This window comes from Gordonia shandongensis DSM 45094, from assembly GCF_000423025.1.
GTDB classification, from domain to species: domain Bacteria; phylum Actinomycetota; class Actinomycetes; order Mycobacteriales; family Mycobacteriaceae; genus Gordonia; species Gordonia shandongensis.
Genome location: NZ_AUHE01000001.1, coordinates 1 through 57,671, shown reverse-complemented (window position 1 = coordinate 57,671; position 57,671 = coordinate 1). Strand labels below are relative to the sequence as shown.

The window sequence follows — 57,671 nt, the reverse complement described above, 5'->3', positions numbered from 1 at the left end:
GCGACGCGCGCGATCATCGCGGCGCTCGCCGCCAACGCGGGGATCGCCGTCGCGAAGTTCGCGGGCTTCGCGATCACCGGATCGTCGTCCATGCTCGCCGAGGGCGTGCACTCGGTGGCCGACACCTCCAACCAGGGGCTGCTCCTGCTGGGGCAGCGCCGGTCGCGACGCGAAGCCGACCGACTGCACCCCTTCGGGTACGGGCGGAACCGGTACTTCTACTCGTTCGTCGTGGCGCTGGTGATCTTCACCCTCGGCTCGCTGTTCGCGCTGTACGAGGGCATCGGGAAGATCCGAGACGCGGGCGACCACGGCCTCGACTCCCCGCTGGTCGCCGTGGTGATCCTCGTGGTCGCCATCTGCCTGGAGGGATACAGCTTCGCCACCGCCCGCAAGGAGTCCGCGGCGCTCAAGGGCGACGCCTCGTGGTGGCAGTTCATCCGGAACTCGCGAACCCCCGAACTGCCGGTGGTCCTCCTCGAAGACGCCGGCGCCCTCGTCGGACTGGTGTTGGCGCTGTGCGGCGTCGGCCTGACGATGCTCACCGGCAACGCGGTGTGGGACGGCGTCGGCACCGTCGCGATCGGTGTGCTGCTCGGTGTGATCGCGGTCGTCCTCATCATCGAGATGCAGAGCCTGCTCATCGGAGAGGGCGCCACCGACGAGGAGGAACGCGCGCTGCGAGCCGCGCTGCCGGGTGCGGGCGTCGACCGCCTCATCCACATGAAGACCCAGTACCTGGGACCAGACGAGCTGCTGGTGGCCGCGAAGATCGCGATCGAGCCCGGTGCGGACGCGCCGTCGATCGCGCGCGCGATCGACGGCGCCGAGGCCCGGATGCGGGCGGTCGTCCCCCAGGCTCGCGTCATCTACCTGGAACCCGACATCGATCGGCGCGACACGTGACGACCGAGTGACCCCGATGCGACATCGGCGGGTACCCGCATGCGCTAGCGTCGTCAATCATCGACCCCCGCGTGAAAGGAGTCACACCAGTGACCGCAGCTCAGTCGCCGGCCCCGCAGGCGCGGGGGCCCCAACAGGGGCGTGAGACGTGGACCAGCAACCGGGGCTTCATCCTGGCCGCCATCGGGTCCGCGGTGGGTCTGGGCAACATCTGGCGATTCCCGGGTGTTGCCTACGAGGGCGGTGGCGGCGCCTTCCTGATCCCGTACCTCATCGCGCTCGTGACCGCTGGCATCCCGATCCTCTTCCTCGACTACGCGGTGGGGCACCGGTTCCGTGCCGCGGCGCCGTTGGCGTTCCGCCGCATGTGGCGCAGGGCCGAAGCCCTCGGGTGGTTCCAGACGGCGATCCTGTTCGTGATCTCCACCTACTACGCCGTCATCATCGCGTGGTCGCTGAGCTACTTCTACTACTCGTTCGGCACCAAGTGGGGTGAGAGACCCGACGAGTTCTTCACCGGCGACTACCTCCGGGTGGGCGAGGCTGGGGTGTCCGGCGAGCTCGTCGGCACCGTGGCCTGGCCGCTCATCGGGGTGTGGGCGCTGATCATCGTCATCCTCGCCCTCGGCGTCGCCAAGGGGGTCGAGAAACTCAACGTGATCGGTCTGCCGCTGCTCGTCCTCGGGTTCGCCGCGCTGGTCATCAAGGCCGTCACGCTGCCGGGCGCCTCCGACGGACTGAATGCGCTGTTCACCCCGCAGTGGGACAAGCTCTCCGACCTCAACGTGTGGATCGCCGCGTACAGCCAGATCTTCTTCTCGATGTCGATCGCATTCGGCATCATGATCTCCTACGCGTCGTTCCAGAAGCGCAAGTCCAACATGACGTCGTCGGGCCTCGTCGTCGGGTTCGCCAACTCGTCGTTCGAACTCCTCGCCGGCATCGGCGTGTTCTCCGCGCTCGGCTTCCTCGCCCACGAGCAGGGCAAGACCTACGAGCAGCTCGACGGCCTCACCGGACCGATCCTGTCGTTCGTGACGTTCCCGCGGGTGATCTCCGAGATGCCCGGCAGCGCGTTCTTCGGCGCCCTGTTCTTCGGCTCCCTCGCGATCGCCGGCTTCACATCGCTGATCTCCCTGATGCTCGGCGTCTCGGTGGCCTTCCAGGAGAAGTTCGGGCTGTCGCGGACCTCGGCGTCGGTGACGGTCGGCGTGGTCGCGGCGATCGTCTCGTTCGGCCTGTTCGCCACCACGACCGGACTCCTCGCCCTCGACACCGTCGACCAGTTCGCCAACAACATCGGCATCGTGGTCTCGGCGATCGCGATGTGCGTGATCGCCGTCTGGGTGGCGCGCACCATCGAGACGCTCCGCGCCCACCTGAACGCGGTGTCGACGTTCAAACTCGGCTGGTGGTGGGTGCCGGTGATCGGCGTGTACGCGCCTCTGTTCCTCACCGTCATGCTGGTCCAGAAGATCTACGACCTCATCGTCGACGGCTACGAAGACCTCCCGACCTGGTATGTCGGCGTGTTCGGGTGGGGGACCGTGGGATTCCTGTTCGTGTTCGCCGCGGTCCTCACCGCGGTCGGGTGGAAGGGGCGTGACGATCCGAGCTTCACCCCGTGGCCGATCGTCGGCTCGGGGCCGTCGTCCGCCGAGTCGAAGGAGAGTGTCCGATGACCGCATCCGCCATCGTCCTGCTCGTGGTGGCCGCCCTGATCGTGTGGGGCGGACTCCTGGCGAGCATCACCTTCCTCACCACCCACCCCGAGGTGAGTGAGCTGTCCGACGACGAAGACCCCGACTCGACGTAGCGGTCGGGACGCCACGACGCACAGAGACAATCGAATAAACAGACAATCGAATAAAGAGACAATCGAAAAAGGGAGCCGCCGTGAGCAATCCGTTGTTCCGGGTCAAGTCGGTGGAACAGTCGATGGCCGACACCGACGAACCCGACACCAAACTGAGGAAGGATCTCACGGCGTGGGACCTCACCGTGTTCGGTGTGGCCGTCGTCGTCGGCGCCGGAATCTTCACGCTGACCGCGACGACGGCGGGCAACGTCGCCGGACCGTCGGTGTCGCTGGCGTTCGTGCTGGCCGCGGTCGCCTGCGGGCTGGCGGCGCTCTGCTACGCCGAGTTCGCCTCCACCGTCCCGGTCGCCGGATCGGCGTACACGTTCTCCTACGCCACCTTCGGCGAGTTCATCGCCTGGATCATCGGATGGGACCTGATCCTCGAGTTCGCGCTCGCCGCATCGGTGGTCGCCAAGAGCTGGTCGTCGTATCTGGCCGACGTGATCGGCGGAGGCGGCACCACCGTGATCCTCGGCGGCCACGAGTACGACTGGGGTGCGGCGGCACTCATCGGGGTCCTCACCACACTCCTGGTCCTCGGCACCAAACTGTCGTCCCGGGTGTCCATCGTGATCACCGCCGTCAAGGTCGGGGTGGTGCTGCTCGTCATTGTCGTCGGCCTGTTCTACATCAAGAAGGACAACTACACGCCCTACGTCCCCGAGGCGAAGACGCCCTCGGGCGACGACTCGGGCATCCGTCAGACCCTGTTCTCCTGGATGACGGGCGGCGCGGGGAGCGACTACGGCTGGTACGGACTGTTGGCCGCCGCATCCCTGGTGTTCTTCGCGTTCATCGGGTTCGACGTGGTCGCGACCACCGCCGAAGAGACTCGCGACCCGCAGCGGTCCCTGCCGCGCGGAATCCTCGGCTCGCTCGGAATCGTCACCGTCCTGTACGTGGGGGTCGCGCTCGTGCTGACGGGCATGGTCAAGTACACCGACCTCGCCGACCGCACCGAGAACGGCAAGGTCGTGACGTCGACCCTCGCGACGGCGTTCGAGATCAACGGCGTCACATGGGCGCAGTGGGCGATCAACATCGGCGCCCTGGCCGGGCTCACCACCGTCGTCATGGTGATGCTGCTCGGCCAGACTCGCGTGGCGTTCGCGATGTCGCGCGACGGACTGCTGCCGCGCGGACTGGCCAGGACCGGGCGCCGCGGGACACCCGCCCGCATCACCCTGATCGTCGGCACGGTCTCGGCGGCACTGGCCTTCTTCTTCCCGATGGGCACCCTCGGCGAGATGGTCAACATCGGCACCCTGTTCGCCTTCGTCCTCGTGTGCGTCGGCGTCGTCGTGCTCCGGCGGACGCGCCCCGACCTCACCCGCGGATTCCGAGTCCCCCTCGTGCCGTTCGTCCCGATCCTCGCGGTCCTCGCGTGCTTCTGGCTGATGATCAACCTGTCCATCGAGACGTGGATCCGATTCCTGGTCTGGATGATGATCGGCGTGGTCGTCTACCTCGGGTACGGGGTGAAGCACTCCGTGCTCGGGATGCGGGAACGCAAGGAACTGCCCGGCTACCCGCCCCGGGTCTCCGACGCCGACCCGACACCCGCGGCGGGCGACGGACCCGAGGCGACGGGATCGCGATAGCGTAGACGACGACAGACACGTACCGGCCCCGTCGGCGGGGCCGGTACGAGCGTGCACGACCGCATACATGATCGAGAGGCCCCACATGACAGCGCCCGACCGCGCCCTGACCACCGAGACCCGCAACGGCGTCGAATACAAGGTCGCCGACCTCACGCTCGCCGAGTACGGCCGCAAGGAGATCCGCCTGGCCGAGCACGAGATGCCCGGGCTCATGGAGCTGCGCCGCGAATACGCCGACGTGCTGCCGCTCAAGGGCGCCCGGATCTCCGGGTCGCTGCACATGACCGTGCAGACCGCGGTCCTCATCGAGACGCTCACCGCGCTCGGCGCCGAGGTCCGCTGGGCGTCGTGCAACATCTTCTCCACCCAGGACGAGGCGGCAGCGGCCGTCGTCGTCGGCCCCCACGGCACCCCCGACGAGCCCTCCGGCGTCCCCGTCTTCGCATGGAAGGGCGAGACCCTCGACGAGTACTGGTGGGCCGCCGAACAGATGCTGACCTGGCCCGCCGCCGCCGACGGAACGCCGCGCCACGCCAACATGATCCTCGACGACGGCGGCGACGCCACCATGCTGGTGCTCCGCGGCGCCGAATTCGAGAAGGCCGGCGTCGTGCCGCCCGCCGACGCCTCGCACCCGGCCGAGTACAAGGTCTTCCTCGAACTCCTGCGGGCGTCGCTGGCCGCCGATCCCGGCAAGTGGACCGCCATCTCCGAGTCGGTCCAGGGCGTCACCGAAGAGACCACCACCGGCGTCCTGCGTCTCTACCAGTTCGCGGCCGCCGGAGAGCTCGACTTCCCGGCGATCAACGTCAACGACTCCGTCACCAAGAGCAAGTTCGACAACAAGTACGGCACGCGCCATTCGCTCATCGACGGGATCAACCGCGGCACCGACGTCCTCATCGGCGGTAAGAAGGCCCTCGTCTGCGGCTACGGCGACGTCGGCAAGGGCTGCGCCGAATCGCTCGCCGGTCAGGGCGCCCGCGTCCAGGTCACCGAGATCGACCCCATCAACGCCCTCCAGGCGCTCATGGACGGTTTCGACGTCGTCACCGTCGACGATGCGATCGGCGACGCCGACATCGTCATCACCTCCACCGGCAACCTGGGCATCATCACCTTCGACCACATGACGAAGATGAAGAATCAGGCCATCCTCGGAAACATCGGCCACTTCGACAACGAGATCGACATGGCGGGACTCGAAGCCGCCGAGGGGATGACCCGCATCACCATCAAGCCGCAGGTCGATCAGTGGGTGTTCCCCGACGGTCACAGCATCATCGTGCTCTCCGAGGGCCGCCTGCTGAACCTCGGCAACGCCACCGGCCACCCGTCGTTCGTCATGAGCAACAGCTTCTCCAACCAGGTCATCGCGCAGATCGAGCTGTGGACCAAGGGAGACGAGTACGACAACGAGGTCTACCGGCTGCCCAAGCACCTCGACGAGAAGGTCGCCAGGATCCACGTCGAGGCGCTCGGCGGGACGCTGACCAAGCTCACCAAGGATCAGGCCGAGTACATCGGCGTCGACGTCGAGGGGCCGTACAAGCCGGAGCACTACCGGTACTGACTCGCCGGTGCCCAGACGGTGCACCCGACCTCCCTCTCGCGGTCGGGTGCACCGCGTGAGCGCGGCGTGCGTCAGGACAGGAGTGCGAGGACCTCGGTGACGGCGTCGTCGCCGTCGGCCCAGGTCCACGTCGACATCCAGTCGTTCTCCACGAGGGCGCCGTACACGCCGTAGACGGCGCGCTGCAGGTCGGCGTCCCGCTCATAGGAGTCGACGGGGCGGTCGGTCTCGGTGGCCGCGCGGCCGGTCGCGCGGCCCATGGCGACCTCCGGCGGGACGCCGAGCAGCAGCTGGTGGTCGGGGACGGGCATCTCGAAGCGGCCGAACTCCAGGTCGGCCACCCACGACACCACGTCGGAGTCGGCGCCGCCGCCCAGTCGGGCGGCGCTGTAGGCGGCGTTCGACGCCGTATACCGGTCGCAGATCACCAGATCGTTGTCGGCGATCGCGGCGCGGAGCTCCACGCGAGCCGCGGCGCGGTCCAGGGCGAACATCAACGCCATCCCGTACACGCTGTCGCGGAGATCGCCGTGGCTGCCGTGCAACGCCTCGGAGGCGATGTCGGCGGTGATCGACTCCCCGTAGCGGGGGAACGCGATGGTCGTGACCGACGCTCCGCGGCGGACGGCGGCATCCTCGATCCGACCGACGATGGTGCGTTTGCCCGCTCCGTCGAGTCCCTCGACCGCTACCAGAACACCCACGCGGCACAGTGTAGGGGCGCCACCGGTGCGAGCGGCTCAGGCACGCCGCCGGGCGGACGTCGGCGCGTCGTTGCACCCCTCGGGGTGGTTCAGGTGACACCATGTGGGGCATGAAGCCCCGCATCCTGGTCGTCGACGATGACGCTGCGCTCGCCGAGATGCTCACGATCGTTCTCAAGAACGAGGGATTCGAACCCTTCGTGGTGGGCGACGGGACACAGGCCCTCACGGCGGTCCGCGAGGTCCGACCCGACCTGGTCCTCCTGGACCTCATGCTGCCCGGCATGAATGGCATCGACGTGTGCCGCGTCCTGCGTGCCGACTCGAACGTCCCGATCGTCATGCTCACCGCCAAGTCCGACACCGTCGACGTGGTGCTGGGCCTCGAATCGGGTGCCGACGACTACATGGTGAAGCCCTTCAAACCGAAGGAGCTCGTCGCCCGCATCCGGGCCCGCCTGCGCCGCAACGAGGACGATCCCGCCGAGATGCTCGCCATCGGACCCGTCGAGATCGACGTGCCCGCGCACAAGGTGACGCGCGACGGCGTGCAGATCTCGCTGACGCCGCTGGAATTCGATCTCCTGGTGGCGCTGGCCCGCAAACCGCGCCAGGTGTTCACCCGCGACGTGCTCCTCGAGCAGGTGTGGGGATACCGGCATCCGGCCGACACCCGTCTGGTGAACGTCCACGTCCAGCGCCTGCGCGCCAAGGTCGAGACCGACCCGGAGAACCCGGAGATCGTGCTGACTGTGAGAGGGGTCGGGTACAAGGCCGGTCCGCCGTGATCGGTGGCCGCCGGATCAACCGGGGGCCCATCGACCGGCTTCTGGCGGTGGTTCGGCGGGCGGTGGCGTCCGTGGCGCGGTTCACCGGCCAGATCTGGCGCCGATCCGTGCAGACCCGCGTCATCGTCTCGACGCTCGTGCTGTCGTTCGTCGTCCTGCTCATCCTCGGCTTCCTGCTGATCAGCCAGATCACCGGGCGGCTGCTCGACGCCAAACAGGAGGTCGCCGGCGATGAGATCGCCCGCACCCGCGCGGTCGTCGAACGCGTGCTCGGCAGCGCGGAATCCGACTCGTCGGTCCAGAACCGGCTCGCGCGCGCCCGGTCCCTCCTGACGGCGCAAGACGTGGACGGCTCGTCGTCGACGGCCGCCGCCGGATCGTTCGACAGCATCCTGGTGGTACCCGGCAAAGGCGATGCGACCGACATCGAGGCCGCCGTCGGCCCCGTCAGCGAGGTGCCCGCGACGTTGCGCGCCATGATCGGCAGCGGGCAGGTCGCCTACCAGTACACGTCGGTGCGGCGCCGCAATCAGTCGACGTCGGCGCTCGTGATCGGCACCCCCGTGGAGAGCCCGATCCAGGGCCTCGAGCTCTACATCGTGTTCCCCCTCACCAGCGAGCAGAACACGCTGTCACTGGTGCGTGGAACCCTGTTGACCGGCGGCATCGTCCTCCTCGGGCTGCTTGCCGCCATCGCCTGGCTGGTGACCCGGCAGGTCATCGCGCCGCTGCGGTCGGCGTCGAGGATCGCGGTGCGGTTCGCCGACGGTCGCCTCTCCGAACGGATGCCGGTCAACGGCGAGGACGAGTTCGCGCGGCTCGCGGTGTCGTTCAACGACATGGCCGAGAGTCTGTCGCGGCAGATCACCCACCTCGAGGAGTTCGGCGGACTGCAGCGGCAGTTCACCTCCGACGTCTCGCACGAACTGCGGACGCCGTTGACCACGGTGCGGATGGCCGCAGACCTGCTCTACGACGGCCGCGACGACCTCGACCCGGCCCAGCGGAGATCGGTCGAACTGCTCGACAAGGAACTCGGACGATTCGAGACGCTGCTGACCGAACTGTTGGAGATCTCCCGACACGATGCGGGTATGGCCGAGCTGGCCGCCGAGCCGATGGACATGGCGACCCCCGTCGAAGCCGCGGTGTCGACGGTGTCGGTCCTGGCCGCGGACTCCGGGAGCGACCTGGTCGTCGACCTGCCGACCGAACCCGTGCTCGCGGAGATCGACCCGCGCCGGGTGGAGCGGATCCTGCGCAACCTGCTGGCCAACGCCATCGACCACGGCGAGCACAAACCGGTGGAGCTCATGATGCGCTCGGACGGTGACGCGGTGGCGATCACGGTTCGCGACCACGGGATCGGACTTCGACCAGGGGAGGAGAAGCTGGTGTTCAATCGGTTCTGGCGTTCGGATCCGTCGCGTGTCCGCCGGTCCGGCGGCACCGGTCTGGGGCTCGCGATCAGCATCGAGGACGCCCGGCTGCACCAGGGACGGCTCGAGGCGTGGGGCGAACCGGGGGAGGGCTCGTGCTTCCGGCTGACGCTCCCGCTGGTCCGCGGACACAAACTGCTGGGCAGCCCGTTGCCGCTCAAACCGATCCGGGAGGGACGCCGATGACGCGGCGGCTGATCGCGCTGCTGGCGGCGCTGCTCGCGGCGTCCGTCGTGCTGACCGGATGCGTGTCGATCCCCGACTCGTCGTCACCGCAGCCGATCCAGGCCTACGACCGTCAGCGGCCCACCAACATCGTTCCGGCGCCGCGCAAGGACGACGACCCCGAGAGCGTGGCCCGCAATTTCGTCAAGGCGATGTCCGATCCGGGCGACGGGCATCGTGCGGCACGGCGGTTCCTGGACCCGCAGGCGGGCCGCACGTGGGACGACAGCGGCGATTTGACGGTGATCCGCGATGTCGGCGTGGTGATCGACGAACGGACCGAGAACGCCGTCCGCCTTCGCGTCACGGGGTCGAAGATCGGAGTGCTGACGCCGGAGGGGTCGCTGCGGCAGGAGGACGGCGACACCGTGTTCGCGTTGACCCTGGCACGCCGGAACGGCGGCCAGTGGCGGATCAACGGCGATGTGCCGCACGGGACGGTCACCGACAGCTCCCAGTTCCTCACCGCCTACCGGCAGGTGGACCTCTACTATCCGGACCGGACGATGACCCGTCTGGTGGCCGACCCCCGCTGGTTCTTCGGCCCCGACCCCGACCCGTCGCTGATCGTCGGTCGACTGCTGGCCGGTCCGACGCCGGCGTTGAGCGGAGCGGCCGGTCAGGGCGCCGATCGCGGGTCGACGCTGACCAGTCCGGTCTCGGTGTCGGGCGACGACGTGTCGATCGCGCTCGGCAACGTCGCCGACACCGATATGCGCGACCGGACGGTGCTGGCCGCGCAGATCGCGTGGACGCTCGACGACGCCGGTGTGGCCGGCACCTACATGATCACCGCCGACGGTGCACCGCTGGTCGCCGACCACGAGGACGGGTGGCGGACGGCCGACGTCCGGTCGTTCGATCCGGACCCCGACGTCGACAACGCCCCGACCGTCCATCTGGTGCGCGACGGGGCGCTGGTGCGTCTGGCCGGCGGCCAGGCCGTCCCCGTGCCCGGCGAGTTCGGCACGTCCCGTGACGTCCGCGACGCCGCGATATCCGACGACCTCAGCACGATGGCCGTGGTCGTCGCTCGGGAGGGCCGACAGGTCCTCTCCGTGGGGCCGTACGGCGGGACCACGGTGGAGGCCGTCTCGGGGCGGGAGGTGTCGCGACCGTCGATCGGCCCCGACCGGATGACGGGATACGCGCTGGTGGACGGCAAACCGGTCAAGTGGTACTTCGACCCCGCGTCGGGTTCGGCCCGGTCGGTGACGCTCGACGTCGGGGCCGTCGCGGAGAGCGCGCCCGGGCCGATCACCGATCTGCGGGTGTCGCCCGACGGCGTGCGGGTGGCGCTGGTGGTCGGCGGAAGGCTCCTCGTCGCGGTCGCGGTGACGAACGACCGCGGGGTGCCGGCGTTGACGGGTGTGGAGAACATCGCGCCGACCATCGACACCCCGGTGATCGGGGCGGCGTGGGCGACCGCGAAGACCCTGTACCTGGCCCGCGAGGGCGACGAGAGCCCGGTGTGGCGTGCCAGCATCACCGGGACCGCGCCGACCGAGTTGGTCAGCGGCAACCTCAAGGCGCCGATCAGGGCGATCGCCGCATCGCGGCGGTCGGTGTACGTCGGCGACAACCGGGGCGTCCAGCAGCTCGGCACCGTCCAGGCACGGCCGGATCAGTACTGGACGCCGGTGAGCCGTGACGCCGGTGCCGGATCGATCCCGGTGATTCCCGAACGCTGACCGGCGCGGCCGCTGTGGACGGCGGTCGTGACAGCGGCCGGTCCGGTGCGCGACGGTGACGCGGTGGCGGTGGATCCAGGCGGGCCGGCGGGGCGGTCGGCGGCAGGGCGATCGGCGGCGGGGCGGTCGGCGGCGGGGCGATCGGCGAGGTGGCGGTCGGGGCGCGCGGTGATCGACGCGCTCGCGGACCTCGTCGTGCCGCTCGAATGCGGCGGCTGCGGCCGGCCGGACGTCGCCTGGTGTCGGCACTGCCGGGAGGCGGTGCGCGATGTGCCTCGGCGGCTGAGCCCCCGCATCGATCCGGGGGTGCCGACGTGGGCGTGCGCCCGCTACCGGGGGCCGGCGGGCGTCGCGGTGGTCAACGTGAAGGAGCACGGTCGACGCGATCTGGTGCCCGTCCTCGGCGGACTCCTCACCCGATCGCTGGTGACCCTGGCTCGGTGGGGCGACCTGCCCGACGCGGCCGGGCTCGCACTCGTCCCCGCACCGACGAGACGATCGGCGGCGCGACGACGAGGCGGCGACACGGTCACGGCCGTCGCCCGCGAGGCCGCGTCGGGAATGGGCCCCGCGGTGCGGGTGGTGCCCGCACTGGTCACCTCGGCCCTCACCCGCGACTCCGCGGGGCTCGGTGCCGGTGCGCGGAGCGCCAACCTGTCCGGCGCCGTCCGTCTCGCCGCGACGCTGCCCGAACCGGTGCGGTCCTCGGCGGCGCCGACGGTGGTGGTCGACGATGTGCTCACCACCGGGGCGACTGCCGCTCAGGCCGTGCGGGTGCTGCGTCGGCACGGTGCCCGGGTGGTCGCCGTCGTCGTCTGTACGGATGCCTGATCCGGGCCCTGATTTCGAGAAACGTGGCCGCGCGGTGAAATTGCGGATACCTTCGGAAGTGGCAGTGATGATCATCGAGTGCCGGGAGGTGAGAGTGCCTTTTCCACCGCGCCGATGCTGATCTGCGTGAGCCGGAAACCCCTCCGCTGTCCGACTGCAGCGGCACTGTCCGCGCACCGAACCGCAATCCCCGGAAGCGGCGGTGCGGCAAGCGAAACGGTACCTCGATGCGACGCTCGAGTCGCACGAGCGCAACCTGAGGAGGATGTCGATATGACGGTCGTTCATCGCAAGGGACAGCGGGAGCCGAGAGGTGCGGCGCCCACCGAACGCGTGGACTACGACACCGCTTTCCAGCTCCCCGATTCACTGGACACGAGCAGCGCCGGAGAACTCAAGGCAGACCTCACGATGAGTGGGCGCAATGTCGAGATCCCCGACCACTTCCGCGTCTACATGAGCAGCAAGCTGGCCCGATTCGAGCACTTCGACCCCTCGATCTTCCGATTCGAGGTGGTGCTCTTCCATGCGCCGAACCCCCGTCAGGCCAAGCAGTGCGAGTACGTCGAGATCACGGGCCGCGGACGCGGCCCCGTCGTCCGTGCACAGGCGGCGGCCGAGAACTTCTACGCGGCCAGCGAGCTCGCTTTCGACAAGCTCCACAAGCGTCTGCGGCGTGCCAAGAGCCGCAAGCGGATCCGCAAGGACGGGATGCACCGCCCCCTGTCGCTCGCCGAGGCCACCGCCGACGCGCCGCACCTCGTGCCGACCGATCCGGAGCCGCCCGCCGATCCGTTCGAGGACGTCGTCGACGACTACCAGCCGGGTCAGGTGGTCCGGGTGAAGGACCACCCGGCGGCCCCGATGACGGTCGACGAGGCCCTCTACGAGATGGAGCTCGTCGGTCACGACTTCTATCTCTTCCACGACTCGGAGACGGACAAGCCGTCGGTGGTGTACCGGAGGCACGCCTTCGACTACGGGCTCATCCGCCTCGCCTGACCGGCGGCGCGCCGCCGGCGGTGTGCCGACTGCGGTGTGCCGATCCGACCACGCTGTGGCCGTCGCCGTGACCGGCGGCGGCCACAGTGCCGTCGGCACCGGCGGAGGCCGAATCGCCGGTCGACCGTCCCTGCATGGCGCATCGCCGCGCGTTGACCCGTACCATGGACCGAGTTCTGCCTGTCGCCATGCACTCGCTGCGACACGGTGGGGGATACAGATACTCAGAACCCAGAGGATTGCCGGTGCTCAACAAGCTGCTCAGACTGGGCGAAGGCCGCATGGTCAAGCGCCTCGACGCCATCGCCACCAGCGTGGAGTCGCTCGCGGACGAGGTGGAGGCGCTCTCCGACGCCGAACTGCAGGGCAAGACTGCGGAGTTCCGTGAGCGGATCGAGAACGGCGAGACGCTCGACGACCTGCTGCTGGAGGCGTTCGCCGTCGCCCGGGAAGCGGCCTGGCGCGTCCTCGACCAGAAGCACTTCCACGTGCAGATCATGGGTGGCGCGGCGCTCCACTTCGGCAACATCGCCGAGATGAAGACCGGTGAGGGCAAGACCCTCACCTGTGTGCTCCCGGCATACCTGAACGCCCTGTCCGGCAACGGCGTGCACGTCGTCACCGTGAACGACTACCTCGCCAAGCGCGACGCCGAGTGGATGGGCCGCGTGCACCGCTACCTCGGGCTGGAGACCGCGGTCATCCTCACCGGCATGACCCCCGACCAGCGCCGCGAGGCCTACGCCGCCGACATCACCTACGGCACCAACAACGAGTTCGGCTTCGACTACCTCCGCGACAACATGGCGCACTCGATGGAGGACCTGGTTCAGCGCAAGCCCTCCTACGCGATCGTCGACGAGGTCGACTCCATCCTCATCGACGAGGCGCGGACGCCGCTGATCATCTCGGGCCCGACCGACTCGTCGAGCAAGTGGTACGTCGAGTTCGCCCGCATCGCGCCGCAGCTCGAGAAGGACGTCCACTACGAGATCGACATCAAGAAGAAGACGGTCGGCGTCCACGAGGCCGGCGTCGCCTTCGTGGAGGATCAGCTCGGAATCGACAACCTCTACGAGCCGGCCAATTCGCAGCTCGTCAGCTATCTGAACAACGCGATCAAGGTCAAGGAACTGTTCGTCAAGGACAAGGACTACATCGTCCGTCGCGGCGAAGTCCTCATCGTCGACGAGTTCACCGGTCGCGTCCTGGACGGCCGCCGCTTCAACGAGGGCCTGCACCAGGCGATCGAGGCCAAGGAGGGCGTCGAGATCAAGGCCGAGAACCAGACGCTCGCCACGATCACGCTGCAGAACTACTTCCGGCTCTACGAGAAGCTCGCGGGCATGACCGGCACGGCCGAGACCGAGGCCGCCGAGTTCCAGCAGATCTACAAGCTGGGCGTGGTGCCCATCCCGACGAACAAGCCGCTGATCCGCAAGGACCAGACCGACCTCATCTACAAGACCGAGGAGTCGAAGTTCCGGGCGGTCGTCGACGACATCGCCGAACGCAACGAGAAGGGACAGCCGATCCTCATCGGCACCACCAGCGTCGAGCGGTCGGAGTACCTGTCGAACCAGCTCAGCGAACGCGGTGTCAAGCATTCGGTGCTGAACGCCAAGTTCCACGAGCAGGAGGCCCAGATCGTCGCCGAGGCCGGACGTCTGGGCGCGGTCACGGTCGCGACCAACATGGCCGGCCGCGGCACCGACGTGGTGCTCGGCGGCAACCCCGACGTCATCGCCGACACCCGACTCCGCAAGGCCGGTCTCGACCCGGTGAACACTCCCGAGGAGTACGAGCCGGCGTGGGACGAGGCCATCGCGATCGCCCGCAAGGAGGCGGCGACAGAGGCCGACGAGGTCCGCGAGGTCGGCGGGCTGTACGTGCTCGGCACCGAGCGCCACGAGTCCCGCCGCATCGACAACCAGCTCCGCGGCCGGTCGGGTCGCCAGGGCGATCCGGGCGAGTCCCGGTTCTACCTGTCGCTGGGCGACGAGCTGATGCGCCGGTTCAACGGTGCGGCGCTGGAGACCATCATGGCCCGGCTCAACCTGCCCGACGACGTGCCCATCGACGCCAAGATGGTGACCCGAGCCATCCGCAGCGCGCAGACGCAGGTCGAGGAGCAGAACTTCGAGATCCGCAAGAACGTCCTCAAGTACGACGAGGTGATGAACGAGCAGCGCAAGGTCATCTACTCCGAGCGCCGCGGCATCCTCGAGGGGGAGGACCACCGGGAGTCGGTGCGGTCGATGGTCGCCGACGTGGTCGGCGCCTACGTCGACGGCGCCACCGAGCTCGGTTACGCCGAGGACTGGGACCTGGACACGCTGTGGGACGCACTGCGGAAGCTGTACCCGATCACGCTCGACCCGAAGCGTTCCGTCGGTGAGAACGAGTACGGGGAACGCGACGACGTCGGCCGTGACGAGCTGCGCGAACTGCTCGTGACGGATGCGCTGGAGGCCTATGACCGCCGGGAGGCCGAACTCACCGAACTCGCGGGCGAGGACGCGATGCGCCAACTGGAGCGTTCGGTGCTGTTGACCGTCATGGACCGCAAGTGGCGCGATCACCTCTACGAGATGGACTATCTCCGCGAGGGCATCCACCTGCGCTCGGTGGCGCAGCGCGACCCGGTGGTGGAGTACCAGCGCGAGGGCTACGACATGTTCATGGGCATGCTCGAGGGGATGAAGGAGGAGGCCGTCACCTACATCTTCAACGCGCAGGTGCAGACCGAGGCCCCCGCTCCGACTCTCGGTACCTCGGTGAGCGACATGCTCGCCGGCGCCGCGTTCGGCGGCGATCAGGAGCAGCCCGACCAGGAGATGACCTACAGCGGACCCGCCGAGGGCGGCGGGACCGCGGTGCACGGCTCGGACGAGGAGTACGCGGCGCAGGCGGCGGCGGAGATCCTCGGATCGAGACGCGAGCGTCGGGCGGCGGCCCGGTCGACGGGCAAGCCCGCGGCCAAACAGCAGCCGAAGTCGCGCGCGAAGAAGCGTCGCTGACACGAGCGGAGTGTCGCGGAACCGAAACGTCCTGCGCTGCGTCTGACGGGTATGACGGTGAACGCAGTCTCGACGAGTCCGATCCCGCCGGCGCCTGTTCCAGCCGCCCCGAGCCCGCCGGCCCCGAGCCCGGCCGCCCCGAGCCCGCCCGGCCCGGGCGCCGTCGAGGCGGGCCAGGCCCGCCAAGCGGTGATCGCGGCGGTGCAGTGGACCCTGGAGGTCCTCGACGGACGTCGGCGGGCGGACCAGTTGACACGGGTGCTGGCCCCCGATCTGGCCGCGCAGGTCGCCGCCCTGCTCCGTCACCGCGGCACGTCGACCCGCGGAGCCGCGACGGCGCGCGTCGTCCGCGTGCACCTGCAGATGCGGCACGCGGGCCGGGGCAGTCCGTGCGCCGACTACTTCGGCACCTTCGCCCGCGGCGGCCGGATTCGCGCCGTCGCCGGCCGCGTCGAGTTGACGCGGGTCCGAGTCGCGGTTCGCGGCACCCCGCGCGGGGACCGGATTGCGGTCTCGAGGTGGGTGGTCACCGAACTGACCATCGTGTGACGCGGCATCGCAGCAGCGGCGACCGGTCGACCTCTCCCGCGACGGCGGTGGGCCGTGTCAGCACATAGACTGAGCGGCATCATGGTGAATCGGCTGTCGCCGGAAGAGGCGATGTTCTACTTCCTGGACGGGTCGGGGACATCGGCGCATCTGGGTGCGCTGCTGATCCTCGATCCGCCCGGCTCCGCCGACCGCGGCGGCGGTGCCCTCGACTACCACGGCCTGGTGGCGCTGGTGGAGAACCGGCTGCAGGTGGCCCCGCGGTATCGCCGCCGGGTGGCCGAGGTGTCACTGGGGCTGGCGCGTCCCGTCTGGGTCGACGACCGCGACTTCGACATCAACTTCCACGTCCGGCTCTCCGCGCTGCCGAACCCGGGGACCGCCGAGCAGTTGCAGGAGCTGATCGCACGGGTGATGTCGCGGCCGCTCGACCGGTCGCGCCCGCTGTGGGAGATGTATCTGATCGAGGGCCTCGACGGCGGCCGGTCGGCGATCCTCACCAAGTCGCATCGCTGTCTGCTCGCGCCGGGGCATCCGGAGATCAGCGAGGTGATCTGCGACGACGTCCCGGCTCCCGAGCCCCTCGCCGAGGATCTGTGGATGCCGGGTCGACCGCCGAGCGCGGCGGCGCTCGCGGCCGGCGCGATGGCCGAGGTGATGGCGCGACCGGGGGAGATGGTCGACTCGCTGCTCCGCGGCAACGGCCCGGTCGCCGACCTGTGGTCGGTGGCCGACCGCTCCGCTCGTCTCGTCGGCGGCGCCGTCGGCCAGATGGTCAACGCCGCGCCCGACAGTCCGCTCAACGCGGTCACCACCGCGTCGCGGTTGTTCTCGTTCGTCGCGGTGCCGCGCGCGGAGTGCGCGACGGTCGCCGACCGCTTCGAGTGTTCGTTCAACGACGTGGTCCTCGCGATCCTCACCGGGGCGTTGCGGCGCTGGGCGATGTCGGTGAAGGACACGATGGGGCACGGCGAGACGATGCGCGCCACCCTTCCCCTCGCCGCCCGCGACCCGCTGGCCGCCGAAGCCGAGTCGACGGCAGCGGGGCCCGGGGGGACCGAGCCGGCCGGAGCGTGGATGGCGGTCGGCGGGACGGAGTTCGTCACGGACCTCCCGATCGGCGAGGATGCGCCGTCGGTGCGGTTGATGCAGGTCTCGGGGCTGGCGAATCGGTACTCACAGTCGAGTCGGCGGGTGTCGCGGGGGCTTCGTCCGCTGCTTCCCGAACTCGGTGCGGTCCCCTTCGGCGGGTTCTCGGCGCGCACCTTCGCCGGGTTGTTTCAGCGGACCTACAACGTGCCGATCGTCACCAGCGCCCGGCGAATCGAGTCGCAGTGGGTGGGTGGCGCACCGGTCGGGGGGATCTACACGATTCCCGGGCTGCACACCCAGCGGGCGCTGGGGATCAGCGTCAACGAGTACGGCGACGACGTGCAGTTCGCCTTCATCGCCGATCGTGCGGTGGTCGGCGATCTGCCCGCGATGGCCGGATATGTGACGGACTCGCTCGACGAACTCCTGACCAGCGGCCAGCCGCCGCACGACCACTGATCGAGAGGACCTGATGCGCGTCTACCTGCCCGCGACCCTTGCGGCACTCAAAGACCTGGTGGCCGAACCGGGGCGATCGTTCGACCCGGTCGGGGGGACCGGTTTCGCTCTGACCCCGGCGCTCCGGGAGGCGCACACGGCGGGTGACGACGAGGAACTGTCGGAGGTGGCCATGCGGGAGGCGGCGCGAGCGTCGCTGCGCCTGCTGGCCGTGGACACCTCGGGGCTGCCCGTGCGGCGCGCGGTGGTGGTGGCCGACGCCGAGGCGACGCCGCGTCCCGACCTCGACGACGCCGTCGTGCGGGTGGCCGGCTCGATCCCGGTCGCCGACATCGTGGCGGTGCACGTCGACGGGGCCGATGCGCAGGACGCCGTCGCCGCCGCCGTGGCGGCCGTCGACGCCGCCGATCTCGGTGACGAGGACGGCGAATTGGCGATCGGCGACGTCGAGGACTTCGATCTGGCCTGGTACGCCACCCAGGAGCTGCCCTTCCTGCTCGATCTCCTCTGACCCGGGGCCGCGACGGGCGCCGGGGGCGGCGGGGTCGCTCCGAGCGGCTCGAGACGCTAACCTACGATACCGTAGGTTGGTCCGACGGGACCGTGGCTCAGTTCGTCCGGAGGTCGTCCGGACCGCAGAGGAGGTCGTCATGGCGTGGCGTGAACGTTTCGAGGCGCCGGTGGCGCAGATCGCGACGCGCGGGCGCCGTGCGAAGTGGGTGCGGGCAGCGGTGGCACGCGTGACCACGCCCCTGCTTCCCGACGACTATCTGCATCTCGCGAATCCGCTGTGGTCGGCGCGGGAGCTGCGCGGCCGGGTGGTCTCGGTGACCAGGGAGACCGACGACGCCGCGACGATCGTGATCCGTCCGGGCTGGGGGTTCTCGTTCGACTACCAGTCGGGCCAGTACATCGGCATCGGCGTCTTGATGGACGGGCGCTGGACGTGGCGCTCCTACTCGCTGACCTCCGTGCCCGCGGTGTCGTCCAGCGAGCGGACGGTGGCCGTGACCGTCAAGGCGATGCCCGAGGGCTTCCTGTCGAGTCACCTCGTCAGCGGGCTCGCGCCCGGCACCGTCGTGCGGCTGGCGGCGCCGGCCGGCGAGTTCGTGCTCCCGGACCCGCTGCCGGCCAGGCTGCTGCTGGTCACGGCGGGCAGCGGTCTCACGCCGATCATCTCGATGCTGCGGAGCATGCGTCGGCGCGGCGGCCGTGCCGATGTCCGCGTGATCCACTCGACGCCGACGCCGCAGGATCTGCTGTTCGGCGACGAACTGACCGCGATGGCCGACGAGGGACTCATCGACCTGCACGTGCAGTGCACGCGGACCGACGGCAAGCTCACCCCGGCGAGCCTGCGGAAGCTGTGCCCCGACTTCGCGGACCGCGACACGTGGGCGTGCGGACCGGCCGGTCTCCTGGAGATGTTGACCGAGCAGTTCGACGAGGTCGGCGCCGCGGAGCGGCTGCACATCGAACGGTTCGCACTCGAGCGGGGGGCGGTCGGCGCCGAGGGCGGCGTCGTGACGTTCGGGACCCCGGACCGGCAGGTCGAAGTCGACGGCGCCACGACGCTGCTCGAGGCCGGGGAGCGGGCCGGTGTCCTCATGCCGTTCGGGTGTCGGATGGGCATCTGCCAGAGCTGCGTGGTGATGCTCGACAAGGGGTGTGTGCGCGACCTGCGGTCGGGTGTCGAGCATGTCGAGGGGGAGCGCATCCAGACGTGCGTGAGCGCTGCGGCGGGCGACTGCACGCTCGACGTGTGACGGTGTGAGGGCTGACTCTCGCCGCCCGGTGGACAACCTACGAATCCGTAACCTACGATTGCGTAAGTTACGACATCGTAGGTAGAGGAGTGAGTGGCCGATGGCGATCTCTGACATCCCCGAGTACGCCCACCTGACGGAGCAGGACATCGAGGAACTGGCGGCCGAGCTCGACCAGATCCGCATCGACGTCGAGGCCGACCGCGGCGAGCGGGACGCCCGCTACATCCGGAACACGATCGCTTTCCAGCGGACGCTGGAGATCACCGGCCGCGCGCTGACCTTCGGTGCGCGCCGCCGCAGCCTGTGGTGGGCCGGGGCGGCATCCCTGGGGGTCGCGAAGATCGTCGAGAACATGGAACTCGGTCACAACGTGATGCACGGTCAGTGGGACTGGATGAACGATCCCGAAGTGCACTCCACCACCTGGGAGTGGGACAACACCGGGCCGAGCGCCCACTGGAAGCACACGCACAACTTCATCCACCACAAGTACACCAACGTCCTGGGGATGGACGACGACGTCGGTTACGGTCTCCTGCGCGTCACGCGCGACCAGCGGTGGAAGCCCTTCAACCTCGGCAACATCGTCTACAACACGGTGCTCGCCCTGGGATTCCAATACGGTGTGGCCGCCCAGCACCTCGAATTGGGCCGCCGCAGGCACACGCCGGAGGAGAAGGCCCGATTCCGCGAGGACCTGCGCGACGTCGGCACCAAGATCGGCAGGCAGGCCGGTAAGGACTACCTCGTGTACCCGGCCGTCGTCGGCGCGGCGACCCGGTCGCCGCGCGCGGCGCGCAAGGCGGCCACCGCCAACCTGCTGGCGAACGTGATCCGCAACGTGTGGTCGAACGCCGTGATCTTCTGCGGACACTTCCCCGACGGGGCCGAGAAGTTCACGAAACAGGACATCGACGCCGAGACCAAGGGGCAGTGGTACCTGCGCCAGATGCTGGGCAGCGCCAACTTCCGGTCCGGACCGGTGCTCGGCTTCATGAGCGGCAACCTGTCGTACCAGATCGAACACCACATCTTCCCGGACCTGCCCAGCAATCGTCTCCCGGAGATCGCGGTCCGCGTGCGGGCGCTGTGCGCGAAGTACGACCTGCCGTACACCACGGGATCGCTGCCCGTGCAGTACGCGAAGTCGTGGCGGACCATCGCCAAGCTCTCGCTGCCGAACCGGTATCTGACGGCGACCTCCGACGATGCGCCCGAAACGGCGTCCGAACGTCGCTTCGCCCACGGCCCGCAGCACCGGCCGGCGGCCGCCGTCGACCCGGTCACGGGTCGGCGGCGCGGCCTGCAGACCGCGCTCGTCGGGCTGCGGGACCGGCGGAGGCGACGGCGTCTCCCGATCAGTGCATAATGTGACCAATGGCGATCTCAGATATCAACGAGTATGCGCACCTGACCGACGCCGACGTCGAGGCCCTGGGTGCCGAACTCGACACGCTTCGCCGCGAGATCGAATCCGACCTCGGCGAGCGTGACCGCCGGTATCTCCGCCGCACGATCTACGCCCAGCGCGGTCTGGAGGTCCTCGGCCGCGCAGCCCTGATCGGCAGTCACCGCCGCCCGCTGTGGCTCCTCGGGACGGCGGCCCTCGCGGCGGCCAAGATCATCGAGAACATGGAACTCGGCCACAACGTGATGCACGGCCAGTGGGATTGGATGAACGACCCCGAAGTGCACTCCACGACGTGGGAGTGGGACATGGTGTGCGCGTCCCCGCACTGGAAGCACTCCCACAACTACATCCACCACAAGTACACGAACGTCGTCGGGATGGACCACGACGTCGGGTACCGGATCCTGCGGGTCACCCGAGACGAGCCGTGGGAGCCGCGCCGCGCGTTCCAACCGCTGTTCAACCTCATGCTCGCCGCGACCTTCGAGTGGGGCATCGGCCTGCACGACCTCGAACTCAAGGAGGTCGTCGCCGGTCGCCGACCGTACGCCGAGGCCAAACCCCAGATCACGCTCTTCGCACGGAAGATCCTGCGGCAGGTCGGAAAGGACTACGTCCTGTTCCCGGTGCTGACGGGACCGAACGCCCGCCACACGATCACGGCGAACCTGACGGCGAACCTGATCCGCAACCTGTGGGCGTACGTGGTGATCTTCTGCGGTCACTTCCCCGACGGCGCCGAGAAGTTCACCCCGGCGACGCTCGAGGACGAGACGCGCGGTCAGTGGTATCTGCGCCAGATGCTGGGCACCGCCAACTTCGACGCGGGACCGGCGATGGCGTTCATGAGCGGCAACCTCTGCTACCAGATCGAGCACCACCTGTACCCGGATCTGCCGAGCAACCGCATGGCGCAGATCTCGGTCCGGGTCCGTGCACTGTGCGAGAAGTACGATCTGCCGTACAACACCGGCTCGCTGACGATGCAGTACCTGCGCACCCTGCGCACGATCAACAAGCTGGCGCTGCCCGACTCCATGCTGCGGGCCACCGCCGACGATGCGCCGGAGACGGCTTCGGAGCGGCGGTTCGACGGGATGCCGCGCGCCCGCGGACTCAAGACCGCGCTCGCGCAGCTGCGCGCCCGGCGGCGTGCCGCCCGCCGCTGACCCTCAGTCTCCGGACTGGTCGTCGCCCGTCGCGGTCGAGGTCACCGACGCCAACAGCTCCCGCACGGCGAGCGCCCGTCGATGCGAGCTTCCCGCGAGGTCGTCGAGTGCGCATTCGGGGTCGGCCGGCGGTCCGAGATGCGTGCATCCGCGCGGACAGTCCGCGGTGGCCTGCCGCAGATCGTCGAAGGCGTCGACGATCTCGTCGGGCGTCACGTGAGCCAGACCGAACGATCGGATGCCGGGGGTGTCGACGACCCAGCCGTGCAGCGGATCCGGCAACGGCAGCGCCACCGACTGGGTCGATGTGTGACGACCCTTCCCGACCCCGGAGACCACCCCGGTCGCACGGTCGGCGTCCGGGACCAGCCGATTCACCAGCGTCGACTTCCCGACCCCGGAGTGGCCGACGAGCGCGGTGAGACGACCGTCGAGGACGTCGCGCAGCGCGTCGAGGGCATCGGAGCGGCCGGCGGTGATCACCGGCAGGTCGAGATCGGCGAAATGGGCGGTGAACTCCTCCGGCGAGGCGAGATCGGACTTCGTGAGGCACAGGATCGGTGATAGTCCGCCCGCGTAGGCGGCCGCCAACGCGCGCTCCACGAAACCGGTGCGGGGCGGCGGGTCGGCGAGCGCCGTGACGATGAGCAGTTGATCGGCGTTCGCGACGACGATCCGCTCGTACGGGTCGGTGTCGTCCGCGGTGCGACGCAGCACGGTGCTGCGCTCCTGGACGCGCACGATCCGTGCGAGCGTGTCGGGCCGCCCCGTGAGATCGCCGACCACGCCGACGCGGTCGCCGACCACGATGGGGGTGCGACCCAGTTCGCGGGCCCGCATCGCCACGACGCGACGGTCCGGATCGGCCCGGCCGTTCGCATCGTCGACCACGCAGCCCCACCGGCCGCGGTCGACCGAGACCACGGTCGCGGTCTCGGCGTCCTCGTGCGCCGGTCGATTCTTGGTACGGGGACGACTGCCCCGTCCGGGCCGGATCCTGACGTCCGACTCGTCGTACGACCGGCGCCGACTCACGCGGCCGACCCCGCCATCGTCTCCCACATGTCGATGAAGTCCGGGAGCGTCTTCGCGGTGGTCTGCACGTCCTGCACCGCCAGATCGCGGACCCGCAGGCCGAGGATCGATCCGGCGGTCGCCATGCGGTGGTCGGCGTAGGTGCGCCACACCGCGGAGTGCAGGTCGGCGCCGCCGACGATCACCAGCCCGTCGTCGGTCTCCCGGCAGTCGCCGCCGATCCTGCCGATCTCGGCGCTCAGCGCGGCGAGCCGGTCGGTCTCGTGGCCCCGCAGGTGCGCGATGCCGCGGAGGACCGACGTGCCGTCGGCCAGTGCGCACAGGGCGGCGACGGTCGGGGTGAGCTCCCCGACGTCGTGCAGGTCGACGTCGATCGGTGCGATCCGCGCGGGTCCGCGCACCGTCAGCAGGCCGTCGGCGTCGTGTGCGACGACGGCGCCCAGCCGCTCCAGGATCTCGGTGACCGCCGCACCCGGCTGGGTGGTCCGGGCCGGCCACCGCGGGACGCTCACGCGGCCGCCGGTCGCGACGGCCGCCGCGAGGAACGCCGAGGCGTTCGACAGGTCGGGTTCGATCGCGCGGTCGACCGCACCGATGCGCGAGGGGGCCACGGTCCACCGCGGCGAGGCCTCATCGACCAGCACCTCGACGCCGGACTCGCGCAACATCGCGACGGTCATGTCGACGTGAGGCATCGACGGCACGGGTGCACCCACGTGAGCGATGTCCACGCCGCGGTCGAAACGTGCCCCGGAGAGCAGGAGCCCCGACACGAACTGCGAGGACGCCGAGGCGTCGATGGTGACCTCGCCGCCGGCGAGCGCACCCTGTCCGTGCACGGTGAACGGGAGTCCCGAACCGTCGATGCGGGCGCCGAGCGATCGGAGGGCGTCCAGGACGGTGCCCAGCGGCCGGCTGCGCGCCTGCTCGTCGCCGTCGAAGGCGACGTCGCCGTCGGCGAGAGCCGCGACGGCCGGCAGGAACCGCATCACGGTGCCCGCCAGCCCGCAGTCCACCGAGCCGCCGTGCAGCGGCGCCGGCGTGATCGTCACGGCGGTCGGATCGGTCGGGTCGACGCGTACGCCCGCGCCGAGTGCGGTCAGGGCGTCGATCATGAGGTCGGTGTCCCGGCTGCGGAGCGTTCCGGTGAGGTGCGATGGTCCGTCGGCGAGCGCGGCGAGAATCAGCGCACGGTTGGTGATGGACTTCGATCCGGGGAGGTCGACGGTGGCGTCGACGGGGCGGTCGGGGAACGGCGCAACCCAGGTGCTCATGGCCTCCAGTCTCTCATGAGCCGGTCGGCGCAGGTCATGGCGTACGGGCGGGTGCGCGGCGGGTCGCTCAGAGCGTGGCCAGGAGATCCCCGAGCCGTTCGATCGCCGAGTCGAGGTCGTCCTCGGCGGCCGCATAGCTCAGGCGGACGAACTGCTCGGCGCCCGCCTCGCCGAAATCCTTACCCGGTGTCAGCGCGACGTGCGCCCTCGCCAATGCGACCTCGCAGAACTCGGTGGCCGTCAGCCCCGTCTCACCGACGTCGACGTACACGTAGAACGCGCCGTCGGGCCGAACGGGCACGTCGAGGCCGATGCGCTGCAGTCCGTCGAGGACGCGCGTCCGCCGGGCCGCGAACTGCGCGCGCCGGTCCTCGGCCACCGCGAGGGTCTCGGTCTCGAAGCAGGTCAGCGCCGCGACCTGGGACGGCGTCGGCGGACAGATGTAGTAGTTCTGTCCCAGGCGTTCGGCCACCGGAACCATGGCCTCGGGGACGATCGCCCACCCGAGGCGCCACCCGGTCATCCCGAAATACTTGGAGAAGCTGCCGACGACCACGGCCCCCGGATCGTCGGCGGCGATGCTTCGCGGCGGACCGTCCGGACCGTCATCGGCCAGACCGAGGTAGATCTCGTCGACGATCCGCCACCCGCCGCGGTCGGCGACCGTACCGCACAGGCGCACCAACTCGTCGTACGGGATCGACGTGCCGGTCGGGTTCGACGGCGTCGCGACCATCACGCCGCGGGTGGCGCCGCTCCAGTTGCGCTCGATGGTGTCGGCGTCGAGCTGGAACCGGCTCTGCGGAGTCGTCGGCAGGAGGCGCACCCGGCCTCCGAAGCTCTCGGCGAACCGCCGATTGCACGGATACGACGGATCGCCCACCAGCACCTCGTCGCCCGGGTCGATGAGCGCCGCGCACGACAGCAGCAGCGCCGCGGAGGCGCCCGTGGTCACCACGACGCGATCGGGCGAGACGTCGGCACCGAACCGGTGGGCGGTGAACCGGGCGATCGCCGCCCGCAACTCGTCGAGGCCGAGCGCCCCGGTGTACGCCAGCGGTCGTCCGTCGCTGATGCGCCGGATCTCACGGAGGAAGGCGGGCGGGGCGCCGAAGTCGGGCTCACCGATGTTGAGCTTCACCACGTGGACGCCGGAGGCCTCCAGCGCGGCGGCGTGTTTGCCGAACTCCATCGCATAGAACGGAGTGACTGCCTCGGCGCGGCGGGAGAACCTCATGCGCCGATCGTAGGAGATCGACGGTCAGTCGGGGATCATGGTGAACTCGTCGGGATGCGGGCCCCGTCGACGATCGACGTTGAGCGCATCGATGCGCGCCATCTGCTCGGCGGTGAGGGCGAAGTCGAACAGTGCGGCGTTCTCGGCGATCCGCGCCGGCGTCACCGATTTCGGGAACACGATGTTGCCGTGCTGCAGATGCCAGCGCAGCGTCACCTGCGCCACCGTCCGGTCGGTCTCGGCGGCGACGGAGCCCAGGACCGCATCGTCGAGCACGTCGCCCTGGGCGATCGGCGACCACGCCTCGGTGGCGATGCCGTGGCTCCGGTTGAACTCCCGCAGCGACACCTGCGACAGGTACGGGTGCACCTCGATCTGGTTGACGGCGGGGACGATGTCGGTCTCGGCGAAGAGCCGCTCCAGGTGGGCGGGTTGAAAGTTCGAGACGCCGACGGCGCGGGCGTGCCCGTCCTCGGCGAACCGCTCCATGGCGCGCCAGGTCTCCACGTAGTCGCCGACGCCCGGCATCGGCCAGTGGATCAGGTACAGGTCGAGCGGGCCGATGCCCAGCGCATCGATGGACCTCGCCGTCGCCGTGCGGGCGACCTCGGGATCGTGGGCGTTGTTGTTGAGCTTGCTCGTGACGAACACGTCCTCGCGCGGGACACCCGATTCGCGGACGGCCTCGCCGACCTCCCGTTCGTTGCCGTACATCTGCGCCGTGTCGATGTGCCGGTATCCCGCCTCCAGCGCGGCCAGCACCGCGTCCTTGGTCTCGGCCGGCGGGATCTGGAAGACCCCGAAGCCGAGCTGCGGGATCGTGACGCCGTTGTTCAGAGTGATCTGGGGAATGGTCGTCTGCTCCATGCCCGGTACAACGCGGTCGCGCGGGTTCGGTATTCCGAACGGACCGGGATTCGGTGGGGGACCACCCTGATCTTTCCCCGGGGTTCGGCCGCCCGGGGGTGACAGCGGCGGATCGACGGGCCACGGTGGAGTCATGAGCACAGAGTTGACCCCGAAGAAGTCCGGCGGCACCGACGTCTGGAAGATCGTCCTCATCGTCATCGCGGTCCTGATCGCGCTGTCGATCATCGGCCCCCTGCTGAAGGCGGCGTTCTGGATCGTCCTGATCGGCCTCGCGGTGGTCGGCGCCGCCACGCTGCTGTTCCGCAGATCGTGACGCCGGACCTCCGGTGCGGGGCGGACGTCAGGGCACGAACACGAACTTCCCGCGCGGATGGGCGGCGGCGAGTTCGGTGAATGCGTCGCCGGCGTCGTCGAACCCGAAGGTGCGGACCACGTCGACCCGGATTCGACCCGAGGCGGCGTCGGCGAGCAGCGGTTCCACTGCGGCCCGCCGATGGTGACGACTGCGTTCACCGCCCCCGGAGAGCAGGACGATCCCGTCGTCGGCGCGGGACCAGGCGGCGATGCTCACGATCCGGTGCGCGGGCATCAGTGCGAGCGAGACGTCGACGGCCTCGTCGGTGCCGACGGTGTCGACGGCGGCGGTGAAGACCGCCGAGCCGACCGCGTCGCGGACCGCGTCCGCGAGGCCCGGACCGTACGCGACCGGCGTGGCGCCGAGGTCGGCGAGGTAGGCGTGGTTGCGAGGCGACGCGGTCGCGACCACGGTGGCGCCGGCCGCGACGGCCTCGGCGACGACGATCGACCCGACCGCGCCCGCTCCGCCGTGCACGAGCAGCACGTCGGTGGCGTCGATCTCGAGGGTGGCGAGGGCGTCGACCGCCGTGACGCCGGCCAGCAGCAGCGACGCCGCCTCCGGGAAGCCGAGCCCCGGGGGCATCGGATGGACGGACTCGCCGTCGGCGATCACGTATTCGGCGAACGCGCCCGTCGCCGGGTAGACCACCACGTCGTCGCCGCGCCGGAAGCCGGAGTCGGCGCCGGCGGAGTCGACCACGCCCGCGGCCTCCCCGCCGGGACGCAGCGGCAGCCGGTCGGGGTCGGCGCCCATGTCGCCGCGCACCAGCTTCACGTCGTACGGGTTGAGGCCCGCCGCGCGGACCCGCACCACCACCTCGGTGGGGCCGGGACGGGGGATCTCGGTCTGCGTCGGCTCGAGCACCTCGACGGGGTCGCCGTACTGCGGTGCGATGATCTGTGTGGCCACGTTCTCACTGCTCCTTCGCGTGCCTGTGTGGTCGAACTCCCCGAGTTCAACGCCGTGTGTTCAACCCTCTGGAGGCCATCATGCCAACCGACCGCGCCGCGACGACGGCGTTGCCGACCGCACTCCGTCGGATCGTCGGCGACGCGCACGTCCTCACCGACCCGGCGACCACCGAGTCGTACCGGACGGACTGGACGGGTCGGTGGCGGTCACCGGAGTCGACGGTGGTGGTCCGGCCCGCCGACACGGCGCAGACCGCCGCGGTCGTCGCGGCCTGCGCGGACGCGCGGGTGCCGGTGACGCCGCAGGGCGGCAACACCGGGCTGGTGGGCGGGGCGCAGCCGAGCGTGTCCGGGCCGTCGGTGATCCTGTCGACGCGACGGATGGCCGGCATCGGCGCGGTCGACACCGCGGATCGGTGCATTCCGGTGGGCGCAGGCGCGGTCCTGGCCGATGTGCGCGCCGCCGCGCGGAAGGCGGGTCTGACGGTCGGCGTCGACCTGGCCGCACGCGACTCGGCGACCATCGGCGGGATGGTGGCGACCAATGCGGGCGGCGTCCATGTGATCCGGTACGGCAGCATGCGGGCGCAGGTGCTCGGCATCGAGGCGGTGACGGCCGCGGGGCACGTCTTCCGTCGGTGGCGGCCGCTGCGGAAGGACAACGTCGGCTACGACCTGCCCGGGCTGCTCGCCGGCAGCGAGGGGACCCTGGCGGTGATCACCGCCGTCCTGGTGAGGCTCGTGGTGCCGGCGCGACGCACGGCCGTCGCGGTGGTCGGCGTGAATCACGTGGCCGACGCGCAGCGGGTCGTCGCCGCCGTGGAGGCGTCCGGGGCGCCGGTGCACGCCGCGGAACTCATGACGGCCACCGGACTGGGCCTGGTGGGCCGGGCCGGTGCGCGCAACCCGCTGCGGCGGGACGTGCCCTATGCGGTGCTGGTGGAGTGCGCGGGCACGCCGGATCTGCTGGCCGAGGTGCTCGACGAGCAGGACCGCGTGCTCGACGCCGCGGTGGAGCCGGGCCCCGCGCACCGACTGTGGGCGGTCAGGGAACGACACACCGAGGTGATCGCGGAGGTCTCGCAGACACCGGTGGTGAAGCTCGATGTGACGGTGCCGTCGGCGGCGATGAGCGACCTCGTCGCCGGGGTCGAGCGGCTCGCCGCCGACCTTCCCGACTCGCCTCGGCCGGCGACCCCGGTCCTGTTCGGTCACGTGGGCGACGGCAACCTCCACGTGAACATTGTCGACGTCCCCCGCGGCAGACAGGATGAGATCGTCGACGCCGTCCTTCGCCTCGTCGACGCGCTCGGTGGCAGCATCAGCGCCGAGCACGGTGTCGGGCGCGCCAAGCGGGCGTGGATCGAGTTGGGGCGCGACGCCGTCGATCTCGCGATGATGCGCGCGGTCAAAGGGGCCCTGGACCCCGACGGCCTGTTCAACCCGGGAGCCGTCCTGGCGTGACCGGCTCCTCGTACGACTGGCCTGTCGTGTGACGCGGCCCGCCGAACCCGTTACTGTGAATGCAGATCACAGACATCCTGCTGGTCATCGGGACGGAGGTCGATGATGACGGACGGACACGGGCTCGACCACGAGGTGGTGATCGTCGGCGCCGGATTCGGCGGCATGGGCGCGGGCATCGAATTCCGCCGCCAGGGCGTCGACTCCATCGCGATCCTCGAACGCGAGGACGATCTGGGCGGGACGTGGCATGTCAACCACTACCCGGGCCTGGCGGTCGACATCGCCTCGGTGACCTACTCGTACTCGTTCGCGCCGAACCCGCACTGGTCGCGCCTGTTCGCCCCCGGAGCCGAGCTCAAGGCGTACGCGGAGCACATCGCCGACACCTACGACCTGCGGCGCAGCATGGAGTTCGGGGTCACCGTGGAGCGTGCGGAGTGGGACGACCACGGCGGCCACTGGACCGTGCACACGGCCGACGGTGCCCGGCGGACCTGCCGCTACCTGGTGACCGCGACCGGATTCCTCTCCCAACCGCACACCCCGGACTTTCCGGGGATGGACTCGTTCGCCGGCGAGATCATCCACACCACGGACTGGCCCGACGGTCACGACTTCGCGGGCCGGAGGGTCGCCGTGATCGGGACCGGCGCCACGGCCGTGCAGCTGATCCCGGAGCTCGCGCGGTCGGCGCGCTCCCTCACCGTCTTCCAGCGGACCCCGATCTGGGTGGTGCCGAAGGTCGACTTCCCGATTCCATCGGCCGTGCAACGGCTGTTCGAGCGGGTGCCGCTCACCCAGAAGGCGGCGCGCGCGGTCAACACGTCGATGCTCGAAGCGCTCATGGTGTTCGGGGTGCTGCACTTTCGGCAGGCGAAACCGGGCAACCGGCTGGCGGCGCTGCTGTCGAAGGCGCATCTGCGCCTGTCGGTGCGCGACGCGGGGACTCGGGCCGCCTTGACCCCGCACTACGACTTCGGCTGCAAGCGGCCCACGTTCTCCAACGACTACTTCCGCGTGTTCAACCGTCCGACCGTGGCGTTGGAGACCGGCTCGATCGCCCGCGTGGAACCCGACGGCCTCGTCACCGCCGACGGGACGCGGGTCGCCGTCGACACCCTCGTCCTGGCCACCGGGTTCAACCTGTGGGATGTGAACTTCCCGGCGTTCACGATCATCGGTCGCGGCGGTCGTGACCTCGGCGCCTGGTGGCGGGCCGGTCGCTTCCAGGCGTACCAGGGCATCACCGTTCCGCGGTTCCCGAACTTCCTGACGTTGAACAGTCCGTACTCGTACAGCGGCCTGTCGTACTTCACGACCATCGAGGGACAGATGAAGCACATCGCGCGGCTGTTCGGCGAACTGCGCCGTCGCGGCGTCGACCGCTTCGAGGTCACCGAGGAGGCGAACGACCGCTTCCTGCAGCGAGCGACCCGCAACCTGCAGTCCTCGGTGTTCTATGCGGGCGACTGCAGCGGATCGCGCAGCTACTACTTCAACCAGCACGGGGAGGCCACCCTGCTGCGGCCCGACGCCACCCTCACCACGCTCCGCGAGCAGGCGCGATTCCCGCTCTCGGACTACGCTTACTCGTAAATCGCCGGACGCCGCCGGCCCCCAGACGCCGCCGACCCACAGACGCCGGCGATGAGTTCCGGTCCGTCGTTGGCGACGCGGTTCACCAGCGGGGCGACCTCCCGGATCTCGATGGCGTCGACCAGGGCGCCGTCGGGCGGGGCCAGGAGGGACGCGTCCACGGGTCGGTCGGGGTCGAGCCACCGGTCCCAGTGCTCGACGGGCATGATCAACGGCATCCGGTGGTGCACCTGCGTCAGCGGGCCGACCGCGTCGGTGGTGATGATCGTCGTGCTCGACAACCACTCGCTGTCGTCGCCGGCGGCGCGCGCCCGCGGCGGCCGCCACGCCGCCCACAGGGCGCCCATGAACAGGCGCGAACCGTCGCGGGGGCGCATGTAGAACGGGATCTTGCTCGGCTTGCCGTCGGAGCCGGCCGGCCCGGGACGCCACTCGTACCACCCGTCCATCGGGATGAGTGCGCGTTTGCCCGGCAGTGAGCGGCGGAATGCGGGCTTCTCCGCGAGGGTCTCGGCGCGGGCGTTGAACAGCAGGGGACCGCTCGCGACGTCCGTCGACCACGACGGCACCAGTCCCCATCGCATGGCGCGCACGCGGCGGCGCGCGGGGTCCTCGGGGCGGCCGTGATCGTGGCGGTCGACCACCGTCATCACCGTCGTCGACGGTGCCACGTTGTAGCTCACCAGACCGTCGGCGGCGGCCGGGGCCCCGTTTCGGGCACCGTCCGACACCTCGTCGACCGCGTCGATCTCAGCCGCGAGACGAGCCGGATCGGTGGTGACCGCATACCGTCCGCACATGTCCTCATGCTGGCACGCGAGCGGCCGGGACGCACTCGGGGGCCGACCGACCGGCGGGGTCGCGGAACAATCGGGGGCCCGCACGTGTTGTCCGAAGCGATGACCGACCACCGCAGGAGGGCGATGCCGACGTGAGTGCCGCAGTACTCGAGCGATCGCTAGACTTGAGAGAGCACATTTCCAATGAAGGGAACCCCGTGCCGGAGAGTCCACAGTCCGACCAGCCCGCTGAGACGTCCGAGCAGCTCACCGAACGTTTCGAGCGTGATGCCCTGCCGCTGCTCGATCAGATGTACGGCGCCGCGCTGCGGATGACCCGCAATCCCGCGGACGCCGAAGACCTGGTTCAGGAGACCTACATCAAGGCGTTCTCGGCGTTCCGTTCGTTCCGCGAGGGGACGAACCTCAAGGCGTGGCTGTATCGCATCCTGACGAACACGTACATCAACTCGTACCGCAAGAAGCAGCGGCAGCCCGCGCAGTATCCGACCGATGAGATCACCGACTGGCAGCTCGCGGCGACCGCCGAGCATTCGTCGACCGGACTCAAATCGGCCGAGATCGAAGCCCTCGAAGCGCTGCCGGACGACGAGATCAAGGACGCGTTGAGCAAACTTCCCGAGGACTTCCGCATGGCCGTCTACTACGCCGATGTGGAGGGACTTCCCTACAAGGAGATCGCCGAGATCATGGAGACCCCCATCGGCACCGTGATGTCGAGGCTGCACCGAGGCCGACGACAGCTGCGCGACCTGCTCGCCGATGTCGCACGCGAACGCGGCTTCGGACGGAGCGTGGTGACGAAATGAGCAACGAACCGAACGGCGACAGCGAGTTCGAGAACCTCGACTGCACGGCCGTGCTCGCCGACATCTGGCTGCTGCTCGACAACGAGTGCGACGACGGTGCCCGGCAGCGGCTCGAGGGGCACGTCAACGGGTGCCCGTCGTGCCTGGAGCACTACGGCATCCAGCGGCAGCTCAAGGAGCTGATCAGCCGGAAGTGCGGTGGAGAGCATGCGCCGGAGGGGTTGCGGGATCGCCTCCGGATGGAGATCCGCCGGTCGGTGACCATTCGGCAGACGACGATTCGCATCGACTCCGAGTGATCCCCCGCACGGCCGAGGAACGGCAAAGCGGCCCGCCCCGTCTCACCGGATGGTGAGGGAGGCGGGCCGCTTCGTGTCTGCGAGAGTCAGTCGGCGACCGCTGACTCAGGCGTTCGGCCGCTTGCCGTGGTTGGCTGCCTTCTTCTTGCGACCGCGCCTCTTCCGTCCGCGCTTGCTCATGACGACCTCCTTTGGATCGTACGTGTCACGTGCGTGGACGATTATTTCATGCCGTCTCGCATCGGCGGTAATCGCCGCCGCGATCCTCCGCACCGAACGCGCGCTCGGTTAAGATGTTCGCCATGGCTGATGACGTGATCAATGAAATCGTTGCGACTGTCCTCGAGGTCACGGCGAAGGCCGGGCAGCGCGTCGAGGTGGGCGACACTCTGGTCCTGCTGGAGTCGATGAAGATGGAGATCCCGGTCCTCGCCGAGGACGCCGGCGTCCTCGACGAGGTGCGGGTGAACACCGGCCAGGTGATCCAGGCCGGCGACGTCATCGCGACCTACCGCCGGTGACGCGCACCGGCGCACGGATGCGGTAGGCGATGGCGACGCTCACCGACCTGCTCGCCGAGCACACCACCCTGTCCGCCGGGGCGGGCGCCCATCTGCAGCGGCTCGTCGCCGAGTGGCAGCTGCTGGCCGACCTGTCGTTCGCCGACTATCTGCTCGCGGTCCCCGACGAGCACGGCCGACTGGTGTACGTGGCGCAGGTGCGGCCCAATACGGCGGCGACGGTGTTCCCGCGCGACGAGGTCGGGCACCGCATCGACGCGCCCGCGAGTCCGCAGGGCGCCAATCCGCTGATGGTGCGGGCCGCCGCCGACGGTCGGGTGGAGCGTGAACCGCAGCCGGCGCGGGTCGGCGGCATGCTGTTGGATCGGGTCGCGGTGCCCGTGGGATTCGAGGGCGGGGTGATCGCGGTCCTGGGGCGCGCCGGAAACGCCGCCGACGCCCGGCCGCCGTCGCCGCTGGAGTCGGCGTATCGCGACGCCGCCGACGCCCTGTGCGCCATGGTGGTCGAGGGGACCTTCCCGCTGACCGAGGCGACCGCGACCGGTCTGTCGACCCCCCGCGCCGGGGACGGTTTCATCCGCATCGACGCCGACGGTGAGGTCCGGTACGCGAGTCCGAACGCACTGTCGGCGGTGCACCGCATGGGGTGGACGACCGATCTGGTCGCGGCGCGGATCGGCGACGTGTTCGCCGATCTGCTCACCGACCCGTTCGAGGCGGCCGATGCGCGGGCGATGATCGCGACCGCGGCCGGCGGCACGCGGGACGCGACGTCCCCGGACGCCGACGTCGCCCTGCGGATGGAGGTCGACGCCCGGCGCGCGACCGTGCTGATCCGGGCCGTTCCGCTGCGTTCGGCGGGCCGCTCGCACGGTGCACTGCTCCTGATCCGCGACGTGACCGAGGTCAAACGCCGCGATCTGGCGTTGATCAGCAAGGACGCCACGATCCGCGAGATCCACCACCGGGTGAAGAACAATCTGCAGAGCGTCTCGGCGCTCCTGCGGCTCCAGGCCCGCCGGTCGGGCAGCAGCGAGGTGAGCACGGCCCTCGGGGAGGCGGTCCGTCGGGTGTCGTCCATCGCGTTGGTGCACGAGCTGCTGTCCGGCAGCGTCGACGAGGAGGTCGATCTCGACGTCGTCGTCGACCGGCTCGCATCGTCGCTGGTCGACGTGTGGCTGCCCGACGGCGGCACGCGTGTCGCCGTGCGGCGCAGCGGCACGCTCGGCGTCCTGTCCGCGGACCTCGCGATGCCCCTGGTGATGGTGCTGACCGAGGTGATTCAGAATTCCATCGAGCACGGATTCGCCCCGGGCCGGGAGGGCGCCGAGATCATCGTCGACGCCGATCGCGACGTCCGGCACCTGCGGGTTCGGGTGACCGACAACGGCGGCGGGCTGCCCGCGGGCTTCGACCTCGCCGCATCGGACCATCTCGGACTGCAGATCGTCCGGACGCTGGTCTCGAACGATCTGCGCGGTCGGATCGACATCGCCGCGGCCCCCGACGGCGCGGGGACCCGCGCCACACTCGACGTGCCCCTGCATTGATCTCGCCCCGATCCCGTGCCGCCCCGATCCCGTGCCGCAGAGAACCGAGTTCGCGGGGCCGATGGACGCCGAGAGCCCCGGACCACTGGGGTCCGGGGCTCTCGGGAAAGCCGTGGCGGGCGGCTCAGACGGCGCTGCGGGCGCGGGTCCGAGCGTTGCGACGCTTGAGGGCGCGGCGCTCGTCCTCGCTCATGCCGCCCCAGACGCCGGCGTCCTGACCGGTCTCCAGCGCCCACGACAGGCAGTCGGCGGTCACCGGGCAGCGCTGGCACACCAGCTTGGCGTCGGCGACCTGAGCGATGGCCGGGCCGGAGGTGCCGACCGGGAAGAACAGCTCCGGGTCCTCGTCGCGGCAGATAGCCTTGTGGCGCCAATCCATTACTTACTCCTTCTTCGCACAGCGGCGTCGTACGCGCGCTCGCGTCATCGTCAGGCAGACCTGGGGTTGTGCAATCGAGTTCACCTGGCTTGGGGCGCAGGACGTCGCTTGGCAGGGGGTGCGTGATTGCGTCAACAACTGTTGTACTACTGTGTGTCGCCCGTTGGCTATAGGTGAGCGACGAATGCCGGATAGATCACAAGGGGTTGGCAACAGGCCGAACTCATGCTTACCCGCCGGTAGCGGGTGGCTTAACCGCCCGCGGGAGGGGCGACGACGTCCAGGACGTCCCGGCGGTAGCCGAACTCCAGTCTCCGGTGAAGTCCCAGGTAGTCGCCGTCCATCTGGACGTCCGCGGGTTCGGGCGAGGTGAACGTCACCCACTCGACGTCATCGTCGCGGAACAGATGGCGGGCCTTCGGATCGGTCCCCGCCAGGAGCCGCGAGCCGAGGACGAGATTGCGGGGCACCGACACCGAGGTGGCCGCGAAGATGCCCAGCCCGCTGTCGAAGTCGGTGCCCGGATTGGTCTGGATCCGTCGGGTCCCCAGGTAGGTCCACGGTCCGGTGTTGCTCACGAAACCGAACCGAACCCCCTCGATCGGCTCACGCTCGGGCACCTCGACGGTGAACGTCGGGGGCGTGATCGACGGCCGGAAGAAGGAGCCGAGGGTGGTTCGGAAATACCGGCTCGCCGTCGCCTTCTTGCCGCGGTGCCGCTGATCCTCCATCTGGCGCACGACGATCGCGTCCATCCCCATGCCCGCGTTGAACAGGAACCAGCGCCCCAGCGTGTGGCCGAGACTGATCGAGCGGCGCGCACGGTCCTCGATCATCGACATCAGCTGCGCGGTCGCGATGAGCGGGTCGCGGCTGATCCCGAGTGCCCGTGCGAACACATTCGCGCTGCCCCCGGGAACCACGGCGAGAGCCGGCAGCGACGACGGCGACCGGGTCGGGGAGTCCGGTGCGCCGAGGATGCCGTTGGCCACCTCGTTGACCGAGCCGTCCCCGCCGTGCACCACGACGGCGTCGTAGCCCTCGGCGGCCGCACGCGCGCCGAGCTCACCGGCATGACCGCGGTGAGCGGTGTGCTCGACGTCGACCTGGAAGCGGGAGTCGAGCGTGTTCGCCAGCGCATCACGGCCCTCGGGCGTGGTGAAGGTCGCGAACGGATTGGTGACGAGCATGACGCGCACGATTGACAAGGTTATCCGGCCCGGGGCCGGTGGACGCCCGCGGGGTGCGGAGCCATAGGCTGGAGGGGTGAGCAGCACCGAGTCCCCGCAGCGGCCCCCGGCGATCCCGTCCACCCTTCGCTGGGCTGGATACGTGACCGCCGCGCAGGGCGTCGTCGGACTCGTGGTCGCCGCGATCTATGTGATCCGCGAGTTGGCGGGGCACCACGAGGACGCCATCAGCGGGTACGGCTCGGCCGTGTGGTTCGTCGTGATCGGAGGCGGCGTCCTGGCCGGCGGGATCGCGTTGATCCGCGGCCACCGCTGGGGGCGCGGACTGTCGGTGATCGCGCAGATCCTGCTGCTCCCGGTCGCCTACACCCTCATCACCGGCAGCGGACTCCCGGCGGTCGGCGTCCCCGTCGCCGCCGTCGCGCTCGGCGTGCTGGTGCTGTTGTTCGCGCCGGCGTCGATGGCCTGGCTCAACGACGAGGACCTGCCCCCCGACGCCTGAGTCCGACGCCTGAGTCCGGTGCCGTGACGGACGTCATCGTAAGGTGGTGGCCATGACGCGCACCCTAGCCATCGCGAATCAGAAGGGCGGCGTGGCCAAGACCACGACCACGGCGTCGGTCGGCGCCGCGCTCGCCGCCGAGGACGTCGCCGTCCTCGTGGTCGACCTCGACCCGCAGGGGTCGTTGACGTTCTCCCTCGGCCACGACCCCGACCAGCTGTCGGCGTCCGTACACGACGTGCTCATCGGGGCGGAGGAGGTCGCCGACGTCCTGCTCGACACCGAGGACGGCGTGACGCTGCTTCCGGCGACGATCGATCTCGCCGGCGCCGAAGCGCTGCTGCTCATGCGGCCCGGACGCGAGTACGCCCTCAAGCGCGCACTCGGCGAGATCGCGCAGGACTACGACGTGATCCTCATCGACTGCCCGCCCTCCCTGGGGGTCCTGACCCTCAACGGTCTGACCGCCGCGGACGAGGTGGTGGTTCCGCTCCAGTGCGAGACCCTGGCCCACCGAGGCGTCGGCCAACTGCTGCGCACCGTCACCGAGGTCCAGCAGATCACCAACCCCGACCTGGCGATTCTGGGCGCGGTGGCCACCCTCTTCGATGCGCGGACCACGCACAGCCGCGATGTCCTCGCCGACGTCACCGACCGCTACGACCTTCCGGTGCTGTCGCCGCCGATCCCGCGGACCGTCCGGTTCGCGGAGGCCTCGGCCTCCGGATCGTCGGTGATGCGGGGACGCAAGAACAAGGGGTCGGTGGCCTACCGGGAGCTCGCGGCCAACCTGCGGGCCCATTGGGCGGGCGCTCCGCTGGAGACCTACGAGGCGCCGGTCAGCTGACCGGGCGCCGGGACCGGCCGGCTACTCCGCTTCGGCGGCGTCGCCCAACACGACCAGCTGATCGCCGCGTTGTTCGGCGATGTACGGGCCGAGGACCCGCAGGCTGACCGGACCAGTGGAGCCGGCACGGTCGACGGGGATGACGAACTCCTGGTGGCCGTCGAAGACCCGTCGCACGCTGATGCCGCCGGGAACGGGGACGAGCAGTTGACCGGCCATCACCGATCCCGGGCCGAGGGCGCCGGGAACCTGAAAGACCACGCGACCCGAGGACGCGTCGAGGACCACGGTCGAGGATCCGGTCCAGTACGAGACCACGCCCTGATCGGTGATCGGCGTGCTGTCGGCGGGAGCGCCCGGTGCGCCGACGACCGGGAACTGCGTCTCGGGCTGCGCATCGGAGGCGAACAACCGCACGGCGGGCCCGGGATCCGAGTCGTCGGCGCGTCGGTCGGTGCCGCCGTCGTAGACCGCGATCGCCGAGTCGGTGGCCGCGATCAGCCGCGGCGGCGGCCCCGACGCGGTCGTCGTGATGAGCGCCGACCCCCACTCGCGGATCTTCTCCTCACTGGTGAGGCTCGCACCCATCACCGACAGGCGGTACCCGAAGTCGCCGTCGCAGCGTTCGATCACCGCGACGCGGTCGCCGCCGGACACGGCGGAGTGGATCCGGCACCCCGTGCGGTCGGGGGCGACGCCCGCGGCGCGCGGGGCGGACTCGCGCCCGTACGCGATACCGCGGACCAGGTTCGACCCCCAGGTCTCCAGGCGGGTGGGCCCCCACTGGAGTGCGTAATTCGGGTCGTACGAGAGATGGGCGACGTCGTCGGCGTCGCTCGTGCGGGCCGCATGTCGGATGCCGTCGGCGGCCCGGATCGACATGACCTCCCGGCAGCCGGCGGAATTCCGGTACACGGAGATCACCGTGTCGTCGCCACCGGGCCAGGCCGCGGTCGTCGCGCACAGGGCCCGGTCGCGCCGGTACGTCCAGAACGCGTCACCGTCGTGCGGGCGCCGCGCCGTGACGGTGCCGTCGTCGGCGGTGACCAGCAGGTTGCGGCTGACGGCGGGAACCGCCGTCGCGGACGATGCGGCGTGCCACCGGACGCTCACGGCCCGCGGCACCGTCTCGGCGGGCAACTGCACGTCGGCGGTGCCCTCGGCGGGTGTCAGGTCGCTGTGCCGGGCGGTGCTGGTCGCCCAGAAGACGACGCCGACCGCCACGACGGCCACGACGATGAGCGCGGTGACGATCAGATCGGTGCGCGTCCGTCGTTCCGGAGTGAGCCGTCCCATTCTGGCCAGGATAGGCGAGATCAGTCGGTCGACGTCGACGGCGCGGCCGCACCGTCGGTCCTGGCGCCGGAACGGCGACGGCGGCGACGCCGCGGACGACGCCGCGCCTCACCGTCCCCGTCGGACTCCGGCGCGGACGCGGCGGGACCGTCGGTCTTCGGCGCCGAACCGCTCGCCGCGGCGGCGCCGCCGTCGACGGACTTGCCGCCGCGCGTGCGTCGGCGATTGCGCTTGGGCCGGTCCGGACGCGGCTCACGGCGTTCCCGACGCTCGTCCGAGCTGCGGGTGGTGCCGCCGATCCGGCCGGTGGCGTCCGCGGAGATGCCGAGCTCCTCGCGGAGGTGTTCGGAGGTCGAGTAGGTCTCGACGGGCTCGGGCGTGCCGAGACCGAGAGCCTTGTCGATGAGCGACCAGCGGTGCAGTTCGTCCCAGTCGACGAGGGTGATCGCGATGCCCGTGCGGCCGGCGCGGCCGGTGCGACCGATGCGGTGGACGTAGGTCTTCTCGTCGTCGGGGCACTGGTAGTTGATGACGTGGGTGACGTCGTCGACGTCGATGCCGCGGGCGGCCACGTCGGTCGCCACCAGGACGTCGACGGTGCCGTCCCGGAACTTGTTCAGCGCCTTCTCGCGAGCGACCTGGCCGAGGTCTCCGTGCACGGCGCCGACGGAGAAGCCGCGGTCGGCGAGGTCGTCGGCGACCTTCTGCGCCGTGCGCTTGGTGCGGGTGAAGATCATGGTCGCGCCCCGGCCCTCGGCCTGCAGGATGCGAGCGACCAGTTCGGCCTTGTCCAGGGCGTGCGCGCGGTAGACGTACTGCGTGGTGCGCTCGTGCACGGCCGAGTCGTTCGCGTGCTCGGCGCGGATGTGCGTCGGCCGGTTCAGGAAGGTCCGTGCGAGCGTGACGATCGGTCCGGGCATCGTGGCCGAGAACAGCATCGTCTGACGATCGGCGGGCAGCGCCCCCATGATCCGCTCGATGTCGGGCAGGAATCCGAGGTCGAGCATCTCGTCGGCCTCGTCGAGCACGAGGACGGCGACCTTGCCGAGCACCAGGTGGCCCTGCTGCGCGAGGTCGAGGAGACGTCCGGGCGTGCCGACCACGACGTCGACGCCGGCCTGCAGCTCGGCGATCTGGTGCTCGTAGGGGCGGCCGCCGTAGATCGAGGTGATCGCCAACGGCCGCACGGTGCCGTCGGCGAGGGTGACGTCGACGCCCTTCGCCGCGGTCTCGAAGTCCTCGGTGACCTGGACGCACAGCTCGCGGGTCGGGACGATCACCAGCGCGCGCGGCGTGTTGTCCAGGGCGCGCAGACCGCTGTCCTCGGCGTGGATCAACCGGTGCATCAGCGGGATGCCGAAGCCGTAGGTCTTGCCCATGCCGGTGCGAGCCTGACCGATGAGGTCGGAGCCGCCCAGCGCCAGCGGCAGCGTCAACTCCTGGATCGCGAAGGTGTGGGTCTTGCCGTCGGCCTCGAGGGCGGCGACGAGTGCGGGGTCGACGCCGAGTTCGGCGAAGGTCGGGGCGGCGTGGTCCTCGGCGACGATCGTCGTCCGGATGCCGTCGCCGTCGACGGCCTCGGCGGTCGGCGGCTGTGTGGACGCAGGGGTGTCGGTGGTCATATTCGGTTCAAAGCCTCTCAGTGCAGTCGTGCACGCACACAAGAGGATCCACGGGGTCCTGATCGTCAGCGGTCGCATCGTCGGAATCGGATGCCCCCGACGGATCAGGCCCTCGGCGTAGCCCTTCGCAGGTGCGCGCTCAAGGTCGGACGCAGGGCGCTGGAATCCGCTCGATCACCGCGTCGTCGTACGCGCGATGGACGGATCGGCCCCACGTCTGGTCCTGAGTGTACCGCTTTGCCTACTCTGACTTGCATGTCGAACAATGAGGCGGCCATCCGCAAGCTGTACGAAGTCCTGCTCGCCGGCGAGTTCGCAGCCTGCTATCGACTGATCGACGAGTCGTCGATGGCCCCGACGACCGGCGACCGAGTCGCGATCGCGCGGTTGATCGCCGCCGAGATGGGACACTTCGAGGTCCTCGCCGACCAGATCCGCGCGGACGGCGGGGACCCCGACGACGCGGTGGTGCGACACACCCGGGTGTTCGATGAATACCACCGGGTCACGATGCCCAGCTCGTGGCTGGAGGTGTTGGTCAAGATGCACGTGGGCGACGGCCTGGCCGCCGACTTCTACGCCGAGATGGCCGATGCGATGCCGGAGGAGGTCCGGCCGGTGATGCGCTCGGTGATGGCCGAGACCCGGTCGTCGCAGTTCGCCGTCGATCAGGTGCGCGCCGCTGTCGCCGCCGACCCGGCGATCGCCTCTCCGCTCGCGCTGTGGGGACGCCGACTGCTGGGGGAGGCCATCACCCACATGCAGTGGGTCCTCGCGGAGGAGGACGAGGTGATGACGCTGCTGTTCGACGGACCCGCCACCCTGCAGAACGCGGCGGACTTCTTCGACAACATGGCCACGCGGCACGGCCAGCGCATGGCCGACCTGTCCCTCGCGTGACGGGTAGGATTTCGAGCCATGAGCGTTGAAGTCAAGATCGGAATCGAGAACAGCCCCCGCGAACTCGCCTTCGTGTCGAAGGACGACGCCGACACGGTGTTCGGCGCGGCGGAGCGGGCCCTCGACGGCACCGACACGGTGCTGTCCCTGGTCGACGACAAGGGCTCGCGAGTGCTCGTGCCGGCCGCGAAGATCGCGTACGTGGAGGTCGGGAGCACCGAGAGCCGTCGAGTCGGATTCGGCGCGGCCTGATCGGAGACCCTCCGATGCAGTGGTCGGGGAGTCTCGACGAGATGCTCGCCGGTGCGACCGGCGACGGAGCGGATCGGGTGCCCGGTGTCGTGGCGGCGGTCGGGACGGCCGACGCCGTCCTGTATACCGGTGCCGCAGGGGTCCGGTCGGCGGCGGGCGACGAGCCGATGACGACCGACGCGATCCTCACGCTGTACTCCACCACCAAGCCGATCACGGCCACCGCGGTCCTGCAGTGCGTGGACGACGGGCTGATCGATCTGGACGCACCGGCGGCCGACTACGTCGCCGAGATCGGCGAGATCGGCGTGCTCGACGGATACGACGCCGACGGGCGGCCGCGCGTCCGACCGCCGACGGCGCCGATCACCACGCGGATGCTGCTGCTGCACACCGCCGGGTTCGCGTATCCGTTCTTCGACGAGGACTACCGGCGGATGGTCGCCGACGGCCACCATCCGGACATCGCGACGGCGACGCGCGCCTCGCTCGCGACGCCGCTGCTGTTCGACCCCGGGACGCGCTGGAACTACGGCGCGGGAATGGACTGGGCCGGACGTGTCGTCGAAGCCGTCCGCGGGCAGCGGCTGGGCGAGGTGTTCGCCGAACGCATCTTCGCGCCGTTGGGGATGGTCGATTCGGCGTTCGAACTCACCGACGCGATGCGCGAACGTCGGGCGACGGTGCATCGACGACGATCGGACGGCACCCTCGCGGCCACCCGGATCGGGATGCCGGCGACTCCGGAGCTCCACATGGGCGGCCAGGGGCTGCACGGCACGGTCGGCGACTACCTGCGATTTCTGCAGATGTGGTTGCGGAACGGCGCCTCCGCGGACGGTGTGCAGATCCTGCGTCCGGACACGGTGGCCTGGGCCGTGCGCGACGGCCTCGCGGACGGGCAGCGGGTGACACCGCTGCGCGGCGTGGACCCGGTGATCGCGTGCGACGTCGAGTTCTTTCCCGGCATCACCAAGGGGTGGGCGTACGGGTTCATGACCACCGACGAGCAGGCCCCGACCGGTCGGAGCGCCGGTTCCCTAGGTTGGGCGGGGCTGGCGAACCTGTACTTCTGGATCGACCGCACCGCCGGTGTGGCCGGCATGTGGGCGACGCAGCTGCTGCCGTTCGCCGACCCCGTCGCGCATCGTGCCGCGCTCGACTTCGAGACGGCGGTCTACGAGACGATCGTGCCCGGCCTGTCGGCCTGATCGGAGCCGGGACGCTCAGGCCTCGTCGACGGCCTGCATCGGGACGCCGGACAGCCCCGCCCACAGCAGGGTGACGGTGGTGTCGACGGCGTCGGCCTTGTCGATCGGCCGGTCGGCCTCCACCCAGTAGCGGGCGTTGACCTGGCTCGCACCGACGAGTCCGGCGGCGAGCATCCGCGACCGGTGCGGGTCGAGGCCGGAATCCTGCATCACCAGCCCGTGCACGGCGTCCACGCAGGCCTCGCTGGTGCCCTCCACGCGACGGGTGACCGCGGGATCCATCGCGTCGGACGCGAAGATCAGCCGGTAGCCGGAGTTGTCGTCGTCGATGAAGTCGAAGAAGGCCTGCACGGCGGCCTGCACGCGCTGCCGGTTGTCGCTCGTGGTGAGCAGGGCCGCGTTGACGGCGGCGACGAGCTTCTCCGAATGCGAGTCGAGCACTGCGATGTAGAGGTCGAGTTTCGACGGAAAATGCTGGTAGAGGACCGGCTTGCTGACTCCGGCGTGGATCGCGATCTCGTCCATGCCCGCGGAGTGGTAGCCGCGTTCGACGAAGATCTCGCTGGCGGCGTCGAGCAGCTGCCGACGGCGCGCACTGCGCGGCAACCGAGTCGCCGTGCGGGATGCCGCGGTACGGGACCCGGAGCTCGGTGCAGGCGTCGAGGGGGTGGGAGACGACATTCCTCGAGGGTACTCGCCACGTCTCATCGGGCTCCCGCGGAGTGCCGGATCACAATGGGTTCAGCCGTCGCCGGGGGTGGATACCCGGTGTCGACGGTGATCTATGAGAAAGTTGTCGCGTGACCGGTACACCAGAACGAGGGACGACCCGTCCCCGACGCCCGCGGCCGGACCAGCCGCTGCGTGCCCGCTGGGATCCGACGGCGGACGGCGCCCCGTCCGCCGCGGGCCGATCCAGACGCGATCGATCCGCCGCCGAGCGCGGACGCGACGACCGCGAGTCGGGTGCCCGGGGCTGGCTCGTCGCAGCCGTGCAGACCTACGGGTGGCGGATCTACGCCGTCCCGGTCCTCCTGGCGCTCACCATCGCACTGCTGGTCGTGACGATCCAGGGCGGTGGGACGGCCTCGCCGTCGGCAGGCGAACCCACCGGCGACGCCGTGCGCAACCCGAAGGTGCAGGAGGAGACCACACCGATCGGTGCGCCGAAGGGCGACATCCAGGAGGCGGCGCTGCCCGCCGGCGCGCTGCCCGGCGGCGGGCCGTACACCGCGAAGGGCGAGAAGACCTACCGGGTGATCCGCGGCACCGGCGACCGTGTGGGCACCGGCGGCCAGGAGTTCACCTACACGGTGGAGGCGGAGAACGGTGTCAAGGCGTCGCAGTACGGCGGCGACCGCACCTTCGCGGCGATGGTCGACGCCACGTTGGCGAACCCCAAGAGCTGGATCGGCGGCGGCAAGGTGTCGTTCCGGCGCATCGACTCCGGCGACGCGGATCTGCGGATCTCACTGTCGTCGACCGAGACGACCCGTGAACTGTGCGGATACCAGATCAAACTCGACACCTCGTGCTACTACCCGCCCGACAAGCGTGTCGTGATCAACGAGGCGCGCTGGGTGCGCGGTGCGATGGCATTCCAGGGCGACGGGCTCACCTACCGGCAGTATCTGATCAACCACGAGGTCGGTCACGGTATCGGTTTCGAGCGGCACAAGCCGTGCGCCGAGGACGGCGCGTTGGCGCCGATCATGATGCAGCAGACGTTCGGGACCGCCAATTCGCAGGTCATCGCGCTTGACCCGGAACTCGGCGACGCCGACCGGACCCTCGTGTGCCGCCCCAACGCGTGGCCGTACCCGGACAAGTAGATGGCGTCGCTGCCGCCGCTGGTGGAACCCGGCGACGACCTGACCCGCGAGGAAGTGGCGCGGTACAGCCGCCACCTCATCCTCCCGTCGATGGGCGTGGTCGGTCAGCGGCGACTCAAGAACGCCCGCGTGCTCGTGATGGGTGCCGGCGGGCTGGGCTCGCCGACACTGATGTATCTCGCGGCCGCGGGGGTCGGGACGCTCGGTATCGTCGACTTCGACGAGGTCGACGAGTCGAACCTGGCGCGTCAGATCATCCACGGCACCGCCGACGTGGGCGGGCTCAAGACCGAGAGCGCCCGCGACTCGATCGCGCGCATCAATCCGCTCGTCGACGTGCGTCTGCACTCCGAGAGGCTCACGGCCGCCAACGCCGTCGACCTGTTCTCCCGGTACGACCTGATCCTGGACGGCACGGACAACTTCGCCACCCGCTACCTGGTCAACGATGCCGCGATCCTGGCGCGGCGACCGTACGTGTGGGGGTCGATCCTCCGATTCGAGGGGCAGGTCGCGGTGTTCTGGGAGGACGCGCCCGACGGTCGCGGCGTCAACTACCGCGATCTGTATCCGCAGGCGCCGCCGCCCGGGGCCGTGCCGTCGTGCGCGGAGGGCGGCGTCCTCGGAGTGCTGTGCGGGTCGATCGGGTCGGTGATGGGCACCGAGGCGGTCAAGTTGATCTGCGGGATCGGCGAACCGCTGCTGGGCCGGATCCTGCTGTACGACGCGCTCGCGATGTCGTACCGGACGATCGGCATCCGGAAGGACCCGATGGGCGAACGCGTGACCGCACTGCTCGACGAGGACGAGTTCTGCGGAGTCGTCTCCGATGAGGCCGCGGCGGCTGCGGCCGACGCCACCGTCACACCCGAGGACCTGCGAGCGGCCCTGGCCTCCGATGCCCCGCCGCTCGTCGTCGACGTGCGCGAACCGGTGGAGTTCGAGATCACCAGAATCGACGGTGCGGTCCTCGTCCCGAAGAGCGAGATCGTCGAGGGCCGTGCGTTCGGCGACCTTCCGCGGGACCGTCGGATCGTCCTGTACTGCAAGACGGGCGTGCGGTCGGCCGAGGCGCTCGCGGCGCTCAACCGGGCGGGATACGCCGACGTCGCACACCTGGGCGGCGGCATCGCGGCGTGGGCGGCCCGCGTCGAGACCACGATGCCCCGGTATTGAGCCGTCGGGGCCGGGCCGGGCGCGCGCACGGCGGTGTCGTTGCCCGAGATGTGGCGGCGAACTCGGTAATCTGGCGTCGTGACCACCATTGTCGAGCCCGCTGAACAGGTGTTGACCACCTTCGGCCTCACGGCGCACCCGCCCATAGCCATGGACGGGCTCCGCTGGCGCGTGGGCGAAGTGGTCCTGACGTTGGTGCCGGATCATGCGCGCGCCGCATGGTCGGCGACGGCCCGCGAGAACCTGTACGTCGAGGGGATGCGGATCGCACGCCCCATCCGCGCCACCGACGGCCGCTACGTCGTCTCGGGCTGGCGCGCCGACACCTACGTGGCGGGCAGTCCCGAGCCGCGGCACGACGAGGTGGTGGCCCTGGCGGACCGCCTGCACCGGGCGACGGCGTCCTTCGAGCGGCCCCGTTTCCTCCTGCAGCCGCCCGCACCGCCGTTCAACGACGTCGACGTCTTCGTCGCCGCGGACCGCGCCGCGTGGGAGGAGGTCCCGCTGCGCAGCGCCCGTGCCGCCGGGATGGCCGAACCCACCAGCGAGGACGCGCAGCGGAGCATCGCGGAGTTGAAGATCCTCGCGGGCCTGCGCAAACCCGTCGACCTGCCGTCTCAGGTGGTGCACGGCGACCTGTTCGGCACCGTGCTGTTCGCCGGCGCCGCAGCCCCCGCGATCACCGACATCGTCCCGTACTGGCGTCCGGTGTCGTGGGCCGCAGCCGTCGTCGTCGTGGACGCCCTGGCCTGGGGCGGGGCGTCCGAGGACTTGATCGACCGCTGGTCGGACCACCCGGAATGGCCGCAGATGCTGCTGCGCGCCACGATCTTCCGGCTTGCGGTGCACGCGCTGCACCCGCGGTCGACGTCCGGAGCCCTGCCCGGACTGCTCCGGGTGGTGGACCTCGTCCGCATGATGGTCTAGGCGGGGCACTACGGCGGACGGTCCGGCGCCGCGCGAGTCGGCACAAGGGGGAGAGATGAGGATCAGGGGATTCGCGGCGATCGTCACCGCAACGGTCGGGATCATGCCGGTGGTCGGGTGCGCGGACGCCGACGTCGACGAAGACGCGGCCGTGCCGACCTCGTCGTCGGCGCAGCGAATCGAATCGACTGAGTTCGACGGGATGACCGTCGGTGAGCTGAGGAACGCGCTCTGGGGTGGGAGTCAGCGACGGAACGTCGGGTCGTTCTCGACGAACGCGGTGACCGACCTCTTCCTCGGGATCGGCACGGATTTCGATTCGATCCTGGTCGAGGACTCCTTCATCGTGGTGTCGGCGTTCTTCTGTGAACCGCGACAGGCATACATCTACGCGGTCGACGACGAGAGGACGACGGGGACGTCGCCGTCGGCGGAGTTCATCGAGTGGGAACGCGCTCAGGCAGCGAGTCCGATGTGCGACGGCAGGCGTCCCGCGCGGACCGTCGGGGCGAGGTGACGGCAGTGCGACACGGATCGCTCACGGGCCGGCCGGCAGTCGGTGCTCGCGCATGTCGATCCGCCCGTCGACGACACCGACGCCCTCGTCGCGCAGCCGTGCCAGCTGCCGGGCGGCGATGCCCGCGGCGGGTCGCCCCGACGCCGGAACCACGCGGTGCCACGGGAGGTCGGCGGAATCGGTCCGCATGATCCAGCCGACGATCCGCGGGCTCGTCAGCCCGGCGTCGGATGCCAGATCACCGTAGGTCCGCACCCGGCCCGCCGGGATCGCGGCCACCAGAGCGCGGACGGCCTCGACCTGCTGCTCGGTCACCGGCGCCATGACACTCGTGTTTCCGACACCCGTGTTTCCGACACCCGTGTTTCCGGCACCCGGGACCCCGACGTCCACAACTCCGAGACCAGATCGGCGCCGAGCGCGGGCGCCAGGAACGGCACCATGTGCTCGGTGTCGACGTGACGGATCTCGACGGTGCCGGCGCGCTGCTCGGTGCACGCGGCGAGGAACTCGGGCCGTACGAACGGCGGGTCCACGCGATCGGCCACCACGATCCGCGTGGGAATCCCGGGCGGAGGCAGGCGCAGGCGGCCGGTCATCTCGCTCCAGGCCGTCGCGGTCGCGGGTGCCGACACCCGCCATGTGACGCCGCCGTCGCCGTCCGGAATCAGATGGGTGCGGATCTCCTCGTCGAGGATGTCTGCGGGAACCTCGTTCCACCCCTCCATCCGTTTGGCGGCTGCGGCCGCCTCGGCATCGGCATGCCCCCAGTCGCGGACCACCGACTCGGCGATCGTCCGAGTGAACGCGGGGTCGAGCCCCTGCGCCGGGTCGAGCAGCACCAGGCCCGCGACATCGTCGGGTCGGGTCTCGGCGAGGGCCAACGACACGGCGGCCCCGTACGAATGGGCCAGAACCACCAGCGGCCGCGCCGCGACCGGCACGTGCGCGTCGATCACCGCGCCGAGGGCCTCGGCATGATCCTCCGTGCGCCACGGCGGCTCCCACGGCGAATGCCCGTGGCCGAGCAGATCCGGGGCGATCACCCGGACCCCGGGCAGGTGATCGTCTGCGAGCCGCCGCCACCGCCCGCCGTGGCCGGTGAGCCCGTGGACCGCCAGGACGTGCGGGACGTCGGGCGACGCGGGACCGAAGAGGTGGGTGTGCAGCGTGCGGACGCCGGAACTGGGCATGCTCCCGACCATAATCGGCATCGGCGACCACGATGCGGCCGGACGACGGTCGGCCCGGCCGGACTCCCGGCGGGAATGTCGGAGCCACGTGCTTCCATGGGGGCATGACCAGACCCGGAACCCGCCTCGTCGCACCGGCCGCACCGGCCGACGCGACCCGCCGGTGGCCCGCGTCGGTCGAACCCGTGCTGACCGGCCCCCACGTGACCGACCCGGAGCATCCCTGGCGGCCGTGGCGGGTGCACGGCGGCCCCGGGACCGGAAAGACGTCGCTGATCGTCGACGCCGCCGTCGCACGCCTCCTGGATCCCGCGGTCGAACCGGAATCGGTCCTCGTGCTCGCCGCCGACCGCCGGGCCGCCGCGCGGCTCCGGTCGGAGGTCACCCGGCGTGTGCTGTCGGCCGGCGGCCGTCTCGGTGGTGCACTCCGCGAACCGCTGGTGCGCACGGTGCACTCGTACGCTTTCGCAGTCCTGCGGCTGCAGGCGTCCGCGCACGGCAATCCGCCGCCGCGGCTCATCACCGGCTCCGAGCAGGACGTCATGCTCCGCGAACTGTTGGCCGGCGACGTCGAAGACGGCGCGGCGTACTGGCCCGAACGGCTTCGCCCCGCTCTCACGACCGACGGCTTCGCCCAAGCGCTCCGCGACCTGATGATGCGGGCGGCAGAACGGGGGCTGGGCCCTGAGGACCTCGCCGAGATGGGCCGCCGGCACGACCGCCCCGAATGGGTGGCGGCGGGGCGGGCCTACCGGCAGTACGAGGAGGGACTGCTGTTGCGGTCGGCCGTGGGACTCGACGCGCCGCAGGCGAGCGTCACCGCGGTCGACGCCGCCGAGCTCATCGGCTCGGCGCTGTCCGCGTTCGCCACCGACCCGGACGTTCTGCGCGGTCAACGCGCCCGGATCCGGCACCTGCTGGTCGACGACGCCCAACACCTCGATCCGCAGGCTGCCACCCTGGTGCGTCTCATCGGCACCGGAGCCGACTCGACCGTCGTCGCCGCCGACACCGACCAGTCGGTGTTCGGATTCCGTGGCGCCGATCCGACGTTCGCGGACGAGGTCGCCGCCGACGACCCCGACCGAGACGTCGAACTGAGCACGGGGCACCGCTGTGCGCCGGCGGTCGCCGAAGTCGGTCGCGCCGTGGCCGCGCGGTTGCCGGGCGCCCGACCGCACCGGTACCCGGACGCACCCGGCGCGCACGACGACCGGGGCGACGCCCGCGTCGCCGTGTTCGCCTCTGCCGCCAAGGAGGCCACGGCGGTCGCCGACACATTGCGCCGCGCGCACCTGTTCGACGACGTCCCCTGGTCGCAGATGGCGGTCATCGTGCGATCGGTGCCGCGTGCGCTGCCCGCGCTGCGTCGCGCATTCTCGTCGGCGGGCGTCCCGATGGCGACGCCCGTCAGCGACGTCCCCATCCATCAGCAACGGACGGTCGAAGCGTTCACGCTGGTCCTGCGGGCCGCGTCGGGATTCGACCCGCTGTCGCCGCACGAAGCCCAGACGCTGCTGACCGGTCCGATCGGCGGTGCCGACCCCACCGGTCTGCGTCGTCTGCGGCGCGGTCTACGGCGGATCGACGACGCCCTCCCGGACGAGGATCCCGGCGACGGCGGAGCCGAGGAGGATCGGACGCGGTCGGGCGACTCCCTGACGGCGCTGGCGACGGCGCTGCACGACACGGCGGAGATGGACCGATATCTGGCCGGCCTCACCGACTTCGAGTCGATCGCCCTGCGTCGCGTCCGCACGGTGATCGACGCGGCCCGGCGCGCGCACGGCGACGGTGTGGAGGAGATGCTCTGGCAGTCGTGGCAGGCCAGCGGTCTCGAACGGCGCTGGACCGCGCGATCGCTGCGCGGCGGTCGCGGCGGTGACCAGGCGGACCGCGACCTCGATGCCGTCCTGGCCATGTTCGAGGCGGCGGGCACCTTCGCCGACACCCTCCCGGCCGCCGGTCCCGCAGCCTTCGTGGAATATCTGGGCCGACTGCAGATCCCCCGCGAATCGCGGATCGCGGTCGCGGGCGTCGACGCCGTCCAGGTCGTCTCGGCGCACGCCGCAGCCGGTCGGGAGTGGGAGGTCGTGGCTGTCGCCGGCGTCCTCGACGGGCTGTGGCCGTCGCTGCGGAGCCGCGGCAGCGTCCTGGGCACCCCGGCACTGCTGGACCTGTTGAGCGGTGTGGACGCCGACGCCGTCGATTCGATCGCCCGCGGTGCGGTGATGCTCGCCGACGAACGGCGGCTGCTTCTGGTGGCGTGCACGCGCGCGCGGAGCCGTCTGCTGGTGACATCCGTGGAGGACGGCGGCGGCGACGCGTCGCCGTCCCGGTTCGTCCCGGAGATCGCCGACGCGCTCGGCGGTTACGGCCTCGGCGCCGACCCCGCGGGCACCGAATCGGCGAGCAACGACCAGATCCCCCTCGACCGCGGCGTCCGGCGCGTGCTGTCGTTGCCGTCGATGGTGGCCGAACTCCGCTCGGCGGTGGTCTCCGGGGCATCGGCCCCGGACGGCCCCGGCGAGCGGACTCGGGCCGCTGCGGCGCTGCTGGCCGATCTGGCGCAGGCCGGGGTGCCCGGTGCGGCGCCCGCCGACTGGTTCGGACTGATGGGTCCGAGCACCGACCAGCCGCTGTGGTCGCCCGTCGACGGACGCGCGCGCACCCTGTCGCCGTCGAACGTCGAGGCACTCACCCGCTGTTCGCTGCGGTGGATGCTCGAGCGGCACGGCGGCCGGGACGGCGACGCCGAACAGGCCGTCACGGGAACCCTGGTGCACACGCTGGTGCAGGCCGTCGCCGGCGACCTCGACCGCGCCGAGGTCGATGCGGCCCTGCACGAGGTGTGGGGGCGGGTGGCCTCCCCGGCCCGGTGGTACAGCGACCGCGAGCGCGAACGGGCTCGCGGGATGCTCACGAACTTCCGGGACTGGCTCCGCATCTCCCGTGAAGAGCTCACCGAGGCCGGCGTCGAGGTGGAGGTCGACGCCACCCTGCCGGCCGGTGTCGACGAGTCCGGGCACGCACTGTTGCCCGTGCGGATCGTCGGCCGGATGGATCGACTCGAACGCGACGCGCAGGGACGCCCGGTCGTGGTGGACGTGAAGACCGGCAAGACGGCGATCCGGGCCGTCGACGCCGAGGCCCATCCCCAGCTCGCGACGTATCAGCTCGCGATCGCACTCGGCGGCGTCGAGGGGACCCCGCGGGAGCCCGGCGGCGGTCGCCTGGTGTACGTCGCCGACTCGCACCGCAGCACCGGCGCTCCGCAGCGGATTCAGCCCGCACTGGGACCCGACGACGTGGAGGAATGGGTCGGCGTGGTGCGCGATGCGGCGGCGCGGAGTATCGGACCGGTGTTCTCCGCGACCCCGAACAGCGGGTGCGGTCACTGTTCGCTCGTCGCATCGTGCCCGGCGCAACTCCGCGGGAAGACGGTGATCGATGACTGAGCCGACCCCGGAACGGCGGCCGACGATCGGCGCCCGGTCGCTGGCCTCGGCACTCGGGCTCCCGCCGCCGACACCCGAACAGATCGAGGTCATCGAGGCCCCGATGGAACCGATGCTGGTGGTGGCCGGCGCGGGAGCGGGAAAGACCGAGACGATGGCCTCCCGCGTGGTGTGGCTCGTGGCCAACCAACTCGTCGGCCCCGACGAGGTCCTGGGACTCACCTTCACCCGCAAGGCGGCCAGCGAGCTCGCGGCCCGCATCCGTCGTCGACTGTCGATGCTCGCGGGGAGCCCGGCGCTCCTCGACTGGGATCCGGGCGGCCGACTCGCCGCCCGTCTGCGCAGTGCCGATGCCGAGGTGAGCACCTATCACGCCTATGCCGGACGCCTGATCGCCGACTACGGTCTGCTGCTGCCGGTGGAGCCGACGGCGACGCTGCTCAGCGAGACCGAACTGTGGCAGCTGGCCTTCCAGGTGGTGACGACCTGGCCCGGGGAACTCACGACATCGAAAACTCCCGCATCGGTCACCGAGATCGTGCTCCGGCTCTACTCCGAGTGCGCCGAGCACCTCGTGGACCTCGACGATCTGGAGTCGGCTGGAGACCACCTGTATCGGCTCGTCGACACCCTGCCCAAGGCTCCGCGACAGCGCGCGGAGCCGACCCGGACGCTGCGGCGATACCAGGAGGTCATCGACGAACGCCGCGAGCTCATCCCGCTGGTGCGGGCCCTGAAGGACGAGATGACGGCTCGGGGGGCTCTCGACTTCGGCAGCCAGATGTCGCTGGCCGCACGGCTGGTGAGCACCCATCCCGAGGTGGTGGACGCCGAACGCTCCGGCATCTCCGCGGTTCTGCTCGACGAATACCAGGACACCGGCCACTCGCAGCGGATCCTCCTGTCGGCACTGTTCGGCGGTCACGCGGTCGGCGGACGCCGGCCGGTCGCGGTCACCGCGGTCGGCGACCCCATCCAGTCGATCTACGGCTGGCGCGGCGCCTCGGCCGCCAACCTCCCGCGGTTCGCACGGGACTTCCCGCTGGCCGACGGGCGCGACGCGCGGCGTCGGGAACTCCTCACGAGCTGGCGCAACTGCGTCGGCGCCCTCTATCTGGCCAACCGGACGTCGGAGGAGTTGCGGCGTCGCGGGGTGCCGGTGAGCATGCTGCGTCCGCGGCCCGACGCCCCCGAGGGCACCGTCCGCCTGGCGCTCACCGAGACTGTGGTCGATGAACGCGTGTGGATCGCCGACCGGATCGAGGACTATTACGTCGCCGCCGGACGCGACGGTACGGCGCCGCCGACGACGGCGATCCTCGTGCGTCGCAACGAGGACTCGGCGCCCGTGGCCGCCGAACTCGAACGGCGCGGAATCCCCGCCGAAGTGGTCGGCATCGGCGGGCTCCTGCACGTCCCCGAGGTCGCCGACATCGTGGCCACGCTGCGGTTGATGGCCGACCCCATGGCGGGCACCGCGGCCGTGCGGCTTCTCACGGGCGCGCGCTGGCAGCTCGGTGCCGCCGACGTGGCGGCACTGTGGCGGCGCGCGCGGGAACTGGCCGCGGGGTCGGCGGCTCCGGCCACCGGGACCGTGACGAGTCGCGAGGAACTCGACGAGGCGCTCGACGCCGTGCTGCCCGGGGAGGCGGTCGACTCGGCGGGCCTCAGCGACGCCCTCGCCGACCCCGGCGACGAGGAGCGGTACAGCCGTGCCGGATACGAGCGGATCGTCACCTTCGGTCGCCAGCTCGAGGGCCTGCGGCGGCGCATCGGCCAACCCCTCCCCGAACTCGTCGCCGACGTCGAGCAGACGATCGGCGTGGCGGTCGAGGCGCAGATCCGGGCCCGTCGGATGCGCGGCGAGGTGACCGGTCGCGAACACCTCGACGCCTTCGCCGAGTACGTGACGCACTACGCCGACCGTCCCGGGGCCACGCTGCCGGGACTGCTGTCGTTCCTCGACGTCGCCGAGACCGTGGAGAAGGGGCTCGAAGCCGGTCGCGTGGAGGTGGCTCAGCAGCGGGTGCAGATCCTCACCGTCCACGCGGCCAAAGGACTGGAGTGGGATGTGGTGGCGCTACCGCACGTCGCCGACAGGATCTTCCCGAGCGGGAAGGCCGAGACCACGTGGCTGGGGTCGGTGGGCGAGCTGCCGGCCGACCTCCGCGGAGACCTGGCCACCGACGGACACGAGGGCTTCCCCGTGCTCGATCTCACCGCCGTCGCGGACCGCAAGGAGTTGGAGACCGCGATCGACGAGCACAAGACGGCGATCGGCGAACGTCGCCTCGACGAGGACCGCCGCCTGCTGTACGTGGCGTTGACCAGGGCGAAACAGACCCTTCTCGTGTCGGCCCACCACTGGTCGGAGTCGGGGGATCGGCCGCGCGGCGGATCGGAGTTCTACACCGAGCTCGCCGCCCTCGTCGCCGACGCGCCGGCCTCCGGTGACGTCGACCCCGGTGCGATGCGCATCGACGTCGACGCGCCGCCACCCGAGGAGGGGGCGACGAACCCGCTGACCGAACACCAGGTGAGCGTCGCGTGGCCGCCGGACCTGCTCGGTGACCGACGGGCTCCGATGGAGGCGGCCGCCGAGCTGGTCACCGAGGCCCGCGCGGAGCGGGCGCTGTTCGCAGTGCCGACCGCCGAGTCCGCGGAGTCGGGCGATCCGGAGATCGACGCGTGGCGCGCAGAGGCGGCCGTCCTCCTCGAGGAGCATGCGGCGGCGTCCGATCCGACGGTCGACGTGGAACTCCCCGGGCATCTGTCGGTGAGCCAGCTCGTCGAGCTCGACACGGACGATGCGGCGTTCGCGGCGCGGCTCCGCCGACCGGTGCCCTTCCGCCCGAACCCGATGGCGCGGCGCGGTACGGCCTTCCACGCCTGGGTGGAACGACGGTTCGGTGCGACCAGGCTCCTCGACGTCGACGAGCTGCCCGGGGCCGCCGACGCCGCAGGCGGTGCCGCCGAGGACGATCTGGATCTGCTGCGCGCCAAGTTCCTGGCGTCCCCGTGGGCCGACCGCACGCCGCTGGAGGTGGAGGTCGGTTTCGAGACGGTGATCGGTTCCAGCGTGGTTCGTGGACGGATGGACGCGGTGTTCGCCGACGGCGACGGTGCCCTGGTCGTCGACTGGAAGACGGGCGCGGTGCCCGAACCCGCTCGGCGGGACGCGCTGTTCGTCCAGCTGGCCGCCTACCGTGTCGCATGGTCGGAGTTGTCGGGGCTGCCGTTGGAGAGGGTCCGTGCCGCGTTCGTCTATGTGCGGCACGACTTCACGCTCGAACCGACCGATCTGCCCGACGCCCAGCGGCTGGCGCAGATGCTCGCCGCCCGGACCGCGCCGACATCGTGACGCCATGCAGTAGCCTGCCAATCGTGAAGTCAGTGCAGGCACGAGGGCGTGGGGCGACTGATGCGTAACCGGTTGCGGCGGCGCGGCGGACTCGTCGACGAGCCGGATTACGCGCTCGTCGGGGTCATCCGGATCCCGGAGAACGAGAAGAGCCCCGCCCGTGCGATCGGGCGCCGCGTGTTGTTCGCGCTGACGGCGCTGCTGGTCTGCTCGGTGGTGGTCTATCTCGACCGCGACGGGTACATCGACGCCAAAGAAGGCGAGATGACCTATGTCGACGCCCTGTACTACTCGGCGGTGTCACTGTCGACCACCGGTTACGGCGACGTCACGCCGATCACCGAATCGGCCCGGCTGGTCAACATCATCTTCATCACCCCGCTGCGCGTTCTGTTCCTGATCGTCCTCATCGGAACGACGCTCGAAGTCCTGACCGAACGCTCTCGGCAGGCGATCAAGATCCAGAACTGGAGGAATCGGGTGCGCAATCACACGATCGTCATCGGCTACGGGACGAAAGGCCGCACCGCCGTCGACGCCGTGATCGCCGACGGCGGCAAACCGGCGGAGATCGTCGTCGTCGACAAGGAGCAGTCCGCGCTCGATGCCGCGGCGGCGCACGGTTTGGTCACCGTCCGCGGCGACGCCACCAAATCGGATGTGCTCCGGCTCGCGGGTGTGCAGCACGCCTCGGCGATCGTGGTGGCGGCCAACCGCGACGACACGGCCGTCCTGGCGACGCTCACGGCGCGCGAGATCAACTCCCACGCGAAGATCGTCGCGGCGATCAACGAGTCGGAGAACACGCACTTGATGCGGCAGTCGGGGGCGAACTCGGTGGTGGTGTCGTCGGAGACGGCGGGCCGCCTCCTCGGAATCGCGACGATCACCCCGTCGGTGGTCGAGGTCGTCGAGGATCTGTTGAGCCCCGAGGAGGGGTATGCGATCGCCGAACGCGAGGTGGAACCGTCGGAGACGGGTGGCTCGCCCGCGCACACCCGGGACCTGGTCCTCGGCGTGACTCGCGGCGGAAAGCTGTACCGGGTCGGTGACCCGGAGGTTGAGGAGATCGAGGCCGGCGACCGGCTGCTGTACGTGCGGCAGGGCGGCCCCGCCTGATGGCGGGGTTCGAGCTGCGCACGTCGCCGCCGTTCACGCTCGCCGACCTCGACCGCGCGGACCTCATTCGCAAGGACGCCGAGGCGGTGTCGGGTCGATGGGCCGACGGTCGGATCCTCGAGGTCGATCACCGCGGCCGCTATGCGGTCGACGCCGGCGGGGCCCTCCGCTGGTCGGCCGCGGTCGGTCGGGCCGAGAGCCCGGTTCCGGGTGCGGTGTTCCTGTGTCTGGATCCGTCCGACGGTGTCGGACTGTGGGCGATCCGCGTCGAGGAGATCACGGGTCCGGCCGGTGATCCGCGGGTGGGACCGCTGTCGCTGTCGGCCGACGAGGCGGGAATCCTGGCGATCGCGCTCGGTCTGCTGAACTGGCAGCGCACATCCGCGTACTCGCCCGTGGACGGGACTCCGCTCGAATCCGCCGAGGGCGGTTGGGTGCGGGTGAACCCGGCGACGGGCGTCGAGGAGTATCCGCGGACGGATCCGGCGATCATCGTGGTGGTGCACGACGGTGCCGACCGCGTTCTGCTCGGCCGCCAGTCGGTGTGGCCGGCCGGGTGGTATTCCACGCTCGCGGGGTTCGTCGAGCCGGGCGAATCTCTCGAGCAGTGCGTTGTCCGCGAGGTGTTCGAGGAGTCGGGCGTGCGTGTGCGCTCTCCGCGCTATCTCGGCTCGCAGCCGTGGCCGTTCCCGCGGTCGTTGATGCTGGGGTTCGAGGCGGTCGGTGATCCGTCGGCACCGATCGTCCTGGCCGACGGCGAGTTGGGCGATGCGCGCTGGTTCCATCGCGACGATGTGCTCGCCGCTCTCGACCACGCGGACGACTGGGGTGTCGGCGACCCGGTGGGGCCGCTGATGTTGCCGGGAGCGATCTCGATCAGTCGGTCGCTCATCGAGAGTTGGGCGCGCGCACCGCGTTGACGAGCCGGGCCCGTTCATCCCGGCGCTGGTGGTTCTGGTGGTGGGTCGGGGTCTGTGGTCGGGAGGAGTTCTGCGTGGTGGATGGTGTTGATCTGCCACCGGTGTGGTCCGCCGGTGCCTGTTGTGGTTGGTGGGGTCGGTCGCCAGTG

General features: G+C 70.4%; 52 protein-coding genes (1 of these 52 running past the window's edge). 37 read left to right on the top strand and 15 right to left on the bottom strand.

The genetic code is table 11. From position 1 onward, the window contains the following. The 5 genes from G528_RS0100260 to ahcY all read left to right on the top strand — a co-directional run. Positions 1–906 carry the 3' portion of a cation diffusion facilitator family transporter gene (locus tag G528_RS0100260; protein WP_051198203.1) on the top strand. The gene continues 42 nt to the left of window position 1, outside the view, so only the last 906 of its 948 coding nucleotides appear in the window; the start codon falls outside the window, past its left edge; its stop codon occupies positions 904–906. An 89-nt stretch (positions 907–995) separates the two neighbouring features. Further along, complete coding sequence (locus G528_RS0100255; protein ID WP_026917211.1) at positions 996–2,588, top strand: sodium-dependent transporter; 1,593 nt, start codon at positions 996–998, stop codon at positions 2,586–2,588. After that, positions 2,585–2,722, top strand: coding sequence for a MetS family NSS transporter small subunit (locus tag G528_RS18335; protein ID WP_156890306.1), 138 nt, complete (start codon positions 2,585–2,587; stop codon positions 2,720–2,722). The genes G528_RS0100255 and G528_RS18335 overlap by 4 nt, the downstream gene beginning before the upstream one ends. A gap of 80 nt (positions 2,723–2,802) precedes the next feature. Beyond that, on the top strand, positions 2,803–4,368 hold the full coding sequence (locus G528_RS0100245; protein ID WP_026917210.1) for an amino acid permease: 1,566 nt from the start codon (positions 2,803–2,805) through the stop codon (positions 4,366–4,368). Between the two features lie 85 nt (positions 4,369–4,453). Further along, positions 4,454–5,944, top strand: a complete 1,491-nt coding sequence (gene ahcY, locus G528_RS0100240; protein ID WP_026917209.1) for an adenosylhomocysteinase — start codon at positions 4,454–4,456, stop codon at positions 5,942–5,944. Positions 5,945–6,015: 71 nt separating this feature from the next. Here the strand turns inward: ahcY and G528_RS0100235 are convergent, their stop codons facing one another. Continuing rightward, the gene (locus G528_RS0100235) at positions 6,016–6,648 is read right to left on the bottom strand and encodes a dTMP kinase (RefSeq protein WP_026917208.1); all 633 of its coding nucleotides are present in this window, start codon (positions 6,646–6,648) and stop codon (positions 6,016–6,018) included. A gap of 110 nt (positions 6,649–6,758) precedes the next feature. Here G528_RS0100235 and mtrA point away from each other — a divergent pair, with 110 nt between their 5' ends. The 12 genes from mtrA to G528_RS0100170 all read left to right on the top strand — a co-directional run bounded on the left by mtrA (position 6,759) and on the right by G528_RS0100170 (position 22,093). Further along, positions 6,759–7,436 (top strand): MtrAB system response regulator MtrA, encoded by a 678-nt coding sequence (gene mtrA / locus G528_RS0100230; RefSeq protein WP_026917207.1) that lies wholly within the window; start codon positions 6,759–6,761, stop codon positions 7,434–7,436. Then, entirely contained in the window at positions 7,433–9,061 is a 1,629-nt protein-coding gene (mtrB, locus tag G528_RS0100225) for an MtrAB system histidine kinase MtrB (protein WP_026917206.1), read from the top strand. The genes mtrA and mtrB overlap by 4 nt, the downstream gene beginning before the upstream one ends. Continuing rightward, positions 9,058–10,791 carry an LpqB family beta-propeller domain-containing protein gene (locus G528_RS0100220; protein WP_035718504.1) on the top strand — a complete coding sequence of 578 codons (1,734 nt, stop codon included), beginning with the start codon at positions 9,058–9,060 and terminating at the stop codon, positions 10,789–10,791. The genes mtrB and G528_RS0100220 overlap by 4 nt, the downstream gene beginning before the upstream one ends. A gap of 168 nt (positions 10,792–10,959) precedes the next feature. Continuing rightward, positions 10,960–11,622 carry a ComF family protein gene (locus G528_RS0100215; protein ID WP_026917204.1) on the top strand — a complete coding sequence of 221 codons (663 nt, stop codon included), beginning with the start codon at positions 10,960–10,962 and terminating at the stop codon, positions 11,620–11,622. A 273-nt stretch (positions 11,623–11,895) separates the two neighbouring features. Beyond that, complete coding sequence (hpf, locus tag G528_RS0100210; protein ID WP_026917203.1) at positions 11,896–12,624, top strand: ribosome hibernation-promoting factor, HPF/YfiA family; 729 nt, start codon at positions 11,896–11,898, stop codon at positions 12,622–12,624. Between the two features lie 245 nt (positions 12,625–12,869). Next, entirely contained in the window at positions 12,870–15,644 is a 2,775-nt protein-coding gene (secA, locus tag G528_RS0100200) for a preprotein translocase subunit SecA (protein ID WP_026917202.1), read from the top strand. Positions 15,645–15,695: 51 nt separating this feature from the next. Next, positions 15,696–16,193, top strand: a complete 498-nt coding sequence (locus tag G528_RS15910) for an Rv3235 family protein (RefSeq protein ID WP_245569626.1) — start codon at positions 15,696–15,698, stop codon at positions 16,191–16,193. Between the two features lie 81 nt (positions 16,194–16,274). Then, positions 16,275–17,744 (top strand): wax ester/triacylglycerol synthase domain-containing protein, encoded by a 1,470-nt coding sequence (locus G528_RS0100190; RefSeq protein WP_026917201.1) that lies wholly within the window; start codon positions 16,275–16,277, stop codon positions 17,742–17,744. Between the two features lie 13 nt (positions 17,745–17,757). After that, entirely contained in the window at positions 17,758–18,255 is a 498-nt protein-coding gene (locus G528_RS0100185) for a DUF6912 family protein (RefSeq protein WP_026917200.1), read from the top strand. A 139-nt stretch (positions 18,256–18,394) separates the two neighbouring features. Then, entirely contained in the window at positions 18,395–19,510 is a 1,116-nt protein-coding gene (locus tag G528_RS0100180) for a ferredoxin reductase (protein ID WP_026917199.1), read from the top strand. A 100-nt stretch (positions 19,511–19,610) separates the two neighbouring features. Beyond that, the gene (locus tag G528_RS0100175) at positions 19,611–20,882 is read left to right on the top strand and encodes a fatty acid desaturase family protein (RefSeq protein ID WP_026917198.1); all 1,272 of its coding nucleotides are present in this window, start codon (positions 19,611–19,613) and stop codon (positions 20,880–20,882) included. 8 nt (positions 20,883–20,890) lie between these two features. Continuing rightward, a complete protein-coding gene (locus G528_RS0100170; RefSeq protein WP_026917197.1) occupies positions 20,891–22,093 on the top strand; it encodes a fatty acid desaturase family protein in 1,203 nt (400 codons plus the stop codon). A 3-nt stretch (positions 22,094–22,096) separates the two neighbouring features. Here G528_RS0100170 and rsgA read toward each other — a convergent pair whose 3' ends face one another. The 4 genes from rsgA to G528_RS0100150 all read right to left on the bottom strand — a co-directional run bounded on the left by rsgA (position 22,097) and on the right by G528_RS0100150 (position 26,506). Further along, entirely contained in the window at positions 22,097–23,128 is a 1,032-nt protein-coding gene (gene rsgA / locus G528_RS0100165; protein WP_026917196.1) for a ribosome small subunit-dependent GTPase A, read from the bottom strand. Next, positions 23,125–24,402, bottom strand: coding sequence for a 3-phosphoshikimate 1-carboxyvinyltransferase (gene aroA, locus G528_RS0100160; RefSeq protein WP_026917195.1), 1,278 nt, complete (start codon positions 24,400–24,402; stop codon positions 23,125–23,127). The genes rsgA and aroA overlap by 4 nt, the downstream gene beginning before the upstream one ends. Before the next feature lie 67 nt (positions 24,403–24,469). Further along, positions 24,470–25,639: an aminotransferase class I/II-fold pyridoxal phosphate-dependent enzyme gene (locus G528_RS0100155; protein ID WP_026917194.1), complete on the bottom strand. Its 1,170-nt coding sequence runs from the start codon at positions 25,637–25,639 to the stop codon at positions 24,470–24,472. A 24-nt stretch (positions 25,640–25,663) separates the two neighbouring features. After that, positions 25,664–26,506 (bottom strand): aldo/keto reductase, encoded by an 843-nt coding sequence (locus G528_RS0100150; protein ID WP_026917193.1) that lies wholly within the window; start codon positions 26,504–26,506, stop codon positions 25,664–25,666. Positions 26,507–26,639: 133 nt separating this feature from the next. On the opposite strand from G528_RS0100150, the gene G528_RS15905 reads away from it, so the two are divergent. Continuing rightward, positions 26,640–26,822 carry a hypothetical protein gene (locus G528_RS15905; protein ID WP_035718502.1) on the top strand — a complete coding sequence of 61 codons (183 nt, stop codon included), beginning with the start codon at positions 26,640–26,642 and terminating at the stop codon, positions 26,820–26,822. Positions 26,823–26,849: 27 nt separating this feature from the next. On the opposite strand, the gene G528_RS0100140 is transcribed toward G528_RS15905, so the two are convergent. Then, on the bottom strand, positions 26,850–27,776 hold the full coding sequence (locus tag G528_RS0100140) for an NADP-dependent oxidoreductase (protein WP_026917192.1): 927 nt from the start codon (positions 27,774–27,776) through the stop codon (positions 26,850–26,852). Between the two features lie 80 nt (positions 27,777–27,856). Here G528_RS0100140 and G528_RS0100135 point away from each other — a divergent pair, with 80 nt between their 5' ends. Continuing rightward, a complete protein-coding gene (locus G528_RS0100135; RefSeq protein ID WP_051198201.1) occupies positions 27,857–29,242 on the top strand; it encodes an FAD-binding oxidoreductase in 1,386 nt (461 codons plus the stop codon). Between the two features lie 102 nt (positions 29,243–29,344). After that, positions 29,345–30,841, top strand: a complete 1,497-nt coding sequence (locus G528_RS0100130; RefSeq protein ID WP_425402194.1) for a flavin-containing monooxygenase — start codon at positions 29,345–29,347, stop codon at positions 30,839–30,841. Here G528_RS0100130 and G528_RS15900 read toward each other — a convergent pair. Beyond that, complete coding sequence (locus tag G528_RS15900) at positions 30,832–31,641, bottom strand: SOS response-associated peptidase (RefSeq protein ID WP_051198142.1); 810 nt, start codon at positions 31,639–31,641, stop codon at positions 30,832–30,834. The two genes, G528_RS0100130 and G528_RS15900, sit on opposite strands and share 10 nt — an antisense overlap. Positions 31,642–31,838: 197 nt before the next feature. On the opposite strand from G528_RS15900, the gene G528_RS0100120 reads away from it, so the two are divergent. Further along, positions 31,839–32,450: a sigma-70 family RNA polymerase sigma factor gene (locus G528_RS0100120; protein ID WP_035718500.1), complete on the top strand. Its 612-nt coding sequence runs from the start codon at positions 31,839–31,841 to the stop codon at positions 32,448–32,450. Beyond that, positions 32,447–32,749, top strand: a complete 303-nt coding sequence (gene rsrA, locus G528_RS0100115) for a mycothiol system anti-sigma-R factor (protein WP_026917188.1) — start codon at positions 32,447–32,449, stop codon at positions 32,747–32,749. The genes G528_RS0100120 and rsrA overlap by 4 nt, the downstream gene beginning before the upstream one ends. A gap of 105 nt (positions 32,750–32,854) precedes the next feature. On the opposite strand, the gene G528_RS18925 is transcribed toward rsrA, so the two are convergent. Continuing rightward, the gene (locus tag G528_RS18925) at positions 32,855–32,929 is read right to left on the bottom strand and encodes a 50S ribosomal protein bL37 (RefSeq protein ID WP_425402201.1); all 75 of its coding nucleotides are present in this window, start codon (positions 32,927–32,929) and stop codon (positions 32,855–32,857) included. A gap of 122 nt (positions 32,930–33,051) precedes the next feature. Between G528_RS18925 and G528_RS0100110 the strand changes: the two genes are divergently transcribed. Both G528_RS0100110 and G528_RS0100105 read left to right on the top strand, forming a co-directional pair. Then, positions 33,052–33,270, top strand: a complete 219-nt coding sequence (locus tag G528_RS0100110) for a biotin/lipoyl-binding carrier protein (RefSeq protein ID WP_026917187.1) — start codon at positions 33,052–33,054, stop codon at positions 33,268–33,270. Positions 33,271–33,299: 29 nt separating this feature from the next. After that, a complete protein-coding gene (locus G528_RS0100105) occupies positions 33,300–34,820 on the top strand; it encodes a sensor histidine kinase (protein WP_026917186.1) in 1,521 nt (506 codons plus the stop codon). A gap of 124 nt (positions 34,821–34,944) precedes the next feature. On the opposite strand, the gene G528_RS0100100 is transcribed toward G528_RS0100105, so the two are convergent. Next, a complete protein-coding gene (locus G528_RS0100100) occupies positions 34,945–35,199 on the bottom strand; it encodes a WhiB family transcriptional regulator (protein ID WP_008375855.1) in 255 nt (84 codons plus the stop codon). A 251-nt stretch (positions 35,200–35,450) separates the two neighbouring features. Next, on the bottom strand, positions 35,451–36,398 hold the full coding sequence (locus G528_RS0100095) for a diacylglycerol/lipid kinase family protein (RefSeq protein ID WP_026917185.1): 948 nt from the start codon (positions 36,396–36,398) through the stop codon (positions 35,451–35,453). A 67-nt stretch (positions 36,399–36,465) separates the two neighbouring features. On the opposite strand from G528_RS0100095, the gene G528_RS0100090 reads away from it, so the two are divergent. After that, entirely contained in the window at positions 36,466–36,891 is a 426-nt protein-coding gene (locus G528_RS0100090) for a hypothetical protein (protein WP_026917184.1), read from the top strand. A gap of 52 nt (positions 36,892–36,943) precedes the next feature. Continuing rightward, positions 36,944–37,738 (top strand): ParA family protein, encoded by a 795-nt coding sequence (locus tag G528_RS0100085; RefSeq protein ID WP_026917183.1) that lies wholly within the window; start codon positions 36,944–36,946, stop codon positions 37,736–37,738. Between the two features lie 21 nt (positions 37,739–37,759). Here the strand turns inward: G528_RS0100085 and G528_RS0100080 are convergent, their stop codons facing one another. Both G528_RS0100080 and G528_RS0100075 read right to left on the bottom strand, forming a co-directional pair. Then, positions 37,760–39,034 carry an Rv3212 family protein gene (locus tag G528_RS0100080; protein WP_026917182.1) on the bottom strand — a complete coding sequence of 425 codons (1,275 nt, stop codon included), beginning with the start codon at positions 39,032–39,034 and terminating at the stop codon, positions 37,760–37,762. Positions 39,035–39,054: 20 nt separating this feature from the next. Continuing rightward, positions 39,055–40,656 (bottom strand): DEAD/DEAH box helicase, encoded by a 1,602-nt coding sequence (locus G528_RS0100075; protein WP_026917181.1) that lies wholly within the window; start codon positions 40,654–40,656, stop codon positions 39,055–39,057. 255 nt (positions 40,657–40,911) lie between these two features. Here G528_RS0100075 and G528_RS0100070 point away from each other — a divergent pair, with 255 nt between their 5' ends. Genes G528_RS0100070 through acmB form a run of 3 tightly spaced genes read left to right on the top strand, consistent with a single transcriptional unit; the run spans position 40,912 to position 43,019 of the window. Continuing rightward, positions 40,912–41,556 (top strand): ferritin-like fold-containing protein, encoded by a 645-nt coding sequence (locus G528_RS0100070; RefSeq protein ID WP_026917180.1) that lies wholly within the window; start codon positions 40,912–40,914, stop codon positions 41,554–41,556. 18 nt (positions 41,557–41,574) lie between these two features. Further along, entirely contained in the window at positions 41,575–41,808 is a 234-nt protein-coding gene (locus tag G528_RS0100065; RefSeq protein ID WP_026917179.1) for a DUF3107 domain-containing protein, read from the top strand. A gap of 14 nt (positions 41,809–41,822) precedes the next feature. Further along, positions 41,823–43,019, top strand: a complete 1,197-nt coding sequence (gene acmB / locus G528_RS0100060) for a methyl acetate hydrolase AcmB (protein ID WP_026917178.1) — start codon at positions 41,823–41,825, stop codon at positions 43,017–43,019. A gap of 15 nt (positions 43,020–43,034) precedes the next feature. Here acmB and fasR read toward each other — a convergent pair whose 3' ends face one another. Beyond that, positions 43,035–43,700 (bottom strand): HTH-type transcriptional activator FasR, encoded by a 666-nt coding sequence (gene fasR / locus G528_RS0100055; protein WP_035718496.1) that lies wholly within the window; start codon positions 43,698–43,700, stop codon positions 43,035–43,037. A 119-nt stretch (positions 43,701–43,819) separates the two neighbouring features. On the opposite strand from fasR, the gene G528_RS0100050 reads away from it, so the two are divergent. The 4 genes from G528_RS0100050 to G528_RS0100035 all read left to right on the top strand — a co-directional run bounded on the left by G528_RS0100050 (position 43,820) and on the right by G528_RS0100035 (position 47,471). Next, entirely contained in the window at positions 43,820–44,851 is a 1,032-nt protein-coding gene (locus G528_RS0100050; protein WP_026917176.1) for a DUF3152 domain-containing protein, read from the top strand. Continuing rightward, positions 44,852–46,027, top strand: coding sequence for an adenylyltransferase/sulfurtransferase MoeZ (gene moeZ / locus G528_RS0100045; RefSeq protein WP_026917175.1), 1,176 nt, complete (start codon positions 44,852–44,854; stop codon positions 46,025–46,027). Positions 46,028–46,105: 78 nt separating this feature from the next. After that, positions 46,106–46,954: a TIGR02569 family protein gene (locus tag G528_RS0100040; protein WP_026917174.1), complete on the top strand. Its 849-nt coding sequence runs from the start codon at positions 46,106–46,108 to the stop codon at positions 46,952–46,954. A 55-nt stretch (positions 46,955–47,009) separates the two neighbouring features. Further along, on the top strand, positions 47,010–47,471 hold the full coding sequence (locus G528_RS0100035; RefSeq protein ID WP_026917173.1) for a hypothetical protein: 462 nt from the start codon (positions 47,010–47,012) through the stop codon (positions 47,469–47,471). Positions 47,472–47,492: 21 nt separating this feature from the next. On the opposite strand, the gene G528_RS0100030 is transcribed toward G528_RS0100035, so the two are convergent. Further along, complete coding sequence (locus G528_RS0100030) at positions 47,493–47,795, bottom strand: MGMT family protein (protein WP_026917172.1); 303 nt, start codon at positions 47,793–47,795, stop codon at positions 47,493–47,495. Continuing rightward, on the bottom strand, positions 47,783–48,664 hold the full coding sequence (locus G528_RS15895; RefSeq protein WP_245569625.1) for an alpha/beta hydrolase: 882 nt from the start codon (positions 48,662–48,664) through the stop codon (positions 47,783–47,785). Before G528_RS15895 ends, G528_RS0100030 begins: the two co-directional genes overlap by 13 nt. A gap of 104 nt (positions 48,665–48,768) precedes the next feature. Here G528_RS15895 and G528_RS0100020 point away from each other — a divergent pair, with 104 nt between their 5' ends. From G528_RS0100020 to nudC, 4 genes are read left to right on the top strand one after another with little or no spacing between them, the layout of a single operon-like run. Continuing rightward, positions 48,769–52,122: an ATP-dependent helicase gene (locus G528_RS0100020; RefSeq protein ID WP_026917171.1), complete on the top strand. Its 3,354-nt coding sequence runs from the start codon at positions 48,769–48,771 to the stop codon at positions 52,120–52,122. Beyond that, a complete protein-coding gene (locus G528_RS0100015) occupies positions 52,115–55,483 on the top strand; it encodes an ATP-dependent helicase (protein WP_026917170.1) in 3,369 nt (1,122 codons plus the stop codon). The genes G528_RS0100020 and G528_RS0100015 overlap by 8 nt, the downstream gene beginning before the upstream one ends. Positions 55,484–55,543: 60 nt before the next feature. Next, the gene (locus G528_RS0100010; RefSeq protein ID WP_026917169.1) at positions 55,544–56,602 is read left to right on the top strand and encodes a potassium channel family protein; all 1,059 of its coding nucleotides are present in this window, start codon (positions 55,544–55,546) and stop codon (positions 56,600–56,602) included. After that, the gene (gene nudC, locus G528_RS0100005) at positions 56,602–57,522 is read left to right on the top strand and encodes an NAD(+) diphosphatase (RefSeq protein ID WP_026917168.1); all 921 of its coding nucleotides are present in this window, start codon (positions 56,602–56,604) and stop codon (positions 57,520–57,522) included. Before G528_RS0100010 ends, nudC begins: the two co-directional genes overlap by 1 nt. Positions 57,523–57,671 lie beyond the last annotated feature (149 nt).

Bases quoted from the DNA above. Each gene is read 5' to 3' on its own strand.
- mtrA (WP_026917207.1), top strand. From the start codon at position 6,759: ATGAAGCCCCGCATCCTGGTCGTCGACGATGACGCTGCGCTCGCCGAG.
- G528_RS0100100 (WP_008375855.1), bottom strand. From the start codon at position 35,199: ATGGATTGGCGCCACAAGGCTATCTGCCGCGACGAGGACCCGGAGCTG.
- G528_RS0100105 (WP_026917186.1), top strand. From the start codon at position 33,300: ATGGCGACGCTCACCGACCTGCTCGCCGAGCACACCACCCTGTCCGCC.
- G528_RS0100175 (WP_026917198.1), top strand. From the start codon at position 19,611: ATGGCGATCTCTGACATCCCCGAGTACGCCCACCTGACGGAGCAGGAC.
- G528_RS15895 (WP_245569625.1), bottom strand. From the start codon at position 48,664: ATGCCCAGTTCCGGCGTCCGCACGCTGCACACCCACCTCTTCGGTCCC.
- G528_RS0100035 (WP_026917173.1), top strand. From the start codon at position 47,010: ATGAGGATCAGGGGATTCGCGGCGATCGTCACCGCAACGGTCGGGATC.
- G528_RS0100170 (WP_026917197.1), top strand. From the start codon at position 20,891: ATGGCGATCTCAGATATCAACGAGTATGCGCACCTGACCGACGCCGAC.
- fasR (WP_035718496.1), bottom strand. From the start codon at position 43,700: ATGTCGTCTCCCACCCCCTCGACGCCTGCACCGAGCTCCGGGTCCCGT.
- G528_RS0100190 (WP_026917201.1), top strand. From the start codon at position 16,275: ATGGTGAATCGGCTGTCGCCGGAAGAGGCGATGTTCTACTTCCTGGAC.
- G528_RS15900 (WP_051198142.1), bottom strand. From the start codon at position 31,641: ATGTGCGGACGGTATGCGGTCACCACCGATCCGGCTCGTCTCGCGGCT.
- acmB (WP_026917178.1), top strand. From the start codon at position 41,823: ATGCAGTGGTCGGGGAGTCTCGACGAGATGCTCGCCGGTGCGACCGGC.
- G528_RS0100070 (WP_026917180.1), top strand. From the start codon at position 40,912: ATGTCGAACAATGAGGCGGCCATCCGCAAGCTGTACGAAGTCCTGCTC.
- nudC (WP_026917168.1), top strand. From the start codon at position 56,602: ATGGCGGGGTTCGAGCTGCGCACGTCGCCGCCGTTCACGCTCGCCGAC.
- G528_RS15905 (WP_035718502.1), top strand. From the start codon at position 26,640: ATGAGCACAGAGTTGACCCCGAAGAAGTCCGGCGGCACCGACGTCTGG.
- G528_RS15910 (WP_245569626.1), top strand. From the start codon at position 15,696: ATGACGGTGAACGCAGTCTCGACGAGTCCGATCCCGCCGGCGCCTGTT.
- G528_RS0100155 (WP_026917194.1), bottom strand. From the start codon at position 25,639: ATGAGGTTCTCCCGCCGCGCCGAGGCAGTCACTCCGTTCTATGCGATG.
- G528_RS0100065 (WP_026917179.1), top strand. From the start codon at position 41,575: ATGAGCGTTGAAGTCAAGATCGGAATCGAGAACAGCCCCCGCGAACTC.
- G528_RS0100075 (WP_026917181.1), bottom strand. From the start codon at position 40,656: ATGACCACCGACACCCCTGCGTCCACACAGCCGCCGACCGCCGAGGCC.
- G528_RS0100110 (WP_026917187.1), top strand. From the start codon at position 33,052: ATGGCTGATGACGTGATCAATGAAATCGTTGCGACTGTCCTCGAGGTC.
- G528_RS0100180 (WP_026917199.1), top strand. From the start codon at position 18,395: ATGGCGTGGCGTGAACGTTTCGAGGCGCCGGTGGCGCAGATCGCGACG.
- hpf (WP_026917203.1), top strand. From the start codon at position 11,896: ATGACGGTCGTTCATCGCAAGGGACAGCGGGAGCCGAGAGGTGCGGCG.
- aroA (WP_026917195.1), bottom strand. From the start codon at position 24,402: ATGAGCACCTGGGTTGCGCCGTTCCCCGACCGCCCCGTCGACGCCACC.
- G528_RS0100185 (WP_026917200.1), top strand. From the start codon at position 17,758: ATGCGCGTCTACCTGCCCGCGACCCTTGCGGCACTCAAAGACCTGGTG.
- G528_RS0100030 (WP_026917172.1), bottom strand. From the start codon at position 47,795: ATGGCGCCGGTGACCGAGCAGCAGGTCGAGGCCGTCCGCGCTCTGGTG.
- G528_RS0100135 (WP_051198201.1), top strand. From the start codon at position 27,857: ATGCCAACCGACCGCGCCGCGACGACGGCGTTGCCGACCGCACTCCGT.
- moeZ (WP_026917175.1), top strand. From the start codon at position 44,852: ATGGCGTCGCTGCCGCCGCTGGTGGAACCCGGCGACGACCTGACCCGC.
- ahcY (WP_026917209.1), top strand. From the start codon at position 4,454: ATGACAGCGCCCGACCGCGCCCTGACCACCGAGACCCGCAACGGCGTC.
- G528_RS0100220 (WP_035718504.1), top strand. From the start codon at position 9,058: ATGACGCGGCGGCTGATCGCGCTGCTGGCGGCGCTGCTCGCGGCGTCC.
- rsrA (WP_026917188.1), top strand. From the start codon at position 32,447: ATGAGCAACGAACCGAACGGCGACAGCGAGTTCGAGAACCTCGACTGC.
- G528_RS0100010 (WP_026917169.1), top strand. From the start codon at position 55,544: ATGCGTAACCGGTTGCGGCGGCGCGGCGGACTCGTCGACGAGCCGGAT.
- G528_RS0100085 (WP_026917183.1), top strand. From the start codon at position 36,944: ATGACGCGCACCCTAGCCATCGCGAATCAGAAGGGCGGCGTGGCCAAG.
- G528_RS0100150 (WP_026917193.1), bottom strand. From the start codon at position 26,506: ATGGAGCAGACGACCATTCCCCAGATCACTCTGAACAACGGCGTCACG.
- G528_RS0100080 (WP_026917182.1), bottom strand. From the start codon at position 39,034: ATGGGACGGCTCACTCCGGAACGACGGACGCGCACCGATCTGATCGTC.
- G528_RS0100130 (WP_425402194.1), top strand. From the start codon at position 29,345: ATGATGACGGACGGACACGGGCTCGACCACGAGGTGGTGATCGTCGGC.
- G528_RS0100015 (WP_026917170.1), top strand. From the start codon at position 52,115: ATGACTGAGCCGACCCCGGAACGGCGGCCGACGATCGGCGCCCGGTCG.
- G528_RS18335 (WP_156890306.1), top strand. From the start codon at position 2,585: ATGACCGCATCCGCCATCGTCCTGCTCGTGGTGGCCGCCCTGATCGTG.
- G528_RS0100020 (WP_026917171.1), top strand. From the start codon at position 48,769: ATGACCAGACCCGGAACCCGCCTCGTCGCACCGGCCGCACCGGCCGAC.